Below are 56,504 nucleotides of genomic sequence, written 5' to 3'. Positions count from 1 at the left end.
GATGACCGCCGTCGTGACCGCCTCGTACGTGCGCCCGTCGCGCAGATGCCCGGCGCGCTCCAGGCTGATCGCCCCCTGGGCGGCCGCCCACAATGCATCGGCGATCTTGCGGGGCTGGGTCGGGATCAGGTGGCCGGCGGAGATGCAGTCGGCGATCACCCGGTCGAGGATGTTCAGCGCCGCCCTGGCGAGGGTCCTGGCGCGCTCGCTGGGCTCGAAACCGGGGATGGCCCGCTCGAACATCAGGCTGTAGTAGCCCGGCTCGGACAGGCACGCCTGCCGGTACGCGGGCCCCAGCGCGTGGAGGTGCTCCAGCGGGTTCCGGCGCTGCGGCACCGCCTCCAGGAAGCGGCGGAAGCGCTCGAACCCCTCCAGATAGAGCGCTTCCGCCAGGCCTTCCCTGTTGCCGAACATGGTGTAGATGACGGTCGTCGTGCAGCCCGCCTCGGCGGCGATCCTGCGCATGGTCAGGCTGTCCGGACCGTCCGTCTCGAGCAGGTTCACCGCCACGTCGAGGAGGCGGGAGCGGAGTTCGTCGTGGCTGGCGCGCTCACCCAGAAGGTAGGCGCCCTGCAGCCCCAGAGGCGCCGAGGTCATGAGACCTCCTTCGTGGCCAAGGAACTCTGCGTCCTTGTGACCTCACGCTGTTCGGTCACGGGGCCCACGCCTTTCTCAGATCGGGGGCCCGCCGCGCTGGAGACCCGCACCCGATGACTTAGCCATGGCGGAGATCCCTCAAACCACTCCGCATGGTAAACATCCCGAATTAGGTCTACTTCTGTTACATCATGGGTATACACCGGGGCTTGTACTTAACGGTGAGCGCTCGTGGGGCTCTTGTGCATGCTGGTGTGATTCCCCGATCGCACCCTTGGCATAACGTCAAGGTATGGACGTGCGTACCTTCTGGCTGGCCGGCCGCCCAGCGACCGGGGACACCGAGCTCACTGTGACCAACCCCCACGACGGCCGGGAGGTCGGCAGGCATTCCGTGCCCACCGACGCCCAGGTCGAGGAGGCCGTCGCGGCCGCCGACGAGGTGGCGCGGCAGGCCGCGGCGCTGCCCGTGCACGTGCGGGCCGAGGCCCTGGCCCACGTCTCGCGCCGCCTGGCGGAGCGGGCCGACGAGATCGCCCATCTCATCACGGCCGAGAACGGCAAGCCGATCTTGTGGGCCCGCGGTGAGACCAGCCGCGCCGTCGCCACGTTCCGCTTCGCCGCCGAGGAGGCCCGCCGCTGGTCGGGCGGGGTGCAGCGGCTCGACACCGAGCCGGCCGCGACCGGGCGCCTGGCGTACGTGTCGCGGGTGCCGTACGGTCCCGTGCTGGCGATCACCCCGTTCAACTTCCCGCTGAACCTGGTCGCCCACAAGGTGGCCCCGGCCATCGCCGTCGGCGCGCCGGTCGTCGTCAAGCCCGCCCCGGCCACGCCGCTGTCGGCGCTGCTGCTCGGCGAGATCCTGGCCGAGACCGACCTGCCCGCCGGCATGTTCTCCATCCTGCCGGTCGCGAACGAGCGCGCCTCCGCCCTGGTCCAGGACCCCCGCCTGCCGGTGGTCTCCTTCACGGGGTCGGCTCCCGTCGGCTATGCCATCGCCGACCAGGTGCCGCGCAAGCACGTGACCCTGGAACTGGGCGGCAACGCGGCCGCCGTCGTGCTGTCCGACGCCGACCTCGACTGGGCCGCCCAGCGCATCGCCCTCTACTCCAACTACCAGGCCGGCCAGAGCTGCATCGCCGTGCAACGGGTGATCGTCGAGCAGCCGGTCTACGACGCCTTCCTCGACCGCCTGCTCCCGGCCGTGTCCGGCCTCGTCACCGGCGACCCCGCCGACGAGAAGACCCAGGTGGGCCCGCTGGTCTCGGAGGCCGCGGCGGAGCGCGTCGAGCAGTGGATCCAGGAGGCCGTCGCCGCGGGGGCCCGCGTGCTGGCGGGCGGCACCCGGGAAGGCGCCACGATCGCCCCCACGGTTCTCACGGACGTGCCGCACGACGCCAAGGTAGCCAGCGAGGAGGTCTTCGGCCCCGTCATGATCCTCCAGCCGGCCGCCTCGGTCGACGAGGCGTACGCGATGGTCAACGACTCCAAGTACGGCCTCCAGGCCGGGGTGTTCACGCGTTCGCTGGACGCCGCCTTCCGGGCGAACCGGGAGCTGGAGGTGGGCGGCGTCATCATCGGCGACGTGCCGTCGTACCGGGCCGACCAGATGCCGTACGGCGGGGTGAAGGACTCCGGGATCGGCCGTGAGGGGCTGCACTCGGCGATGGAGGACCTCACGTACGAGAAAGTCATGGTGCTGACCGGGCTGACGCTCTGATCGCTCCAGATCGCTCTGCGCCGCCGGACGGGCGCGGCTCCGGCGGCGCATACGCGCATTGATGTAGTCGTCGATGCGCCCCAGGGCGGATGTCGTCCACGCCGTCCCACCGCATGATGCAGACGTGATGACGATTCCCGCGTGGGTGTGGGGGCAGTCGGTGATCTGGACGCTCGTCCACGTCTACGTGTGGGCGCGGCTCGTCCGGGGCACGACGTCGCGCGGCACGGCCGCGCGCCGCTGCGGAAATGTCGCGGCCATTGTGCTCGCGCCGCTCATCCCCGCCGCGCTGATCGGCGCGAGTGCCCTCGATCTCGCCGTTTCCCGCTGGATCGTCTGGCCGGGATACGTCTGGTACGCGTTGGAGCTCTATCTCGTCCTGCTGCTGCTCCTCGCTGAGCCGATCCGGCTGGCGGCACGGGTCGTCGCGGCGGCCGGAAGACGACGACGCCGGGCGAAGGCCTCGCGCGTGCCCGAACCCGCCCGCGCACCCTCCGGCGACGCCCCCGCACCCCGCGAGGAGGTCCCCGAGCCTCAGCGGGATGCCCCTACGCGGCGGGTGTTCCTCGCGCGTTCGATCGCGGTGTCGGCAGGCGCGGCCGCGACCGGCGTCGTCGGGTACGGCATGCTGACGGCGCTGGGTCCGCCTCGCCTGGACCACGTCACCGTGCGGTTGTCCCGGGGCGGCTCACGCGCCGCGGGCATGCGGATCGCGCTGGTCGGTGACATCCACCTGGGCCCGATGCTGGGCCGAGACCACACCCAGCGGATCGTGGACATGATCGACGGGGCCGGCGCGGACCTGGTGGCGATCGTCGGGGACCTCGTCGACGGCACCGTGGAAGACCTCGCCCACGCCGCCGCGCCACTGCGCGGCCTGCGCAGCCGGCACGGCACGTACTTCGTCACCGGCAACCACGAATATCTGTCCGGCGCGGCCGAGTGGGTCGGGGAACTGCGGGAGATGGGCATCCGGCCGCTGCAGAACGAGCGCGTGGAGCTGCCGGCCCTCGACCTCGCCGGGGTCAACGACGTGACGGGCGCGCAGCAGGGCGACGGCCCCGACTACGGCCGGGCGCTCGCCGGCCGCGACCCTGCCCGCCCGGTCGTCCTGCTGGCCCACCAGCCGGTGCAGGTGAACGAGGCGATGCGCCACGGCGTCGATCTCCAGCTCTCCGGGCACACCCACGGAGGCCAGACGTTCCCGCTGGGCCTGTTGACGTCGTGGGCACAACCTCTTCTCGCGGGCCACGGCCGGTTCGGCGGCACGCAACTCTACGTCACGAAGGGCGCCGGCTTCTGGGGTCCGCCGGTACGAGTGGGCGCACCACCGGACATCACGGTCATCGAGCTCGCCTCAACGCCGTGACAACGCGAACTGACCCACAGAGGGCGGGTCATGCGCGTTCAGCCGTGGTGAAGAGGGCCTTGGCGGCGTCGCCCAGGTAGGGGCCGTACATCGTGCGCGGGTCGTCGCTGTACTTGAAGCTGCTCAGCGACGTGATCGTGCCCTTGCCGGTGACGACGTCGAACGAGGTCATCCAGGGGCCGCCGCTCGACCCGGCCGTCATGTCGCAGCCGAGCCCCTGGTCGCGGGTCTGGCCGTACGGGTCGTCCTTCAGCCGACCCGCGCAGTAGACCAGGTGGCCGCCGTTGTACGGCGGGTCGGCGGGATAGCCGAAGCCGAACGCCTGGCCGCCGCGCGGCGCGTTGAAGGCGATCTCCTGCGCGCCGACCACGTCGGCCACGTGCCTCCCGCCCGACGTGGCCAGCGCCACCATCGCCACGTCGTGGTCGTCGTCGCCCTCACGCGACCACGGCTCGGCGACGAACATGCGGCGCGCCGCGTACCGGCCGTACGGCTGCTGGCCACGCGTGCCGTAGCCCGGCACGAACGTCCAGTTCGCGGCCCATTGGCCGGTGCCGTCCTTGACGCAGTGGCCCGCGGTGATCACGACGTCCCTGTTGGCGCTCCTGACCGTGCTCGCCGAGCAGACGAAGTCGGCGCCGCCCACCGTCATGAACACCCGCCCCGTGGTCCTGGCCACGGCGCCGCCGGCGTCCCAGCGCGAGCCGATCGTGGTGGCCTTCGGCCCGGCCGCCGCCTGGTGGCGCGGCATGGGCAGCTTGGAGGCGGCGACCTCTTGCGGCACGGGGAGCTCGCGGGGTCTGCGGAGGGCGTTCGAGGCGGCGAGCCGGGTCTTCGCCCTCGGCGCGGCCGCCTCGTCCGGCATGCCGCGCGTAGAGGGTGTGGCGGGGCGGCCGGTCAGGCCGCCGAGCAGGCCCTTGTCGCCCGTCACGAGGTCGAGCAGGCCGATCGGCAGGGCCCTGGCCATGCGCTCCGGCGTCCAGTAGTCGAGCACGCGCCGCTGCTCCGCGGAGGTGCGGGCGGCCACGTGCTCGACGATCCGGACGTGCTCGGCCGCGTGGACGGGCGTGGTGACGGGCCGGTCGGCCTGCCGCGGGCCGGGGGCAGCGCCGAGGAGGGCGGGCCCCAGGAGCCCCGCCAGGAGCGGGGCGGCCGCAAGCAGGGGGGTGCTCAGGGTCATGCCCCCCGAGTGTGCACTACCAGATGTGTCCTTGTGGCTACTTTCCGTAAATTCTCAGAGTGCGCCAGTGGTTTGGGCGGCTTGGTAGACGGCCTGGGCCTCGTTCCCGAAATAGGGCCCGAACATCCAGTTGGGGGCGAAGTTGTATTTGAAGCTGTTCACCGAATTGACCGTGCCGAGCCCGGTCGACTCGGAGAAATTCAGCATCCACGGACCGCCGCTGGAACCGCCAGTCATGTTACAGGTCAGGCCGAGGTCGTTCGACAGCAGATAGTCGTCGAAGGCGCGGCCGCTGCAGTAGACGAGCTTGGAGCCGTCGTACGGCGCCGCGGCCGGGTAGCCGAAGGCGTACATCTGCTGCCGTCTCCGCTGGTTGAAGGCCACGCCCTGGCCGCCCACGACGTCGACCAGCGTCGCCCCCTCCAGCGGCGCGACCACGGCGGCGGCGACATCGAAGTCGATGTCCTCACCGGCGTTCCACTGCTGGGTGGTCAGCAGCTTCGTGGCGGCCCAGGTGCCGAAGGGGCGGCTGCCCTTGTCGTAGCCCGGCACGAAGACCCAGTTCGTGTGGAAGGCGCCGTTCAGCTTGACGCAGTGGCCCGCGGTCATCACCACGCTCTTGTTCTCGCTGGTCACCGCCGATCCCGAGCACGACGCGTTGCGTCCCTGCGCGGTGGTGAAGAAGATCCGCCCGGTGGACTTCACGACCGCGCCGCCACCGGTCCACGGCTCACCCCCGCTCCTGGCGGCCTGCAAAACCTGGGCGGCGGCGCCGGACGCGCCGGTGGGCGCGGCCGACCAAGGCTTGCCCGCGGCGGGGTCGTCCGCGGCGGTCAGGTTCATGTCCTTCTTGGGTCCGGGGGCGTCCAGGGGCGCGGCCGCCTCCATCCTCCGCTCGGTCCAGTATCGGAGGACCTGCCGCTGCTCGGGGGCCGAATCCGCGGCCGCGTGCTGGGCGGGCTTGGGTCGCAGGTGGACCTCGCCCTGTGCCGCTGTCGCGGGGAGCAGGGCGGCGGCGCTCCCCGCGGCGAGGACGAGGGTGGAAAGCAGAGCGACTCTGCGGTGCATTACGTACCTCCCGAAACCGGACGTGGGGTTGGAAAGGTAGCCGCCGCAATATCGAGATTTCTCGGGATCTGCACACACCGATATATCAATATTCCGGCGTAAATCGACTCTCTTATCTCACGTCACATAAGTAAGCGAATTTCGGTACGTCCACCGCCGTGTGCTCACGCGCCCTCCGCAGCGGGGACAATGGACGCGTGCATGCTCAGAACCGCCGCTCCGTCGTCCTCCTCGGCTCCACAGGCTCCGTCGGCACCCAGGCCCTCGACGTCATCGCGGCCAACCAGGCCGGCTTCAAGGTCACGGCGCTGGCGGCCGGCGGCGGCAAGGTCGAGTTGCTGGCCAGGCAGGCGGCCGAGTTCGGCGTCGAGGCGGTGGCCGTGGCCGACGCGGCGGCCGTGCCCGCGCTGAAGGAGGCGCTGGCCGCGCACGGCGCCCGGCCCGCGGTGCTGGGCGGCCCCGAAGGGGTCGCGGAGGCGGCGGCGTGGCCGTGCGACACCGTGCTCAACGCCATCACCGGCGCGCTCGGGCTGACCTCCACGCTGGTCGCGCTCGAGGCGGGCCGCACACTCGCCCTGGCCAACAAGGAGTCCCTGATCATCGGCGGGCCGCTGGTGAAGCGGCTGGCCGCGCCCGGCCAGATCCTGCCGGTCGACTCCGAGCACTCGGCGCTGCAGCAGTGCCTGTGGGCCTCGGGGCCCGGCGCGTACGACCCCGAGAGCGTCAAGCAGCTCGTGGTCACCGCCAGCGGCGGCCCGTTCCGCGGCCTGAGGCGCGAGGAGATGGCCGAGGTCACCCCCGAGATGGCGCTGGCCCATCCCACGTGGTCGATGGGGCCCGTCATCACGATCAACTCCGCGACGCTGGTCAACAAGGGGCTGGAGGTCATCGAGGCGCATCTGCTGTTCGACCTGGACTTCGACCGGATCGAAGTGGTGGTGCACCCGCAGTCGATCATCCACTCCATGGTCGAATACGTGGACGGCTCGACCATCGCCCAGGCCAGCCCGCCCGACATGCGCCTGCCGATCGCGCTCGCCCTCGGCCACCCGCACCGCGTGCCCGGCGCGTCCCAGCCCATCGACTGGACCAAGGCGCACACGTGGACGTTCGAGCCGCTGGACGACGTGGCGTTCCCGTCGGTCGCACTGGCCAGGCACGTCGGCACCGAGGGCGGCACCGCGCCCGCCGTCTACAACGCGGCCAACGAGGCATGTGTCGAGGCGTTCGCCAGTGGGAACCTCCCGTTCCTGGGGATCGTCGACACCGTCGCCAAGGTCGTCGAGGAACACCGCGTCACCCCCGCCGGCTCGGTCGAAGAGGTGCTGGCGGCAGACGCCTGGGCGCGTGCCCGTGCGGCCGAACTCACAGCCGGGCAGTCCCGCTAGCTACATAAACTTGAACCGTCGTCACAGTAAGGGTGGAAATGTCTTCCGTAGCTCTCGGCATCCCGACGGTACGCCCCAAGCCGCTCGCCGAACGCCGCCGCTCCCGCCAGATCATGGTCGGCAACGTGCCCGTGGGCGGCGACGCGCCCGTCTCGGTGCAGTCGATGACGACCACGGTGACCGCCGACGTCAACTCCACGCTGCAGCAGATCGCCGAGCTGACGGCGTCCGGTTGCCAGATCGTACGGGTGGCCGTCCCGTCGCAGGACGACGCCGACGCGCTGCCCATCATTGCCAAGAAGTCGCAGATCCCGGTCATCGCGGACATTCACTTCCAGCCGAAGTACGTGTTCGCGGCCATCGAGGCGGGGTGCGCGGCCGTCCGGGTCAACCCCGGAAACATCAAGAAATTCGACGACAAGGTGGGCGAGATCGCCCGCGCCGCCGCCGACCACGGCGTCCCGATCCGGATCGGCGTCAACGCCGGCTCGCTCGACCCCCGCCTGCTCCAGAAGTACGGCAAGGCCACGCCCGAGGCGCTGGTCGAGTCCGCGCTGTGGGAGTGCTCGCTGTTCGAGGAGCACGGCTTCCGCGACATCAAGATCTCGGTCAAGCACAACGACCCGGTCGTCATGATCAACGCCTACCGCCTGCTGGCCGCCAAGTGCGACTACCCGCTGCACCTGGGCGTGACCGAGGCGGGGCCGGCCTTCCAGGGCACGATCAAGTCGGCCGTGGCCTTCGGCGCCCTGCTGGCCGAGGGCATCGGCGACACGATCCGCGTCTCGCTGTCGGCTCCTCCGGTCGAGGAGGTCAAGGTCGGCACCCAGATCCTGGAGTCGCTCGGCCTGCGCGAGCGCGGCCTGGAGATCGTCTCCTGCCCGTCCTGCGGCCGCGCCCAGGTGGACGTCTACACGCTCGCCGACCAGGTCCAGGCCGGGCTGGAGGGCTTGAAGGTCCCGCTGCGGGTGGCCGTCATGGGCTGCGTGGTCAACGGCCCCGGTGAGGCCCGCGAGGCCGACCTCGGGGTGGCCTCCGGCAATGGCAAGGGCCAGATCTTCGTCAAGGGCGAGGTCATCAAGACCGTGCCCGAGTCGCAGATCGTCGAGACCCTGATCGAGGAGGCTCTCCGGCTGGCCGAGGAGATGGGCGTCGAGGTCGACCTCGACGAGGACGACGCCTCCGGCCCCGTCGTGACAGTCGGCTGACCTGCTTTGAGCAGGACCACCCCGGGGAGTACCACGGCTTCCCGTTCTGGGTGTACGACGTTCCCAAGGGGATCCTGCTCGCCGAGATGGCGGAGGTCGTGAAGGCCGCGGATCCCCAGACCCGATCGGCCTGGCTGTCCTCCTTGCTGGACGACCTGTGCCTCCACGCGGCGATCAGCGACTTCCACATGCCGGTCGACGAGTGGGCCGGCGGGCACGAAGAGGAGTTCGTGTGCTTGGTCCGGGCGGCGTGTGAACGCCTCAGGAGACGCGGCCGCCTCACGGCGGATGAGGCCGCGGCGTGGACGGTGCTGGACGACCTCCGGGTGATCTGGCGCGGTGACCCCGTGCTGGAGGTCGGGCCGGTCGTCTCCTTCGGCGAGGCGCTCGTCGACATCATCCGCGCGTCCATCCACCGGCGCCGCTCGGCTGCTGGTGGTACTTCGGCATGTACGGAGACGGCGGCCCGACGTCGACCATCGCCATGCGGGAGCCCTGGCCGTCTCGAGCCCGCGCTCGTCTTCGGCTACGTGCTGCCACGTACCGATTACAGAATGGCAAGCATTTCTCCATACCGTACGTCACGACCCGATCACTCACGGGAGCATCACTAGGTCCATGACAGGAAGGGGGCCGAGTGAAGCGGGTAGTGGGGGTTGTCGCCGGCTTGGCGGTGCTCGTCGCAGGGGTCGCGGGCGCGGACGCGGCGGCCGTGGCGAGCGGGGCGCCGTCCGCGACGGCGAGGCAGGCGACCGGGCCGGTGGTCTGGGGGACCTGTCCCACGGTGGCGGGCAAGCCCGTGAACGCGAATCTCGAGTGCGCCACCGTACGCGTGCCGCTCGACTACCGCGAGCCGTGGGGCCAGTCGATCAAGGTGGCGATCAACCGGATCAAGGCCAAGGTGCCGCGTGACGCCGGCCACCTCGGCACGCTGCTGATCAACCCGGGCGGTCCTGGGGCGTCGGGGCGCAACCTGACCGAGTACGTGGCCGCGATCCTGCCCGCCAAGCTGAGCGAGCGCTACGACATCGTGGGGTTCGACCCGCGCGGCGTCGGCGCCAGCGAGCCGGCGCTGCACTGCGTGGACCCGGAGGTCTACTTCAGGCCCCCGCGGCCGGACGCGGTGCCGCGGACGCCGGAGGAGGAGCGGGTGCTGCTGGGCCGGGCCGCCGCGTACGCCAGTGGCTGCGGCAACTTCTGGGCCTGGCTGCTGCCGCACCTCAGCACGGAGAACTCCGCCAGGGACATGGACACGATCCGCGCGGCCCTCGGCGAGGAGAAGATCAGCTACCTGGGCTTCTCCTACGGCACCTACCTGGGCGCCGTCTACGCCACGCTCTTCCCGCACCGGATCAAGCGGATGATCATGGACAGCGTGGTGGACCCGACCCGCGTCTGGTACCGGGCCAACCTGGCCCAGGACACCGCCTTCGAGCGCCGCCACCGGCAGTTCCTCGCCTGGACGGCCCGGCACCACGCCACGTACAAGCTGGGCGCCACGGTCAAGCAGACGTCGTTCGCGTACTACGCGATGCGCGAGCGGCTGCGCAGCCGCCCGGCGGGCGGCATCGTGGGGCCGAGCGAGCTCGACGACGGCTTCACCATCGCCGGTTACAGCAACCGGGTCTGGCCCGAGTTCGCCCAGGCGTGGTCGTCGTACGTCCGCAACGGCGACGTGTCAGGACTGCTCGCCCTCTACACCAAGCACGGCAAGAACGACGCCGCCGACGAGAACAGTTACGCCGTCTACCTCAGCGTCCAGTGTCGCGACGCGCCCTGGCCGCGCCAGTGGGACAAATGGCGGGCCGACATGACCACGATGCACCGCCTGGCGCCGTTCCTGACCTGGCCGAACGCCTGGTACAACGCCCCCTGTGCCTTCTGGCCGGTCCCGGGCGGGAAGCCGGTCGACGTGCAGGCGTCGCCGCAGCTGCCGCCGATCCTCATCGTCCAGTCCCGGGGTGACGCCGCGACGCCGTACGAGGGGGCGCTGCGGATGCGCACGCTCTTCCCCAACACCCGCATGGTGCTCGACAAGGGCGGCAACCACGGCATTTCGCTGTCGGGGAACCGGTGCGTGGACCGGCATGTGGCGGCGTACCTGCGGGACGGGTCCTTGCCGCCGCGCGACGTGGCCTGCGATCCGCTGCCGGCGCCGCGTCCGGCCGAGCGCATGGCGGCGGAGCCGCCGCAGCGGCCGCACGACCTCCTGGCGATCCTCGGGGGGCTCCTCGGAGCACGATGACGTCAAGAAAGGGTTACCGTGGGCATCGCCGGATGAGCCAATCGGTAACCCTTCGCGTAGTCTGACCATGTGATGCTGCGTACATCGGCGTCGCGCGTGCTCGACGACAGCGACCGGGACGAGGTTCTCGCCCTGCTGGACACCGATCCGGTCGCCAACGTCTTCGTCTCCTCCAGGGTGCGGGCCGTCGGACTCAATCCGGCGCGACTCGGCGGGCAGATGTGGGGATTCGGGCCGCGCGGTGGCCTTGTGTCACTCTGTTACGCCGGGGCCAACATGGTGCCGGTCAGCGCGGGGCCCGAGGCGGTTCACGCGTTCGCCGACCGTGCCCGCAAGCAGGGGCGGCGCTGCTCGTCCATCGTGGGCCCCGTCGACGCGGTCTCCCTGCTGTGGGAGCGGCTCGAGCCCTACTGGGGCCGGGCCCGCGCGATTCGCTGGGCGCAGCCCGTCATGGCCACCTCGCGCCAGCCTCCGGTGCCCGCCGATCCCCGCGTGCGCCGGGTGCGGCCCGAGGAGTTCGACATCCTGCTGCCGGCGTGCGTGGCCATGTTCACCGAGGAAGTCGGCGTCTCGCCCAACCTCGGCGACGGCGGCGCTCTCTACCGCACCAGGGTCGCCGAGCTGATCAGGATCGGCCGCTCCTACGCGCGCATCGAAGACGGCCGGGTCGTGTTCAAGGCGGAGGTCGGAGCGGTCACGCCGCAGGCCTGCCAGATCCAGGGCGTCTGGGTCGACCCTGAGCTGCGCGGCCGGGGTCACGCGGTGGCCGGCATGGCGGCCGTCGTGGAGGCCGCGATGGAGTGCTTCGCCCCCGTGGTGACGCTGTACGTCAACGACTACAACCGCTCCGCGCGAGCCGTCTACAAGAAGGTCGGCTTCGTGGAGGTCGATACGTTCATGTCCGTGCTGTTCTGAGAGCTGTCCCTTAAGCCGGGGCAGTCCGGGTTGCGGCTGCGTCTGTCCGGCGTGGTTCCCCGGGTACGGGGCCCGCCGCCGGTGACGGTCCACTCCGGTCCAGACCTCGACACGGCGGAGAGCCCGGAAGGGCAGAGGAGATCATAAGGCGATAGCCTCGTGTCGTGCTGGACAGGATCGCAGCCACCCGCTACGTGACCCCGCTGCGGGAGGGCGGCTCTCTGCCCGGCGTCGTCGAGGCCGACGACCTGGGCACCTACGTGGTGAAGTTCCGTGAGGCGGGCCAGGGCCGCCGCGTGCTGGTCGCCGAGATCATCGCCGGCGAGCTGGGCCGCAGGCTGGGGCTCAGGACGCCCGAGCTCAAGCTCATCGACCTCGACCCGCAGCTCGGCATCCGGGAGCCCGACGAGGAGGTGCAGGACCTTCTCAAGGCCAGCACCGGGCTCAACCTGGCGGTCGACTTCCTGCCGGGCGCGCTGGGGTTCGAGCCGCTGGCGTGGGTGGCGGACCCGGTGTTCGCGGCCAGGGTGGTGTGGTTCGACGGGTTGATCCACAACATCGACCGGAGCTGGCGCAACCCCAACCTGCTGGTCTGGCACCGCGACACCTGGCTGATCGACCACGGCGCGTCGCTGTGGTTCCACCACAACTGGCCCACGGCCGATCCGCAGCGGCCGTTCGACGCGGGTGACCACGTCCTGGCCCCGTACGCCGGTGACGTGGCGGCCGCGGGCGCCGACCTGGCGGGGAAGATCACCAGGGAGTTGCTGGAGACCGTGACGGCGCTGGTGCCCGACGAGTGGCTGGACGGCGAGCCGGGGTTCGGGGCGGCGCAGGACGTGCGGGAGGCGTACGTCGATCATCTGCTGCGGCGGGCGCACGGGCCGCGCGAGTGGCTGGTGCGCGGGGAGCAGCGGGCCCAGCGGCCCGGGCCCGGGTCGGTCGGCGAGTTCTGGCGGGGAGGCGGCCGGTGACCAGGGACGTTTACGAGTACGCGGTCATCCGCGTGATCCCCAAGGTGGAGCGGGGCGAGCAGATCAACGCGGGCGTGCTGCTCTACTGCCAGCCGCGCGACTATCTGTGCGCGCGGGTCGAGCTCGACCCCGCCCGGCTGCGGGCGCTGGACCCGGCGGCGGACGTGGACGCGGTGCGGCGGGCGCTCAGCGCGTACGAGCTGGCCTGCGGTGACGAGCCCGGGCCGCTGGGGGCGGAGTCGCTCGGCGGCAGGTTCCGCTGGCTGACGGCGCCGCGCAGCACGATCGTGCAGGCCGGCCCCGTGCACGCGGGCCTCACGGCGGACCCGGACACGGAGCTGGCCAGGCTGTTCGACAAGCTCGTCCGGATCTAGGCGAACGCCTCCGCGTTGGCCTCCGCCCACTGCTCGAACGTGCGCGGCGGGCGCCCGGTGACCTGTTCGACGGTGGGCAGCACGGCCGATTCGTCCAGCTCGCCGCGGCCGAAGAAGCCGATGAACGCCTCCGCGTACGCCTCGGGCATCTGCTCCAGCATCCGCGCCCTGGCCTCCTCGTCGGTGAACCCCTCGAACCGCAGCTCCCTGCCGAGCACCGCGCCGAGGATCCGCACGCGGTCCGCCGGCCGCAGCGCCTCGGGGCCCGTCAGCCGGTAGACCTGCCCGTCGTGCTCCTTCCCGGTGAACGACGCGGCGGCGACGCCGGCGATGTCGAGCGGATCGACGGTCGCGACGGCCACGTCAGGAAAGGAATCCCGCACGACATTTCCGAATTTCACCTGGTCCGCCCAGCGGAGCGTGTTCGACATGAACGTACGCGGCCGCAGGATCGTCCACGGCACCCCCGACTCCCGTACCAGCGCCTCGGACTCGACGTGGTACTTCGAGATCGGATTGCTGACGTCGGCCGCCTCCGCGGCGCTGGCCGACAGCAGCACCACGTGCTCCACCCCGGCCCGCGCGATCGCGGCCAGCGTCTCGGCCATCCGGTCGTACCCGCTCAGCAGGAACACCCCGCGCACGCCGTCCAGTGCGCCCGCCACGGAATCGGGATCGTTGAGATCGCCGAAGGCGAGCTCTGCGGGCAGATCGACGTCGCGCCGCACCAGCGCGCGGACGTCCGCCCCCTCCTCGGCCAGTGTGCGCACCAGCGCTCCGCCCGCGTTCCCCGTGGCGCCCGTAACAAGGATCATGCCGTGATGCTAGACGAAGTGCCACTGAAAGAGATCTCCCGCAAGGCGGTACGGGTGGAAGGGTTCGGCCCCCGCACGTGTGCCGTCGGCGGAGGGCATCAGCCGACCGGATCCAGGCCGGCACCCTTCGGCGCGGCGAACGGCCGCTCCCGGGACGCCTCGACCGCGGCGAAGGCGTAGCCGAGCATGCGGCGCTCGTAGGTCGCCTTGGCCTCGGTCAGGGGTTCGCCCTTCGCCACCGCCTCCGCCAGCAGCTCGCTCAGGACCTGCGCGTCGCGGAGCCCGAGGTTCGCGCCTTCGCCGCGCCCGGGGCTCATGCTGTGCACCGCGTCTCCGACCAGCGTGACGGCGGGCTCGTCCCACGGCCCGACGCGGCGCGCGGAATGGATCTGCAGCAGGAACGTCGCCTCGGGATCCGCCTCCCGCACGATGCGCTGGACGCCCTCGTGCCAGCCCCGCACGGTGTCCACGGCGAGCCTGTGCAGCTCGGCGGCGGGCACGCCGTCGGGCCGGGGGCCGGGCATGCTCATCGTCCAAGAGAAATATCCGGGAATGTCGGTGAGCCGGGTGCCGGGAGCCAGACGCGCCACGGCCTCGGTCACAGGCGTGTACGGCCGGCAGGTGGCGATGCCGACGGCGGTGCCGTCGGGGGCGGTGATCCGGTTGAACGTGTCCACGAGCTCCGGCGGGGTGGCGGCGAGCAGCTCGGGCGCGATCCACGTCCTGCCGTACACCACCGAATGCAGCCGGTCCACCTCGGCGTCGGGCAGGAGCTGCGCCCGCACCCGCGAGCCCACGCCCTCCGCCCCCACGAGCAGGTCTCCGTCGGCGCTGTGACCGCCGGCGAAGTGCGCGCGGACGCGGTCGCCGAGCGGCTCGTACCGCTCGTAGTCCATGCCGAAGCGCACCGAGAGCCCGGACATGAGGATCTCCCGGAGCGTGAGCCGGTTGAGGCCGAGCCCGTCCGCACCGGGCCGGATCGCCGGGAGATCCTTGGCGAAGGCGGGCCGCAGGTCGGGCGCCATGAAGATCATGCGGGTGGCCGGGCGGATGGAGGTGGCCACGGCCAGGTCGAACAGGTCGTCCGGCAGACAGGCCCGCAGAGCCTCCACGCCGGTGCCCTTGAGGCTGATGCGGTAACCCTGGGGCCGGTGACCCGCTGAAGGGTCGCGTTCGAACAACGTGACGGCGAGGCCCGCCTTGTGCAGGCCCTGGGCAAGGCACAATCCAGCGATTCCGCCTCCCACGATCAAGATGTGCGTGTCGGTCATGATTTCCACGGTAGCTGTCACGACAGTTAATGTCGAGGCAGATATTCTTGCGGGATGGACGACAACCGTGTGCCGAAGTCGACGTTCGAGCTGGTCCTGGGAGGCGGGTCGCTGCTCGTGCAGGTCGGCAGGGAGCTCAACACCGAGACCGAGCGCCGGCTCGCGCCCCTCGGCCTCACGGTGCAGCAGGCGGCCCTGCTGCTGCACGCGGCGCGCGGCGACGTCACGCCGAGCCTGCTGAAGAGCCGGCTGGGCACGGACACGGCCGGGATGACCCGGCTGCTGGACCGTCTGGAGGCCAAGGGGCTGTTGCGGCGGGCCCGGCACCCGGAGGACCGGCGCTCGATCGTCATCGAGCTGACCGACGAGGGGCGAGCGCTGGTGCCGGGCCTTCCGCCGATCTTCGGAAAGATCAGCCACCAGGTCTTCGCCGGCTTCTCGCCGCAGGAGATCGCGCAGGTCACGGACATGCTGCGACGCATCCTGCGGAATCTCGCCGACGAGCCGGACGCCTAGCGGATGGCGTCGGCCCGGATGGCGGCGAGCATCATCCGGCGGATGAGGCCGCTGCCCGGGCGGATGACGGCCCAGTAGCACAGGAAGGCCCGGCGCGCGTCGGGGCTGGTGGCCTTGACGCGGGTCTCGGTCACGAGGCGCACGCGGCCCTCGCCCGCCTCCTCCAGCAGGAAGGTGAACGTCCCTTTCGCGTAGCCCGGGCGGTCGAAGGCGTCGAAGTCGGCCGCGCCGGCGATCTGGGGGGACTCGGAGCGGCCCAGGCGCCACCACTGGCCGATCATGCCGACCACCACCTCCCGCCCGGGCTCTTCGGCGAGCGGTGTGAAACGGGGCAGATCGCGCTGCGGGCGGGCGCCGGACAGCCGGGAGGCCAGCTCGCGGATGGCGAAGAGCGGTTTGGCGAGGCGGATGTCCGACGGTCGCATGCGCGTGACGGCGTCCCAGACACGCTCGCGGGAGGCGTTGATCACGATGGAGTGGCGCTCGGAGGCGTCGGGGCGGGGGATGAGCCGATCGGTGAGTGCTGGCACGGGCCACCTCTTCCATACGGTTGCGTATGGTCTGACTATACGGTGCCGTATGGCAGGCTTGGCGGATGGGTCGGTTGAACGCGGACGACTGGGCGCGGGCCGCGCTGGCGGCACTGGCGGAGGGCGGGCTCGCGGCCGTCGCCGTGGAGCCTGTGGCAGTGCGGCTGGGCGTGTCGAAGGGCAGCTTCTACTGGCATTTCCCCAACCGGCAGGCGCTGGTGGAGGCGGCGCTGAAGCGGTGGGAGGAGGAGACCGAGCAGATCATCGCCGGCCTCGACAAGGTGGCGGACCCGGTGGCGCGCATGCGGGCGCTCCTTGAGCTGGCCTTCGGGGACGGGCGTGACGCGGCCGTGTCCTTCCGGCTGATCAGCGCGGTTGACGACCCGGCCGTGGGCCCGATGGTGAGCGCGGTGGCGCGGCGGGTGAGCGAGCGGCGGCTGGCGTACATGCAGGCCGTCCTCGAGCAGGCCGGCCGGCCGCCGGAGGAGGCGCGCCGGCGGGTGCTGGCCGCGTACGGCGGCTACCTGGGGCTCGCGGCGCTGGCCCGCGTCGGGGTGGCTCCGGAGCCGCCGCACGACCTGATCGACACGGCCATGAGCGAGCTGGGCCTGACCGAGTGAGGGACCTGGCCTGGAGAGGTGGCCCGGCCGGCGCGGTTGCCTGGGGACTGACCGGCCGGGCCATGGGGTCTGACCCGGCCGCGGGGGGACGGCCGGGTCAGAGCTTGGCGATGACCTCCTCGGCGAAGCGCTCCATGGTGGCGATCTTGAGCTCCAGAGTGCCCTCGCCGTACCTGGCCTTCTCCTCGGGAGTGGCCAGCCACCACGGGGCGGCCAGCGTGCCGGTCACGCCCTTGGCGGCGAAGCGGCGGTACGTGGCGGCGTCCGGCAGCACGGCCAGCGGCGCGATGATGTCGAACTCCCTGCCGTCCGACTCCCGCCGCAGCGTGTCCAGCACGGGGTCGAGCTGCTCCTCGGTGTAGATGCGGTTGCCGATCCACCCGTCGCCCAGCCGGACGGCCCGGCGGAGTGCGGCCTCGCTGTCGCCGCCCACGTACACCGGGATCCTCTGGGCGGGCGTCGGCGAGATCGACAGAGGCGGGAGGCCGTCCAGCGAGACCGTCTCGCCCGCCCACAGCGAGCGCAGCACCGGCAGCATGGCGTCCAGCCGCCGCCCCCGCGTGTGGAAGTCCTGTCCCGTGGCGACGAACTCCTCCTTGCACCACCCCACGCCCACTCCGAACGTCACCCGGTCCCGCGACAGCACCGCCGCCGTGGACACCTGCTTGGCCACGGTGAACAGGTCGCGAGCCGGCGCGATGTAGACGTTGGGGGAGAACCGCAGGGTGGTGGTGACCGCCGCCATCGCCCCGATCGTCACCCACACGTCGGGCCAGTGCGTCTTGGCGTCCCAGCGCGGCTTGCCCGATCGCGAGTACGGGTACGGCGTGGCGAAGTCGGCGTAGAACAGGTGGTCCGACAGCGTCAGGGTGTGGAACCCGCACCGCTCGGCCGCCCGCGCCAGCTCCACGAACTGATCGGCGTCGACGAACGAGGCCCCTAACCAGATCTTCATCGGAACTCCGGCGCGACCTTCGTCGCGAACAGCTCAAGGTTGCGCTTGACCGTGTCGAGCGGCAGCACGCCCTGCTGCCCCTGCATGTAGAGCCCGAACCACTCCAGGTCCGGCATCCGGTCGAGCATCCGCTGGATGCCGCGCTTGACGTCGTCGGGTGTGCCGAACAGCGCCATCTCCACGTCGTTCATGCGCTTGGCGTCGCCCTTCTCCGGCGAGATGGGCTTGTGCTTCTCGTCCTCCTTCTTCCGCAGCACCTCCAGATAGCCGAAGGGCCCGAAGAAGGCGGCGAAGTCCTTGGGGATGCTGCGGCCGAAGGTGTTGATCGCCTGCTCGGTCGTGTCCGCGATCCCGACGATCTTGAGGATGCCGGTGTGCTCGCCCAGCTTGTAGTGGCGGCCCTGCTTGGCCGACTCCTCCTGGTAGAGCTTGGCCTTGGCGGCGTGGTCGTCGGGGTTGGGGGTGAACATCCACGGCAGGATGTCCTCCTGCGCGGCCCTGATGACCGACCGGTCGGAGATCGTGAACGGCTGCCACAGCTCGGGGTGGGGGTTCTGGTACGGCCGCGGGCAGACCGACACGGCCACCACCTTGCCCTCGTCGTCCAGCTCGTCGGGGGCGCCGAAGGTCCGCGTCCACTCCTGGGCGGGCCAGCCCTCGATCCCGTCGTACGGATAGGGCACCTGGTAGTCCAGGACGTCGGACTTGTAGCGCAGCGTCTCCTGCGTCCACGCCATCTTCATGATCTTCAGCACCTCGCCGAAGACGTCGAAGTTGCGCGTGTCGGAGGCCGAGCCGTCGGAGCGGGCGGCGGCCGCGTGCCAGCGCTGGCCGAGGACGTTCATCCAGCGGTTCTGGTAACCCCGGGCCACGCCCAGCCGCAGCCGGCCCTTGCTGAACTGGTCGAGCAGCGCCACGTCCTCGGCCGCCCTGATCGGGTCCCAGGCGGGCAGCACCAGCCCGAGCGGCGCGAGCAGGATCCGCTCGGTACGCGCGGCGAGGTCGGTGAGGAACATCAGCGGATTGACCGAGAACTCCATGCCCTCGGAATGGAAGTGGTGCTCGGTCATCATCAGCGCGTCGAACCCGAGCTGGTCGGCGTGGACGGCGATCTCCCGAACCTCGTGCAGCAGCTTCTGGTACGACTCCGTGTCCCGCCCGATGGGACGCTTGGCCTTGGCGTTCTCCTCGGCCGCGTATCCAGAGCCTGGAATCTGCGGATTCAGGAAGATAGAAAACTTCACCGGGGACCTCTTTCCGCGGACGTTCCTACGCAAGGTACTCTGGAAATCTTAGCCGAGCAATCGCTTGGTTAACTATGAGGAGGGCGCATGAGGCTGGGCGTCACGATGTTCGCCACGGACCTGGCCATGCCGATCGCCGAGCTGGCCCGGGCGGCGGAGGAGCGCGGCTTCGACTCCCTCTACGTGCCGGAGCACACCCACATCCCGGTCTCGCGCCGCACCCCTCCCGCCGCCGGCCAGGACGAACTGCCCGAGGAGTACAAACGCACCCTCGACCCGCTCGTCGCCCTCTCCTTCGCCGCCGCCGCGACCCGGCGGCTACGCGTCGGCACCGGCATCCTGCTCGCCGCCCAGCGCGACCCCATCGTCACCGCCAAGGCCATCGCCACGCTAGACCACCTGTCGGGCGGGCGCGTCGTGGTCGGCGTCGGCTTCGGCTGGAACGTCGAGGAGATCGAGAACCACGGCGTCCCGTACGGCCGCCGCCGCGAGATCGCCCGGCGCAACGTCCTGGCCATGCAGGCGCTGTGGCGCGACGAGGTGGCCTCGTTCGACGGCTTCGAGCCGTCCTGGTGCTGGCCCAAGCCGGTCAGCGGGCCTCCTGTGTACGTGGGCGGCGCCGCGGGGCCGAAGCTCTTCGCCCACGTCGCCGAGTACGCCGAGGGCTGGATCCCGATCGGCGGCTCCGGCATCAAGGCGGCGCTGCCGGCGTTGCGCGAGGCGTGCGAGAAGGCGGGGCGGCCGATGGCTCGCGTGATCCCGTTCGGCAGCAGGCCGACGAGGGAGAAGCTCGACTACTTCGCCGAGCTCGGCATCGAGGAGGCGGTGGCCACGCTTCCCAGCGCCCCGGCGGACACGGTGCTGCCGATCCTCGATGATTATGCGCGCCTGATCCGATGAGAAACCTGCGAGACGGACTGCCGCTACGGTCTTGACCGTGCCTCGCAGGAGGGCGGTAGTCCGTTTAGCAGGTTTCTTATCGACACGTCAGCCATAATGCCGGGATATGTCCGAGCTACGTGTCGATGACCCACGCCAGTTGGGCTCGTACCGGTTGACGCGCAGGCTCGGCCAGGGCGGCCAGGGCGTCGTCTACCTCGGCCACTCGCCGCAGGGGGCGCAGGTCGCGATCAAGCTGCTGCACGCCAGCCTGTCCGGCGATCCCGCCGTGCGGCGCCGGTTCCTCGGGGAGGTCGAGGCGGTACGCCGGGTGGCGGCGTTCTGCACGGCCCAGCTGCTCGACGCCGATCTCGAGGGCGACCGGCCCTATCTGGTGAGCGAGTACGTCGAAGGGCCCTCGCTCCGCGAGCATGTGATCGCCCAAGGGCCGCGCCGGGGCGGCTCGCTCGACCGCCTGGCCATCGGCACCGCCACCGCGCTCGGCGCCATCCACCGCGCCGGGGTCGTGCACCGGGACTTCAAGCCGGGGAACGTCCTGCTCGGGCTCGACGGGCCACGCGTGATCGACTTCGGGGTGTCCCGGCTGGTGACCACCGCCGTCACGGTCACCACCAACCAGATCCCCATCGGGACGCCGGCGTACCTGCCGCCCGAGCGCATCAAGGGCGAGCCCGCCGGGCCGGCCGCCGATCTGTGGGCGTGGGGGCTGACCGTCGCGTACACCGCGACCGGGCGGCACGCGTACACGGCGGACACCTATCAGGAGGTCCTGGCAAGGATCCTGTACGCCAAGCCGGACCTGGGGCCGCTGAGCGGGCGGCTGCGGGAGATCGTGGAGGCGTGCCTGGCTCCCGAGCCGGGGGATCGGCCGGACGCCGAGGAGGTGCTGCGGTGGCTGCTGGGGCAGGACGCGGCAGCCGGCGACGACGTCCTGTCGTCCGGCGCGATGGCCGCCCTCGGACCCTCCGGGGCCGCGTCGTCCGACCTGCCCACCGACCCCGACCCGACCACGAGCTTTCGCGCCGTCGTCCGCCCCGCCGACGACACCTCCCCCAGCAACTCCTCCCGGGCGGAACCTCCCAGGCGCCGGCCGCGGGCCTGGCAGCTCGCCGTGGCGGCGATCGGGGTGGCCATGGGGGCGACCGGGTTCGTGTTCTGGCTGCAGGGCGCCCAGGCGCCCGGACTGGAGGGGACGTGGACGGGATCGGCCGAGCACTTCACCGCCCAGCGGGTCTTCCCCGTCGAGCTGCGCCTCGGCTCCGAGGGCGGGGCCATGCGATGGGGCGCGGACCTGCACTGCTCCGGGCGGCTGGGGCGGACGGGGAGCGGGATGGTGTTCGCGCTCGATCAGGTCAAGGGCGAGGAGTGCTATCCGGGGACGGTGCGGATGTTCCCGACGCCGTACGCCGACCAAATGGCCATCAAGGTGACACGCGAAGGTAAGGAAGAGGTGACGTATTCGGGCACGGTAACCCGCACTTCTTGACCTGCAGTGTCACGGTCCGGCAGCGATTGCCCTGCGCACCGTTGACTGTTGGCGACGCGTTGCTTTCAGTAGAAAGCACGAACGGGTGGCGGCGAGGGGAGGCGCCCGTTGCCAACGGCACAGCCGCTCAGAACGGGGGACCCGCAGCGACTCGGAGAATACGAGCTTTCCGGGCGCCTGGGTGAGGGCGGTCAAGGCGCGGTGTTCCTCGGGTCTCGGAGCGGGGAGACGTACGCGGTCAAGCTGCTGCATGGGCCGGTGGGGGACGAGCGGGCGGCGTTCTTACGCGAGGTCGAGCTGGCCAAGCACGTGGCGAGGTTCTGCACGGCCCAGGTGATCGACGCCGGGTTCGACGAGGGCCGGCCGTACATCGTGAGCGAGTACGTCGACGGGCCGTCCCTGCAGCGGGAGGTCGCGCTCACCGGGCCGCGGCGCGGCGGGGCCCTGGAGCGGCTGGCGGTCAGCACCGCGACCGCGATCACGGCGATCCACCGCGCCGGCATCGTCCACAGGGACTTCAAACCCCAGAACGTGCTGCTCGGGTCGGACGGGCCGCGCGTGATCGACTTCGGCCTGGCCAGGGCGCTGGACGCGGCGGCCACGATGAGCGGCAGGGGCGTGGGGACGCCCGCGTACATGGCGCCCGAGCAGATCACGGCGTCGGCCGTCACCGGGAAGGCGGACGTGTTCTCATGGGGCGCGACGATGTGTTTCGCGGCCAACGCGACGGCGCCGTTCGGGCAGGACTCGGTGGCGCCGGTGCTGCATCGCATCCTCACCGCGCCCCCGGAGCTGGGGCGGCTGGAAGGACGGCTGCGGACGCTGGTCGAGGCCTGCCTGGACAAGGACGCGCGGAACCGGCCGACCAGCCGGGAGTTGCTGTTCGAGCTGCTGGGGGAGTCCACCGACGAACTGCCGTCCGAGGTCCTCAGCACGCCCCCGCCGCACATCCTGCGCGTCACCCCGGCCCTGATCCCCGAGCCCCGCCCGCCCGACGACCGCCCGAGCACGTCCTCGCCGCAGGACCTGCCCGACGCCGGCGCTCCCATGGCGCTGCCCGAGGCCACGGGCACGCCCGGCGGCTACGTCATGCCCGGCTCGGCGAGCGACGCCGAGGCACCCGGCACGCGGGATCACCACCAGGCGGCGGCCCATACGTCCGGACCGGGCGGTGGCAATGGCCGCGCCTCCGGAGCGGGGGGTGGCAATGGCCGCGCCTCCGGACCGAGCGGTGGGAATGGCCACGGGCCTGTTTCCGGGCGGATCGGCGCCGCGCCCGGTTCGGGCGGGTCAGGGCCTGTCGCGCCGGAGGAGGAGTTCGGGCGGCGCGGCAACGGCTGGCCCCGGGCCGCCGTCGCGGTCTGCGCGGCCCTGCTGGTGACCGCCGTCGTGCTGATCACTGTGATCGTGCCCACGCTGAACAAGGAGGGCCAGGCGTCGCAGGCCGCCGTGCCGCTCCCGCCCGCGAAGTCGGAGCCCACGGCCTCCAAGCCCTACACCTCGAAGCCGTCCCCCACCGCTACCAAGCCCAAGGAAAAGCAGGAAGCATTCAAACCACCCGTCGACCCGCCGGTGACGCAGCCGGTGACGGTCTCGATCCCGGCGCTGGCCGGAATGGACCGCGCCAAGGCGGTCAAGGCCATCAAGCGGGCGGGGCTGCTGCCCGGGCCCGTCACCGAGGTCGACTCGCCGCAGAAGATGGGGCAGGTGCTGAGCAGTCAGCCCGCCTCCGGCGCGGTCGTGGCCAAGGGGAGCACGGTCTCGTTGCAGGTGTCGGCCGGGCTGGCCGTGCCGCCCGTCACCGGACTCCAGCGCAGCGCCGCCGAGGCCGCCCTGACGCGGGCCGGTCTCGCCGTCGGCGCCGTCACCCGTACCTGCACGGACCAGCCGAACGGGCGGGTGCTCGCCTCCCAGCCCCAGGCCGGCAAGCGGGTGGCGGGCGGGACGCCGGTGGCGCTCACGGTGGCGCGCAAGGGCGCCGAGGTGCCGTCCGTCGTGGGGCAGTCCATGGAGGACGGGCGTGGTGCGCTGGTGGCGGCCGGCTTCACGGTACGGCCCCGCGGGCAGGTCGTGGAGGACGAGTCCCGGGTGGGCACGATCCTCAGCCAGAGCGTCCAGGCGGGCACGTGCGCGCAGCCTGGCGCCGTGGTGACGATCGTCTTCGGCCTGGAGGGCCAGTCGGGCCCCGACCCCACCGAACCCTCGGACACCCCCACCGGCCCGATCTCCGGCGAGTAGCCGCCCACCCGCCCTCGGGGCCTACGTCGGCGGGTCGTATGTGTCCGCCGCCGCAGGGCTCCGCTCGCTGCGCCGGTTTGCCCGCCGTGCGCGTTGCGCCGGACTCCGCCGATCCGGCACCGGTGGGGCGGGGGATCTTGCGTGGTCGAGGCGCGCGGCCGGGGTACGGAGAGGCCCCTCAGGGGCGAGTGGCGGAGGAGGTTTCCCGGCTGCGGACGGGGTCAGGGTTGCGGCCGAGGGCGATGTGCCAGCGCCCTTCCTCCCGCTCGAGTTGGAGCGTCTCCTTGTAGCGGCCGCGGTTTCCGAAGCCCTCCAGTTCGGCTCTGGCGATTTTCGGGGTGATCTCGCTGCTGATGTCGAGAGACTCCAGCTTGATGTTCTGACCGCCGTGGACGGCCAGCCGCCGGCGGATCTCCGCCGACGCGTCGTTCTGCGGTGGGGCGAGGCGGGCGATGGCCGCGTAGTCGTTGCCGTTGAGCCCTCGGACATAAGCTTCCACGGCAGTCTTCACCTAGGGCGCGCCGGTCTCCGGCTCCGGCGCCCCGCAACCGGAAAGGACGAGGCATCCGGCGAGTAAGACGCCGGATGCCCATCGAGAACGTGACATGAGACGTCTCATGCCTGCGCAGTTTACGTCCGGTGCGCGTAGAAGATCGTGTCCGCGGTCTGCGAGGCCACAATGTGCTCAGCGGCCTGTCCGCCGTCTGTACATGCTCGACTAGGGTTACCGCTCTGCCAGTCGCCGACACGACGAGCCTGATCCTCCCAGTACCTGGATATCCGGAATCATCTCCCGGCATAGTGCCCATCATGTGCCATTCCACCGACAGCAGGCCGCCCGCACCGCCGATCCAGGGCGAGGTGGCCTCTCACGAGCCGATAGAGCTGACCGCCGCCGACGGCAATCGCTTCATGGCCTACCGGGCCGAGCCCGCTCACGAGCCGATAGAGCTGACCGCCGCCGACGGCAATCGCTTCATGGCCTACCGGGCCGAGCCCGCCGAGCCGAACGGCCGCAGCGTGGTGATCCTGCCGGACGTGCGCGGGTTGCATCCGTTCTACCGGGATCTGGCCGTGCGGTTCGCCGAGGCGGGGTTCCGTACGATCGCGATCGACTACTTCGGCCGCACCGCGGGCCTCGGCGACCGCGGCGAGGACTTCGACTACATGACCCACGTCAAGCAGCTGACCAGCGACCACGTCAGAGCCGACGCCAGGGCCGCCACCGAGGCGCTGGACGGCCCCGTCTTCACGGTGGGCTTCTGCATGGGCGGCGCCCACTCGTGGCGGCAGGCCGCCGAGGGCAACGGCCTGGCCGGCGGCATCGGCTTCTACGGCGCGCTCCGGGCCATCGACGAGCCCACGACCGGGCCCGGCGCGCCGCTCCTGCTGCTCAGGGCCGGGGCGGACACGGCCTCGACGCCTGAGGAGTTCGACGCGTACACGGCCGCGCTCGACCGGGTCGGCACCGTGCACGAGACCCACGTTTACGAGGGCGCGCCGCACTCGTTCTTCGACCGCTCGTACGCCGAGTGGGAGCAGGCCTGCCAGGACGCCTGGCAGCGCATCCTGTCCTTCACCGAGCGCCACGCTCAGCCCAAATAGGCGGCCCTGACGACCGGGTCCTCCCTGATCTCCGCCGGCGCGCCGGCGGCGATCACCCGGCCGAGGTCGAGCACAACGATGCGGTCGCAGGTGTCCATGACGAACCCCATGTCATGCTCGACCAGCAGCACGGTCGTCTCCAGCGCCCGCACGACCTCCCCCAGGCGGGCGGTCTGTCCGGCGTCCAGCCCGGAGGTGGGCTCGTCGAGCAGCAGCAGCTCGGGCCGGTCGGCGAGGGCCCTGGCCAGCTCGACGAGCCGGCGCTGACCGACGGGGAGCGCGGCCGCGTACGCGTCGCGCAGCCGGGTGAGCCCGCACAGCTCCAGCACCTCCGCCACGCGCTCGCGCCGCTTGCGCTCGCGCCGCCGCCGGCCGGGCCAGCCGACCAGGTCGGCGGCGAGCCCGCCACCGCCCCCGTGCCAGTCGAGTGCGGCCAGCACGTTGTCGGCCACGGTGAGCCGGCCGAAGACCTGGGTCCGCTGGAACGTGCGGCGCAGGCCGCCCCGGGCCCGCTTGACCGGCGACACCCCGGTCAGGTCCCGGCCCGCGACGCTGACCCGCCCCGCGCTCGGCCTGCGCAGCCCGGACACCACGTCGAACAACGTCGTCTTGCCCGCCCCGTTCGGCCCGATCACGCCGCAGACCTGGCCGGCGGCGACCTCGAAGGACACCTGGTCCAGCGCCCTGACTCCGCCGAACGCCACCGACACTCCCTCGACGGCCAGCATGTCACCTCACCCCCAGGTAGGCGGCGGTCAGCCGCTCGCTGTCCACCTCGGACCGCGGTCCCACCCAGGTCACGCGGCCGAGCCGCATGAACGCCACCCGGTCGGCGATCGCGAGCGCCTCCGTGGCCTTCTCCTCCACCAGCAGCAGCGCCACCCCGCGCTCGCGCAGCTCGGCGAACACCTCGAAGACCTGCCGCACCACCAGCGGCGCCAGCCCGAGCGACGGCTCGTCGGCGATCAGCACGCGGGGCGGCCGCACGAGCGCCGGGGCGAGGGTGAGCAGTTGCTGCTCGCCGCCGGACAGGGCGCCGGCGAGCACGCCGCGGCGTTCGGCCAGCTGCGGCAGCCGGTCGTAGACGGGAGCGGGGTCGGGCAGCCAGGTCCGCAGGTTCTCCTCCACGGTGAGGCCGGGGAACACGCCCCGCCCCTCGGGCGCGAGCAGGATCCCCGCACGGGCGCGCCGGTGAGCGGGCCAGGCGGTGATGTCCTCGCCGTCGAGCAGGATCCTGCCGCTGGTGATCGGCAGGTCACCGGCCGCCGCGGCGCAGGTGGTGGACTTGCCCGCGCCGTTCGCGCCGAGCAGCGCGACGACCTCGCCGGGGTTGACGGCCAGGTCGACGCCGCGGAGCACGGTGCAGTCCGCGTACCCGGCGACGACGCCCTCCATCCTGAACAACGCGCTCTCCTGGCGTACGGCGGCCTTGGGCGGTTCCGGCGGGACGGTCTTGCGCCGGTGGCGCAGCTCGGCCATCTGCGTGAGCACCCCGTCCGGGTGCTTGGCCAGGATCATGCCGCCGAGCCCGAACAGGATGGCCCCGACGTGCGCGGACACGTCCCAGGTCGACAGCAGCTCGGGCGTCACGACCGCGATGAGCCCGCCGAGCACCGCGCCGCCGATGCGGCGCACCCCCTGGAGCACCACGATGGCCAGCCACACGAACCCGGAGAACGCCGGCAGGTCCGTGGCGGTGATCGAGCCCTTCGCGATCGCGAAGAGCACCCCGCCGAGCCCGGCGACGGCAGACGCGAGCACGAACAGCGTGATCTTGGTACGGGGTGCGGACAGCCCCGACGTCGTGGCGGCCGCCGGCGCGGATCGCACGGCCAGGATCGCCCGCCCGGACGCGGACCGCTCCAGGTTCCGCACCAGCACCGCCACGACCCCGATGAGCACGAGCAGCACGACCACCAGCACACGCGCATCGGAGGTGTCGGCGAAGCCGAACCCGAGCGCGGGCAGCGGCCACCCGATGGTCCCGTTGCTGAACGCGTCCACCTGGAACAACACCTGGTCGGCCAGCAGCGCCATGGCCAGCGTGGCGAGCGTGAGCACCCGCCCGCCCAGCCGCAGCGCGGGCAGCGCCACCAGCATGCCCACGGCCGCCGCCGCCAGCACGCCCAGCAGGATCGCCGCGAAGAACGGCAGCCCGGACGAGAACGCCCACCCGCAGGTCAGCGCGGCCATCGCGGCGAAGGCCGCCTGCGCCAGGTTGACCATGCCGCCGATCCCGGTGACCACCACGAACGAGCAGAAGATCAGCGCCAGGACGAGCCCCTGCCCGGCGATGCCCACGTAGTACGCGGGCGCCGTGAACGTGAAGATCACCAGCGCCGCCAGCCCGGCGGCCCACGGCAGCCGGCGCCGCCACGGCGGAAGCCCGGCCAGGTGGTCGGGCGGGGGCGCGTCCTCGGCCGCGCTCCCGGCGACGCGCTCGCGCGAGCGGTTCAGCAGCACGAGGCCGGCGAACAGCAGGATCACCGGCACGGCGGTACGCAGCCCAGTGACCTCCTCAAGGAAGTCTGTGTAGCCGGCGACCAGGTTCTGGACCACGCCGAGCGCCAGGCCGGCGGCGAACGTCCACGGGATCGACCGCAGCCGCCCGAACACGGCGGCCGTGGCCGAGGCGAACAGCAGCACCGTGTACGCCGTCGCGTCCAGCCCCAGCACCGACACCGCCAGCACCCCGGCGAGCCCCGCCAGCCCCGAGCCGAGCATCCACGCCAGCGCCGAGGTGGCGTCCGCGTCGATGCCGCGCAGCGTGGCGAGGCGGCGCCGGTCCACCGAGGCCCGCATGCGCAGCCCGTACGGGGTGTGCCGCATGAACGCCCACAGCCCCGCCGCGGTCACCGCCGAGAAGGCGAACGTGATGAGCTGGTCGGTGTCCAGGTGCACGCCCAGTACGTCGAACGGCACGGCCGGGTGCGGCCCGACGCCGCGCGGCAGCGAGGTCGCGTCCGCGGGCGGCAACCCCGCCAGGTCCACGACCAGCAGTCCGAGCGCGGGCAGCGCGATCGTCAGCCCGATCGTGGCGACGATCTGCGCGGTCTCCCCGGCCTGGGCGAGCCCCCGGAACATGACCTTGTGCAGCACGTAGCCGAGCGCGGGCGCGAACAGCGCCACCGACACGAGCGCCGACAGCCACGCAGGCAGCCCGGCGGCCACGTTGAGCTCGTAGAACAGCAGGGCCGACAGGAACCCGAGCGCGCCGTGGGCGAAGTTGAACACCCCGGTCGCGGCATACGAGAGCGTCAGGCCCGATCCCATGATCGCGAAGATCGCCCCGGTGACCAGGCCGCTGAGGACGTAGCCAAGGATCATTTGAGCGGCACGTTGTCGAAGCACTTCATGCTCTTGGCCACCTGGAAGGCGCCGTTCTCCAGCTTGACCAGGGCACCGCAGCCGTTCGGCTCACTGTGGTCCTTGGGGTACTGGATCCTGCCGAAGCCGGCGTTCTCGTAGGTGTACGATCCGTTGCCCGTGGCCAGGAACTTCTCCCTGGTGAGGTCCTTTCCGGTCTTGTTCAGCATGTCGAGGAAGATGTCGGCGGCCCAGTAGCCGATCGCCAGGTGCTGGGTCGGCACCGTGCCGGGGGCGACCTTCTCGACGTCCTGCTTGAGCTGGGCGATCTCGGGGGCGGTCGACTCGAAGGGCTCGAACATCGGCGCGGCGATCACGCCCTCCAGGGCCTGCGCGCTGGCCGGGTCCTTGAGGATGACGGCGTCGTAGCTGGTGGCGTCCGTGAGCACGCCCTTGTAGCCGGCCCGCTTGAGCGCCGAGTAGAGGCCGACGTTGAACTTGGTGCCCGCGATCACCGACACCACGACGTCGGGCGGCCCGCCGTCGTCCGAGGTCATGATCTTGTTGACGTACGGGAGCCAGTCGGGGGGCGGGGCGGCGGCCGGGAGGCCGGAGTTCACGCCGGCGAGCTTGAAGCCGGCCGCGGTGAACGACTGGGAGATCGTGGTGCCGCCGTACTTGCTGCCGCTGGAGTCGCTGGTCTGCACGTACACGCTCTTGCCTTCGGCGCCGCCGAGCAGCTCGGCCATCTGGCGGCCCCACCACGTCTGCGACCCCGCGCCCGGCTTGGGCGCCAGGCAGCCGTTGTAGCCGAAGCCGGTCTTGGTGCCGCACCACTGCGGCCCCGTCGCCCAGCCGAACCACGGCACGCCCTGCTGCTCCAGGAAGGCCGCGCCGCCGAAGTTGGGCGCGTGCACCGGGACCAGGGCGAACACCTGGTCCTTCTGCACGAGCTTCTTGGCGGCCGCGTCGCCCTTGGCCGCGTCCTGGCCGTCGTCCTCGGCCCCGATGAACTCGATCTTGCGTCCGTGCACGCCGCCTTCGGCGTTGGCCCGCTCGAACCTGGCCTTGGCGCCGATCTCGGCGTCCTTGGTCGAGTACCCGCTGGCGCTGGTCTTGGTCAGCACGCCGCCGACCTTGATCGTCGTGCCGGTCACGCCTGGCACCGCCGCGCCTTCCTGCTGGGTCGCGGCCTTCTGCTGGGCCGCGCACCCGGTGACGAGCAGCGCCATCGTGAGCGCCGCCGCCGAACCCCGCCGTACGATCATGATTCCCTCGCGATTTGGCCTAGCGCTCGCTTGGTTTTGTGTCGAGCGTAAATTTGCCCGGAAGGGGTGTCAACGGGCTGCTGTGTTGAATGGTCGCGCTCACTTGGCCCTCGCCCGTCACGCAAGCTTCCGCTCTCGGGCCTAACCGTTCGCCGCTCCCGAGCAACCGCTTGCTCACAATTCGGCCACCGGGTTACCGTGTGGCGCATGCTGATGCGCGCGGCCGTGCTCACCGGGTTCAAAACTCCCATGGAGATCCGCGACGTGGAGATCGCCGATCCCTCTCCCGGCGAGGTCCGCGTGCAGATCAAGGCGTCGGGCGTGTGCGGCTCCGACCTCAAGGCCATCGACGGCAAGAGCCCCGTGGTCGGCAAGCTGCCGTTCATCCTCGGGCACGAGAGCGCGGGCGTCGTGGAGAGCGTCGGCGCGGGCGTCACCACCGTGAAGCCCGGCGACCACGTCATCATCTCCATGAGCGGCCCCTGCGGACGTTGCCGCGGCTGCGGCGCGGGCCGCTTCCACCTGTGCTCGGGCCCCGCCCGGCTGCCGACGATCATGGGCGGCTTTCCCCGGATCACCATGGACGGCCAGGAAACCCGCCGGTTCATCGGCATCGGCTCGTTCGCCGAGTACGCGGTCGTCTCCGAGACCATGTGTGTGAAGATCAACAAGAGTGTGCCCTTCGCCGCCGCGTGCCTGCTGGCCTGCGGCGTCGTCACCGGCGTCGGCGCCGTGCTCAACGTCGCCCAGGTCCCGCCCGGGGCCTCGGTCCTCGTCGTGGGCTGCGGCGGGGTGGGGCTCAACGTCATCCAGGGCACGGTGCTGGCGGGCGCGACCACGATCATCGCCGCGGACGTGGCCGAGCAGAAGCTCAAGCTGGCCGAACGCTTCGGCGCCACCCACACCCTCCTGGCCGGGGACCTGCCCCGGCAGGTGGCCGACCTGGCGCCGGGCGGCGTCGACTACGCCTTCGACGTGACGGGCGTGCCCGGCGTCCTGGCGCAGGCGTTCGCCGCGACCCAGCCGGGCGGCACCACGGTCATGGTCGGCAGCCCGCCGGCGGGCGACCCGGTGGAGGTGGACCCGGGCCTGCTGTTCGCCTCCCGCCGCCTCATGGGCACCCAGGGCGGCGACTCCGCGCCGCACCGCGACCTGCCCATGCTGGCCGCCCAGTACGCGCGGGGGCGCCTGGACCTCGACGGCCTGATCTCGGAACGCCTCCCGCTCGACCAGATCAACGAGGCCGTCGAGCACGTGCGCCAGGGCGCGGTCGCCCGCACGGTGATCACGTTCTAGCGAGGCTTAAGGGGCTATTCTGCCGACATGTCCTACCCCGAACCCCGATACTTTGAAGAGTCCGGCGCGGTCAGCAGCGTGCTGCGCCCGGCCGACGCCGAACCCGACCTCACGATGGGTGTCGGCGGCACACGCGTCCACTACCTCGGCACCGGCGGCTCCACGAACGGCGCGTTCGGCCTCTACCGCTGGGAGATGGGCCCGAAGCCGGGCGGCGCCGGTGCGCACTTCCACCGGACGATCACCGAGTCGTTCTACGTGCTGTCCGGCACCGTGCGCCTCTACACCGGGGAGAAGTGGGTGGACGGCCGCCCCGGCGACTTCCTCCACGTGCCGGAGGGCGGCATCCACGGCTTCCGCAACGAGTCCGGCGAACCCGCCTCGATGCTGATCCTCTTCACCCCCGGCGCACCCCGTGAGACCTATTTCGAGGAGCTCGCCGACATCGCCGCCACCGGCCGCCAGCTCACCCCCGAGGAGTGGACGGACCTGTACCTGCGCCACGACCAGTACATGGTGTGACCCGGCGCGGGCCGGCTAGACGCCGGCCTTGACGGGTTCGCGGTGACGCGGCGCCGGCTGGTCGTCGTCGTCCTCCTCGTGGCCCTCCACGGACAGGTTCGGCAGGATCCGGTCCAGCCAGCGCGGACACCACCAGTTCGCCCCCCGCAGCAGCACCATCGTGGCCGGCACCAGGAACCCGCGGATGATCGTGGCGTCCACCGCGATCGCCACCGCCAGCCCCACGCCGAACGTCTTGACCATCGCGTCCGGGTACGCGATGAACGCCACGAAGACGGCCACCATGATCAACGCGGCGGACGTGATGACCCGCCCGGTCGAGCCGAGCCCCTCCGCCACCGACCGGGCGTTGTCCCCGTGCCGGGCGTACGCCTGCCGCACCGCCGTCAGCAGGAACACCTCGTAGTCCATCGACAGCCCGAACAGCACCGCGAACAACATCAGCGGCACGTAGCTCTCGATCGGCACCGTGAAGAACAGCGTCTGCAGGAACGAGGAGTTCGCCGGCGGATCCATGCCCACCAGGCCGCTGCCCAGCCCGATCGAGAACACCAGCGCCAGGGCGCCGAACGCGGCGCCGAGCGAGACCAGGTTCATCACCGCGGCCTTGACCGCGACGACCGGCGCGCGGAAGGCGAGCAGCAGGAGCAGGGCGCTGAGCAGCACGACCACGGCGATGACGAGCGGGGTGCGCTCGGCCATGCGGTCCCCGGCGTCGGTCATCCCCGCGACCTTGCCGCCGACGTGCACGTCGACGCCGGGCAGCGAGATCGCTCTGATGTCCCTGACGACGCCGGCGGCCCGGCTGTCGCTGGGGGCGTACTCGGTGACGGTCTGCAACAGGACCGAGCGGCCGGAGGCGTTGACCTTGGGATCGGCCACGTGGGCGACGCCGTCGACGTCCTTCACCGCGTCGGCGAGCCGCTTCACGGCCGGGTCCCCGGCGCCCGCGGCCTTCGCGGACAGCTCGGCGACCACGATGAGCGGCCCGTTCGCGCCGGGGCCGAAGCCGGTGGCCATCAGCTCGTACGCGCGCCTCGAGTCGGAGCCCTGGGCGCCGTACCCCTCGTCGAGCGGGCCGATCTTCAGCGCGAGCGCGGGGGCGGCCAGCGCGCCCAGCACGACCACGCTGGCGATCAGCACGCGCCAGGGACGGCCCGCCACCCACGCCCCCAGCCCGGCCCAGCCGGCGCCGGAGGAGGCGGAGGTCCTGAAGATCTTGAGGGCGTTGACCCGGTGCCCGAGCAGTCCCAGCAGGGCCGGGACGAGTGTGATCGAGGTCAGCACGGCGGCGACGACGGAGATGCCGGTGACCCAGCCGAGCGTGGCCAGCAGGGGGAAGCCGGCCAGCATCAACGCGCTCAACGCGATGATCACCGTGCCGCCTGCGAAGACGACCGCGCCGCCCGAGCTCGCCACGGTGCGCCGTACGGACTCCACGACCGGCACGCCCTGGGCCAGCAGCCGGCGGTGGCGCGACAGCAGGAACAACGCGTAGTCGATGCCCACGCCGAGGCCGATCATCGTGGCCATGATCCCGGCCTGCTTCGGCATGTCCACGACCCACCCGAGCAGCCCGATCACGCCGAGCCCCGTCGCCACGCTGACCAGCGCCGCGAAGATCGGAATCATCGCGGCCACCAGCGTCCCGAACGCGAACACCAGCACCAGCAGCGCGCAGACCACGCCGATGATCTCACTGGGTCCGGTCTTGATCTCCTTGTCGGCGGGGGTGGAGCCGTCGGCCGGCACGACCTCCAGTCCGGCGGCCCGCGCCGGGTCCGCGGCCTTCGACAGGGCCTGGGTGGTCTCGGCGAGCTTGTCGGGGTCGTGGCCCTGCATGCGGATCGTGATGAGCCCGATCTGCAGGTTGGAGGCGAGGCCGCCCCTGCGGTAAGGCGTGTCCACCTGGACGACGTGCGGCATCGTACGGATGCGGTCGATCGAGTCCTCGACGGCCTGCTTGCGCTTCTCCTCGATGAGGGGCCCGTCGGCGGAGTAGAGCAGCAGCTGCACCGTGCCGCCCTGGCCGTAGCCCGGCCCGAAGCCCTCCTTCATGAGGTCGTGCGCGCGTTGCGCGTCGGTGCCGGGGATGCTCGCGTCGTTGCTGGTGGGGCTGCTGAACGCGAGGCTGGAGCCCATCGTCCCGGCGGCCACGATCGCCCATAACAGCAGTACGATCTTCCCGTGCCGCGCGCACCAGCCGCCCAGCCGTCCCAGCAACCGCGTCATCGCCCCGCCCCCACTCGACGACCGTCCTGTACGGTCGTACAGGACATACGGTAGGGCGGGTATGTTACGAAAAACCGCATCCGTCGGGAAAATGAGACGATGACCACAGCCGACGACACCCGCACCCGGATCCTGGCGGCGGCCAGGGAGCTGTTCGCCGAGCGCGGCTACGCGGCCACCTCCCTGGCCGACATCGCCGCCGCCGTCGGCCTGACCAAGACCGCCGTCGCCTACCACTTCCACCCGAAGGGCCGCCTGGCCTCGGAGCTGCTGTCCCCGGCGGCCGGCGAGATGCTCGGGCTGCTCGGCACCGACTACGCGAGCCGGCAGGAGTTCGTGGACGCGCTGGTCGAGTTCGCCGTGCGGTACCGCTCGGTGATCCGCTTGTTCATGGAGGACCTGGCAGGCGACGATTCCGTCTCGCCGGACTCCGAGCGCGCGACGATCAGGACGTTCCGGGACGAGATTTACGCCAAGCTGGTGGGCGACGATCCCGATCCCGCGATCAGGCTCAGGAGCTGGGCCCTGCTCGGAGCGTTGCAGTGGGGCGCGGTCAAGACGATGGACCTCCCGGAGGAGCAGGTCAGAGCCGTCCTCCTGGAGTCCTGCCGGGCCCTCTAGAAACCCTGGGACCTCCCTGCCGCCCAGAGCTCTCCCAACGCACGGGCCGGGCCGAAGAGGCGGCGGCGCAGAACGCGGCTGAAGGCCGAGGACCCCGCTCGAGTTACCACCTCCGCAGGCTTCGAGTCTCCTCAAGACGCCGTTTCCTCGCGTCCGGCGGTACCTGACGCCGTGACGCCATCAGATCTGCTCCGGCGCCGGGCGTGAACGCCGGATCCTTGGACGCCTTAACATCGGCCGACATACGTAAACCGATTACATAAGTGGAGGTATCATGATCACGCTCGCCGTCGTCGGCGCAGGCTCGCGGGGCACCACCTACGCCCGCCACGCCGTCGCGACCGGAACGGCACGCGTGATCGCGGTGGCCGACCCGCTGGACAGCCGCCGCACGCGATTCCCCGGAGCGCGGCACTACGCCGACTGGCGGGAGCTGGCCGCGCTGCCCCGGCAGGCCGACGCGGTCATCATCGCCACCCAGGACCGCGACCACGTCGAGCCCGCGGTGCGCTTCGCCGAGCTCGGCTACGACATCCTGCTGGAAAAGCCGATGGCGGTCTCGGAGGACGACTGCCGCTCGATCGTTGCGGCCGCCGAGCGGTCGCCGGACGCGATCTTCGCCGTCTGCCACGTGCTGCGCTACACGCCGTACACGCGGACGCTGAAGGCGCTGCTCGACGGCGGACGGATCGGCGAGATCGTCAGCATCCAGCACCTGGAGCCGGTCGGCTGGTGGCACCAGGCGCACTCGTACGTGCGGGGCAACTGGCGGCGTACGGACGAGTCGACGTTCATGCTGCTCGCCAAGTCCTGCCACGACCTCGACTGGCTGGCACACCTGACCGGCAGGCAGGTCACCCGCGTGTCGTCCTTCGGCGGCCTCCACCACTTCCGCCCCGAGAACCGGCCCTCCGGCGCCGCCGACCGCTGCCTGGACTGCACCGTGGAGCCGGGCTGCCCGTACTCGGCCAAGCGCATCTACCTGCCGCTGGCAGGGCGGGCGGAGTGGCCCTTGTCGGTGCTCACGGACGACGTCTCGGAGGAGGGCGTGCTGGCGGCGCTCAGGACCGGCCCCTACGGCAGGTGCGTGTACGCGTGCGACAACGACGTGGTGGACCACCAGGTGGTGAACATGGAGTTCGAAGGCGGCACGACCGCGTCGTTCACCATGACCGGCTTCACCCCGGCGCTGCACCGGCAGACCCGTGTCTTCGGCACCCACGGGTCCATCGACGGCGACGGCGACCGCCTGACCGTCCACGACTTCCTGACCGGCCGCTCCGAGACCCTCGAAACCCGCCCCACGGGCGACGCCACAGCCAGGGGCGGGCACGGGGGCGGTGACGAGGCGCTGGTCGAGGCGTTCCTGACCGCGGTCGCCACGCGAGACCGCACCCCGATCCTCTCCTCACCGTCCGAGAGCCTGCACAGCCACCTGCTCGCCTGGGCCGCTGAAGAATCCCGCCTCCACGGCAAGATCATCACCCTTGAACAACGGCTCCCCTGAACACCACACCCTCACCGCACCCCGCCCTCACCAGGCGGGGCGGAAGCTGGATCGGGTGATCGGGGCCTCCGTGCGTCCGGAGCACGGCCCGGCATCGCACCGGCAGACGCTGACGGCAACACAGAGTCGCGCGTCACCTGCCAGACCGCTTCTTTCGTCAAGCCGTGGCGTGAGCCAGCCGCAGGAGACACCGCTCGTATTCACCCGGGCGCTCGGGCCCTTGCGCGGAACGCGGACCTGCGGCGGGCCGGGGCCACGAACTGCTGATCGGATGTCGAGCCGTCGAGCTCTCTCGTTAGGGCGTGGCGTGCCCCTGCGTGGCTCACCTGGGCCGATGACGAACGAAAGAGGCGCTGGTGACGGTGACATGCGGAATCGACTGGAGCGAAAGGCATCACCCTGACGTCGCCCTGGTCGATGAAGGCGGCAAGCTGGTGGCCAAGCGGCGCATCAGCGACGATGCCCACGGCTGGCGGGTCCTGCCGGAGCCCACCAGGAACGGGTACGGGACGGTCGACGTCATGGCGGCGCCGATGGGGCGCCCTTGCCGGGGTGCAGGTCGGGCATGGTGGCGACGTGCATCATGCCGTCGAGGCGGCCACCTGACGGCACTGCGCGACGGCATCGGACTCGATCCAGCTCGTAGGGGAGGTGAACACGGTGACCGTGGCCGCAGCGGCCGGAGGCAGGAAGTGTTGCTGGGACGAAGACGCTCTCTTCGCTGAACAGGATGTGGGTATGCGGCATCACGGCGGCAAGTGAGCGCCGTGGCATCTCGAAATAGCGGTGCTGTCCGTCAGAGCCTCATGGACACCACATTCCCCGAGCCCACCACGCGAGGCAAACGATTTTCGGCCGGACCCTGATCGCAGAGCCGAACCCCGGCCGCGTGAATCGGCCGTCCCGTCACCGTTGTTCGTTCGCACGCCGTCGTGTCACAGGGGTTCGAGGCGGACCCTGTGACACGAGGCTGACATCCCATCAGGCGGCGTCGAGGGCTACGGTGATCTTGCGGGCCATCTCGGCCATGGTGGGGCTGGGCTCGCTCTTCCGTTCCACCCCGACAGCGCCGAGGCACGCAACCTCGAAGCGGCCGGATCGGGGCGGCGGCATCGCGCGTGGGAGTCACCGTCCGCACCCTCCACCATTGGGAGTTCTATCGAAGCAATTTAGGGCGCACAATCTGTGACGTTGTCCCGCAAACCCAGACGCCCCTCGTAGACGGCCACCTTGTGGGTGATCAGCTTGAGGCACTCGTTGAGTTCATGCATCTGGGCGAGCACCCGTTCCCGATGTTCGCGCAACACCTGCAGCCGTTCCACCTCGTTACCTTGGCCCGCCCTGACGAGCTCGGTGTAGCGCCGGATGTCGGTCAAGGGCATGCCGGAGGCCCGCAGCCGGATGCAAACGCCCAGCCAGTCGACATCACCCTCGCTGTAGACCCGGTGCCCTGCGGTTCCCCGCCGTACCGGCTTGGCCAGCAGCCCCTCCCGCTCGTAGAACCGGAGTGTGTGCACGCTGAGCCCGGTGCGCTCGGCGACCTGGCCGATGCTCAAACCCGACATGTGGCTCAGTTTGACCTAGAGTCGGCTCTAGATTCTACGGTTCCGAAGTATGAGATATCGCATCCTCGGCGGCACTGGTATCGAGGTCAGCACCTACTGCCTCGGCACCATGATGTTCGGCTCGGCCGGCAACCCCGACCACGATGACAGCATCCGCATCATCCACACCGCCCTCGACCACGGGATCAATTTCGTCGACACCGCTGACATGTACTCGGCGGGCGAATCCGAGGAGATCGTGGGCAAGGCGCTGCAGGGCCGGCGAGACGAGGTGGTGCTGGCGACGAAGGTGCACTTCCAGATGGGAGAGGGGCCCAACCGCAGCGGCAACTCGCGGCGTTGGATCATGCGCGAGGTCGAGGCGAGTCTCAAGCGGCTGCGCACTGACTGGATCGACCTCTACCAGATCCACCGCCCCGACCACCGGACCGACATCGAGGAGACCCTCTCCGCACTGACCGATCTGGTACGGCAGGGCAAGATCCGGGCCTTCGGCAGCTCGGCTTTCCCGGCGCACGAGACGGTCGAGGCCTACCACGTGGCCCGGCAGCGCGGTTTGTACCGGTTCCGCACCGAGCAGCCGCCGTACAACATCCTGGCCCGCGGCATCGAGGGCGATGTCCTTCCCACGGCGCAGCGGCTCGGCATGGGCGTGCTCACCTACAGCCCGCTGGGCTGGGGGTTCCTGACCGGCCGCTACCGCAAGGGGCAGCAGGTCGACATGTCGCGGGGCCGCGCCGCGCGCGCGCCAGAACGGTTCGACCCGTCTATCCCGGTCAACGCCGCCAAGCTGGAGATCGTTGAGGAACTGGTGAAACTGGCGGACGAGCTCGGCTGCACCCTGCCGGCGCTGGCCGTCGCCTTCGCCGCGTCACACCCGGCGGTCACCTCGGTCATCCTCGGCCCGCGCACGATGGAGCAGCTGGATGGCTTGCTGAAGGGCGCCTCGCTGGTGCTCGACGACACCGTGCTCGACCGGATCGACGAGCTCGTGCCGCCCGGCACCAACGTCTACCACCCTGTCGGCCTCTGGAGCCCCGTGCCCCTGACCGACCCCGCATTGCGCCGCCGCCCGCTCGGCGACCGCGCCGCGAGCTGATCCTGGCATAGTACGCGGCTCGCTCGGATCGGGAGGTGCGGCCATCCTGCTTCATGAAGTACGCAGAGTTCTCCTCCCGGCGCTGGGCACCCGGGTTCACGTCCCCGCGGATTCGCGGAGTGCGTGTCAGACGAAGCTGGTCGCGTCCAACCCGGCGCGGAGCGACTTGCACAGACGAACCGGAGGCGGAACCGTGTCCTGATGACGCCAGCTTCTCTGGCGGAACTACGGGCCGTCGTGCGCGGCGGCAGGCTTGGGATACGACGCAGGATCTGCGATGCCTGGGTCGCCGCCGCCCCCGGCCTCCGGTCGGGCGCTCAGCTCCGTGGCCACGGGGGAAGAACCTGCAGGTCATCGCCGTGGCCCGATAGACCAGCGGGTGGGGGGGTATGGGGCAAACGCATGGCCATGATCAAGCGCTGCACTGCCGCCCGACCCCGAGCTCAACCGGGCTGGTTCGTCTTCGATATCACCAAGCCGATGAGCGGCAACCGGGGATAGCTTGAGGGTGACGGGGGCTCACTCGGACCAAACGCACCCAATTGCACGATCAGTGGCCGGGTTTCGCGCGTCCCGAGAGGGTTACTTTTACGCCTCGTCGAGAGGTATCCGTGTCGTCATGAACAATAGCCTGACTGATGCGATCGGTCGGCTCAGTAGCGTGCAGGTACGCGGTCCTCCCGGTCGTGGAATGCTCAGCGGTGTGATCCCCCAGCCAAGAGGTTTCTCATGTTCCGCAGGATCGCGCAAGCCCTTGCCTCAACGACTCAGGACCAACGACAAGCAGCTGTAGATGACGCGTGCGCCTACGGCATCCAGCTCCTCGCGGAGACCCGCGACGAGCTCAACCGGGCCGATGCCAAGGCCCAGGTGCTGCTCGGCGTCGTCGGCATCGGGCTCGGCGCTGTTGCAGGGGGTCTGCTTGCCGGCAGTTGGTCGCCGTTCAGGCTGTCCAACGCCATCGAGTGGTTATGGTGGGCGGGGACAGCCGCTGCTGTGGCGTCGGTGGTTGTGCTCGCGCGCGCCGTCTATCCGAGATTCGATCGCAGGAAGCGGAGCGACGCCGTCATGTATTACGCGGATGTGCTGCGTTTCGAATCCGCGGCGGCCCTCTCCAGTGCCCTGATGAAATCATCCAGGCTGGATCTGGAGCGGGTCGCCGATCAGCTCCACAGGGTCAGCCGGATTGTCGGTCAGAAGTATCGCCTCATTCGTTGGGGATTCTGGCTACTTCTGGCGGGGATGGCCGCCGCGGTGAGTGCGGCCCTGATCGACATCCTGTTCACCGCGGCTCCTCCATGAGGGCGAACGGTGAGTCGGGGTCCGGTGGCGGGAGAGCTATGCCGAGCCGCTCGAACGCCGCCCGCAACGCGGTCTCGCTGGAGATGACCAGCTCGAAGGCGTTCGCGTGCCGCTGGGCGTCAACGATCTTGGCCAGCAGCTCGAAGAGCTTCTCGGCCTTCTCCTCACGCTCGCCGAGCATGCTGTCGGTGATGTCCGCCACGTTCTCGACCGCCTGCGTGAGCCGTACCGCGTGCCGCGCTGTCGAGGTGTCCATTGTTTCGGTCAGGAACTGTTCGCAAAGCTTGCGCGAGGCGCGGAGTTTCTCTACCCGCAGTTCGATCTCCTTCGCCTTCGCCGTGATCCTGTAGAGCTCGCTCTCGTGCGCGCAGCGTAACTTCCGGACCTCGTCGGGCACGTCGACTTCGATGGTCGCCCGCCAGGTGCCGGTCACGGAGTCGGACGGTCTTTCTTTGAGCCAGCGCTCCAGGGCGTCCTTCGCGGCCTGCTCCGCCGTTGCCGCGTCGAAGATGCTGTGCCGCCGGAGCGCATTGCGGACCTTCTCCCGTACGAAGTCCTTGATCGAATGCTCCTGATCCTCCTTCAGTTCCTTCCAGGGGCGGAAGATGAGGGAGCCTGTGGCCGAACGCCGCCAGAGCCATACGCGCACCACGAATTGGAAGCCGTCGCCGAGGGACGGCGCGGTGAAGACGTAGGAGGGATCCTCGGGGGTGACGGCTGCTTCCTCCGCGGACGTCGACGTCTCTGGCACGCTGGTCTCGGCGGGGAGTCTCGTCCAGCGCTGTACGAGCACGGGTCGCTTGATGAGCTTGGTGAGTGACATCGTCAACCTTCCTTGAGGAGCCGGATGTACCGGGCGAACTGGGCGGCGGTAATAGATCGCCGCTTGTGCCACAAGTGCAGGTGGAACGTCCAGGCCGGCCGGAGCCTCTTCGTGGTCCTGGCGAGCACCTCGCCGATGACGACGTCGACCGCGGGCTCGGAGGCCGCTCGCTCTGCCCATGTGGCCATGAGGATCCATGCGGACGGCGTGTAGGCGTGGAAGTGTGTGTCCCCGCGCGTTGTGGAGAGACCCCAGTCGAGGGCGTTGATCCAGAACTGCGCGAGATCGCGGACGCGGTCATGGCGCCACAGCGGTGGGTACGACTCCTCTTCCTGCTCGGCGGTGGCCAGGCGGACGAATGCCAGAGCAGCGGTCAGCCGCTCTCCGACGTGCTCCCCGATCGCCCAGCGGGCCACCTCCCGCAGCACTGTCGAGGCGGTGTCGGAGGTGTAGACCTCGGCCACGGAGTGAGCGACGCCATCACACGTCTCCAAGCGCACCGCGGCGGCCGCGACGGTATGCAGGGCGTCGAGCGCCTCGCCGATGTGCCGGATACCGACCGTCGACCCGTACGCCAGCGCTGCGGAAAGCCGCTGAAGGTACGTGCCGGTGGTCCAGCCCTTCAGCCGGTCGCGTACCAGCGCCGCCACGTCGGGATCGGCGAGTGCGGCGGATTCCAGAGCCCAGGCCAGCACTTTCGCTCGTCCCTTCTCCTTGCTCCAAGGTGTGAAGAACCGATCGTCGATGACCTGGAAATCGCAGGTCGCGAGCTTGCCTACGGCATGGGCGGCTTTGAGCCTGACCCGCCAGTCGTCGTCGCCGACCAGCTCGGCGAGCCAGTCGTAAAGTCCGGGCCGGATGACGGGTACTTGCTTCCACACTGTGGTCAGCAGGCGATCGGCCATACCCGGCCGCACCTCGATACGCTGGCCTTCCCCGCCCCGAGCGGCCTCCGCCGCGTCGAGCCCCGGATGGGCTATCCACTGGCTGAGCTGCTCCCATACCGGAAAGCCTCGATCCTCCTCCGCTGACTCTCGCTGCTCGTCCTGCCTGATCCGCTGGGCCAGGGATAGCGCGGCGTCGGACACGATGGCCTCGGGAAGCCCGTACAGCACTGCGCTGCTGATCAGGAAGTGCCTGCTGAGGGCGGAGTCGGTCTCCTTCAGGTAGTCCGACAGCTTGGCGAGTGCCGTGTAGGGCAGATCGGCGATCATGGAGGAGAGGGATCTTCCTCGCCGTAGGCCATCCGCGAGTTGCCTGGCGGTGTCGACGGCCTCCCATGGACGACAGCCCGCGACGTGCTCGTTGAGCGCGTCGCCCACCGCCTCGAGCTCCTCTTCGATGCCGGGAGCGAGGTGGACGAGCCATCGACGGATGACCTCCGCCGCCGTTGGCGGCTCATGCGTGACCACGGATTTCGTGACCGCGCAATCGTTCGGGACGATGGCGACGATCATCGCGCCGCTCTTGCGCGCTACGGCGGAGAGCTGGTCGAGCACCGCTCCGGGGCGGCGAAGCCAGGCCCCGTCGTCGACGCGGAGCACATAGCCGTTTCCCTCGCGAAGATCGTCCGGCCGCACCTTCTTCGGGTCCTTGACGACGAGGTGGTTGCAGTTCAGGCCCTGCTGCACCAACGCGTGCAGCGCCGCCGTCCACCGTCCGGTATGCGGGTCGCCTCTGAGCAAGACCACCGGCACATTCGCCAGTCGGGCCAGTAGCTCCCGCTGCGAGGGGGTCTCGATCAGGCGTGTCCGGATTTCATCGAATTCTTGAGTGAGAATGGGATATATCTGTACGGGCAATTCTTCGCTGCCGAAGTACTGGACGATGTCCCGGCCGGCTCCGTACAGAGTGCCGCCCCTGTCGAGCCGGTAGCTCGAACCGCCGTACCAGTTCCGTCCCACCTCTATGATCTCGGAACGTAACCGGCGTTCCTTCCGCTCCTGCTCGATGCGCTCGGTCAGGGGTGGTGCGGGTCGAGTGCCGTCCTCTTCCGAGGCCGGGGCGTCGTCGGTGCCGGTATCCGGGGGTTCCTGAGCGGGTGTCTCTTCGGTCATGGCCGAGGTTCCCGTCCAGGATCGTTGATGGTCACGTCGCGGCCTGCGATGGTGTGTACCGTGCCGCCGGAGATGTGGAAGTCGTTGCCGCCGTACCAGTCGCGGCCGACGCTCACCTGGCGGCCTTCGGGCGGCTGCCCGCCTCCTGCCTTGTTCGGGGTGTCCTCGGCGTCGAACTCCCGGAGCTCCGGTACGGCATGCACGTTGTGCTCGGGCAGATGGACGTATGCGATGTATTCCTGCTGCTTGACCTTGGCCTTGACCCGCCGGAAGTGGTCGGCGGGTGGCCCGCCGTAGCCCTGGCCGACGTAGTCGGCGTAGAACGTGTCGGAGACGATCACGCCCAGGTTTGCGGCTTTGACGGCACGCAGGGCGGTCCGCAGGGCATCGGCATTCACCAGTCTTCCGCTTTCCACGGCGTTCTTACCCGGTGATCCGGCGGGTCCGTCCACGTGGATCGGGCCCGCGTGGACGGCCAAGCGCAGGCGCAGGCGCGGCTGCGATGAGGCGTTGTGGGCGTCGATGGCCTGGCGTAGCGCGTCTGTGAACGGGCCGAGGAGCCGCCCGGGATGGACGTCCGGAGGAAGGACGACGAACTCGCCGTCGCCTTGTGGCTGCCGTTTCCAGTCGAGCAGGCCCAGGCCGGCCGCTCCCGCCGCGAGGTCCAGCAGCCGGATCATGGCCGACTGCAGCGCGTACTGGTCTGTGTTGTTGCACTCGCTGTAGTTCTCGATGTCGTAGGTCAGCATCGCTCGGTACTGCGGGGTGTCGTTCATCTCACTCCTGTCGTCGGCCGTACGAGAACGGTTGCGGCTGTGGACAGAAAACGACCGGGATTTTTACGGGTTTCGCGGGTTGTAGTCGGCGAACCTCGTCAGCCCGTCCATGTCCTGAATGACGACCCGCCGGTGGCCACGCAAGATCAATCCCCGTGCCGACAGCGCGCGCAGAGCCTTCTGAACCGTGGGTTCCTTGGCACCAATGAGACTGCCGAGCTCGCCCTGCGTCAGCGGAAGACCGATGTCCACCCCCTCCCGCACGGCGCGCCCATGCCTCACGGCAAGCGCGAGAATGATCCTGGCGAGGCAAACGTCCGCGGCATATCCCGCGAATTCCAGACGTCGCTGATTGGCCCACCGCAGACGGTCACTGAGGAGACCGGAAAGCGCGAACGCGACGCTCGGGTGCCGCTGCATATAACCGACGAAGGCGTCTCCCCTGATCTCGCACAACGAGGCCCGACCACAGGTCGTGACATCGGCGCTGCGCCTGCCCGACCCCAGGACCGCCATTTCACCGATGACGTCACCGCTGACCCGAACCGCGAGCAGCGCTCGCTCGCCGTTCTCCGCCCATATGGTGATCTTGGCCAGGCCATGGAGGATCAGATAGACCAGCGTGCCGGGCTCGCCCTGACGGATGAGCCGCGTACCGTCCAGTGTCGTGAGCGTGGTGCCGAGCTCAATGAGCTCGGCAGACATCGCCTCAGGTAACCGGGCGAGGAACGTTCCCATCGGCCACTTTGCCGCCACCGGAAGCCTCCAGTGACCAGTTCGGCTATTTACCTGGCAATATGACATTGATCGCACTGTCGGCCAACAGTACGGCTGCCGAAAACCTTGCGAGAGCGGCGCTGCGGTCGCTCGCCTGGGTATGATCAGCAGTTCTGCAGGCACGACGGCGAACAGCCAACGACCGACGCTTCCGCTCGGCATCCCGGGTTCTTACCTTCTCCTTCGGGAGACGCACTCGACCAGCCTGCTCAGCCGGGTCTTGATGAGCCGATCGCCCCAGCCGTAGACGGCGCGCGGACGGTAGGCCTAGCCCTACCACCAAAGGTGGGGAAGTACGTCCTGCGTGGTGAGTGCACCACCATCGAGATCGGCCGGCCGGACGACGAGGCTGACAACCGTGATCGAAGTGCAAGAGTTGACCATGAGATACGGCGGCAAGGTCGCCGTCGACGACCTGACGTTCACCGTGAAACCGGGGCTGGTGACCGGTTTCCTCGGTCCGAACGGTGCGGGCAAGTCCACCACCATGCGCGCCGTTCTCGGCCTGGAGGTGCCCAGCGCGGGCAAGGCGCTGGTGAACGGCCGCCCGTACGCGTCGCTTCCCCGTCCGATGCGGTCGATGGGGGCGCTGCTCGACGCCGGGGCGGTGCACGGGGGCCGCAGCGCGTACGCGCACCTGGCCTGCCTGGCCCGCAGCAACGGCATCGGCCGCGCCCGCGTGGCCGCCGTCCTCGACCAGGTCGGCCTGGCCGACGTCGCCGGCAAGAGAATCAGCGGCTTCTCGCTCGGCATGCGGCAGCGCCTGGGGATCGGCACGGCGCTGCTCGGGGACCCAGGGGTGCTGATGCTCGACGAGCCGCTGAACGGGCTGGACCCGGAGGGCATCCGCTGGCTCCGTGACCTGCTGCGTTCGCTGGCGGCCGAGGGCCGCACGGTGTTGCTGTCCAGCCACCTGATGAACGAGATGGCACTCAGCGCCGACCACGTCATCGTCATCGGACAGGGCCGGCTGATCGCCGACACCGCCATGACCGACCTGGCCGGGCACTTCCAGGGCGACGTACTGGTCCGCACGCCCCACCCGGAGCAGCTCACCGCCGTCATGCGCGCGCACGGGGCGACGGTGGTCACCGAAGAAGACGGCGCCTTGTCGGTGCGGAACCTGGACGCGGCCGAGATCGGGGTGCTGGCGCTGTCCGCGCGGATCGCAATGGCGGAGCTGGCTCCGCGTGGCGCGTCCCTGGAGGAGGCGTTCATGCGGCTCACCGAGGACAGCACCGAGTACAGGACCGGGAACCGGGCCACTTCGAAGGAGACGGTCCGATGATCGACGTGATCGCTTCCGAGTGGATGAAGCTCCGCTCGCTCCGCTCGAACCTCTACCTGCTGGCCTGCTCGGTGGCGGCCGTCCTGGCCTGCGCCGGGATCGCGTTCATGATCGGCCGCGGGTTCGACAACCAGACGATGGACGAGAGGATGGCCTTCCCCAGTAACGGGGACGGCATCGGCAACGGCATCGCGGTCGCCTACTTCGTGTTCGCCCTGCTGGGCGCCCTGACGATCACCTCCGAGTACGGCACCAAGATGATCCAGACGAGCCTGGTCGCCGTGCCGCGCCGGCAGGTGCTCCTGCTGGCCAAGGTGCCGGGCCTGGCCGCGATCACGCTGGTGACCGGTCAGGTTCTGGCGTTCGTCATGCACGCGGCCTCCATGGCGGTGCTCGGCGACCGGGCCGAGCAGTTGCTCCGCGACGGGGTGACGCTGGGCACGTCGCTGTCGGAGCCGGGCGTGCTCGCCTCCGTGGTCGCCGCCGGGGTGTCGATGGCCGCGGTCGCGCTGATCGGACTCGGCGTCGGGGCCGCCGTCCGCTCCACTCCCGGCGCGCTGGTCGTGCTGACCGTGATCATCGTGGTGCTGCCGGTGGTGGCCAAGACGCTGCCCATGCCGCTGCGTGCGCAGGCCGGCTCCTTCATGATCGAGAATCTACCGCTCCAGATCGCGGGGGTCGGCGGCGGGATGCTGCCACCTGCTGCGGCGGCGGGGCTGCTGGTCGCGTACGTGGTCGCCGCGTTGACGGCGGGCGCCACGGTGATCGCGTTGACCGGGCGCCGGATCAAGGTGCTGGCGATCGGCGCGGCCGCGGCCGTCCTGGTCTCGGCGGTGCCCGCCGTCGCGGCCGGTTCGCCGGGCTCCGGCCCGTCCACGCTGGCCTGGGCGGACTGCGCGGACAAGAAGCTGGTCAAGGAGATGCGCTGCGCCCCGATCAAGGTGCCCCTGGACTGGGCCAAGCCGTCCGGGCGGAAGATCGACCTGACCGTCGGCCTGCTGCCGGCCACCGGTGCCCAACGCCGGATGGGCACGGTGTTCGCGATCCCCGGCGGGCCGGGCGGCTCGGGCGTGGCGGATCTGAGCAAGAACGCGGGCAGCTTCGCCGAGCTGCGCGCACGGTTCGACGTGGTCAGCGTCGAGCCCCGCAACACCATCGACAAGGGCGTGCTGCCGTACGACTGCCTCGTCTCCGGCCCGTGGATCACCTGGCCCGACACCCGCACCGAATGGGCCGAGCTGGGCAGACGCAACCGGGCGGCGGCGCAGCGATGCCGCGCCGCCGATCCCGAGTTCTTCGACCACATGGATTCGGCCTCCGTGGCGCGGGACATGGAGGCGATCCGTGTCGCGCTGGGGGAGGAGCAGTTGAGCTTCATCGCCAACTCCTACGGCGGCGTACCCGGGATCGACTACTCCCGGCTCTTCCCCAGCCGGGTACGCGCGATGGTGTTCGACGGCTCGCTCAGCCCGTGGATGGACCGCGCGCAGGGCAGGCTTCCCCATGAGGAGTCTTTCACCCGCTTCGCCGCCTGGTGCGCGGCGACCGCCACCTGCGCGCTGCACGGCCAGGACGTCGGCAAGGTCTGGCGGGCGCTGGTGGCCCGGGCCGACCGCGTCCCGATACCGGTCCAGGGCGAATCGCCGCAGGCCGCCTACAGCGGGTTCGACATCAAGGAGGCCGCCGCCCCCAGCATCATCTCCCCGGGCCCGGAGCCCGACTTCCCCCGATGGACGGAACTCGCCGAGGCGATCAAGCGGGCCGCCGGCGGTGACGCCTCAGGGTTCGCCGACTACGTCCGGCAGAGCACGAAAAGCCCGAAGGTCCCCGCGTTCATCGGGATGAACATGACCCACTGCCTCGACGGCCTGGGATTCCGCGACTACGAGGAGTACCGCACGAAGCGCCGCGAGGGTGAGCGCCTGCTGCCGAACATCGCCGGGATAGAGCTCTGGCACCCGCTCGCTTGCGTCGGCTGGCCGGCCCCCGTCACCAACCCGCCCGCGCCACTGCCCGCCAAGGACCTGCCGCCCTACCTGGGCGTCGGCTCCTGGACGGACTTCAACAGCTCCGCGGACATCGTACGGCGGGTACCCGGCTCGGCCGCGATCCAGTACCAGGGGCACGGCCACGGCCTCTACAACGCCGGCAACTCCTGCATCATCGCCCACGTCAACCGCTACCTGATCAGCCTGCGCCTCCCCACACCCGGCACCGTGTGCCGCAAGGCGGTCACCTGACGGTCAGCCGGTCCCGACGCTGGAGCAACCGCGTGAGCGTGGTAGGCGGAGCCGCGACTGCTCAGAGTCGGGGCCGTGCCCTGCGTCCATGCGATCCCGTGTGCAGCACGAACAAGATGCCCCGCAACGCCAGCCGGTCATCCAACCGCTTACGGCCCGGATGCGGAACCGCCGCTTCCTCTCGGCAGCAACGGCTTGATCACTGCTGACTTACGAGCACGGCGGCGCGGAGCTGCAGGACGCCGTGGCCGAGAAGGTCATGCAGGGGCACTTCATCCGGGCACTGGACATCAGCCGTCCCGCGACGCTGGCGCGCCTCGCTGCGGAGGCCGGGTTCGACCAGGGCGTCGCCCTGCTGTCCGGCGGCGGGGGTGACGCGGAGGTCAAGGGCGCGCTGCTGATCGGCAAGGCTCGCGGCATCACCACGTCGCCGACGCTGGTGGTCAACGGCCAGGCCCTCGCCGGGGCCCAGCCCGCGGAGACGATCGCCGCGTTCCTGCGCGCCGCCGCCGCCCAGCTGGGCAGGGCCCGCGCCGCGCTGGAGGATCTGGTGGCCGCCGACCCCGGCGACTCCTACGCACGGCTGCTGCTGGGCCGGACCCTGCACCGCCAGGGCCTCGCCGAGCAGGCCGCCGTCCACCTGCGGTTGGCCGGGGCCATGACGCCGGAATACGCCTGAGCACGGCAGCCGTCGCCTCGCCCGGCAGGACCCTGCCCGCCATCACCGATGGCGCTCGGATCGCCGCACTGCGGGGTCTTCCTGCTCGCACTGGCACTGCCGGCGCGCACGGTGTTGGGGTTGGGCAGGGGTGCCGAGGAAGGCGTCGGCCGCGCTGCGGACCGTCAGGTGCCGGGCGGTCGGCAGCGGTGTCACGGCGGGCACGGTGTCCTCCTTGCCACAGATAACAGGGCCGCCTCACGCAGCGGCCCGCATCCGTCGCCGCAGCGGGCGAGGGTGAGCAGTCCGCCCTGCGTGACAGGATCAATCCATGGACGAGAAGACCGAAGGGCAACTGCGTGTCATCCGCAAGGTCATCGCGGTCATGCAGGCAGTCGATATCTCAGCGTGGCTGTTCGGGGGCTGGGGACTCGATGCGAGGATCGGCCGGATCACGCGCGAGCACGGCGACGTGGAGTTCTGGGTTGAGCGTATTCACGCGGAGCGGTCGAAGGCAGTGCTCGTAGAAGCCGGCGCCACGGCTCTGACGACTCAGCCGCCAGAGGAGGCCTGCGAGTTCACGCTGGACGATGTGCCGTTCAGCACCGCTTACTTTGACCGGTGGCCAGACGGATCGTTCAGTCAGCCCCTGGGGCGATGGGCCGACTGGCTGTTCCCGCCAGGATCCTTCGGCGACGAGCCCGTGACACTCGACGGCACGCCGGTGCTGGCCATGAGCGTCTCCGGCATGCTCGCCATGAAGGAGCAGTTCCCGCACCTGCGTAACGGCCGGCCATGGCGGCAGAAGGACATCGCCGATATCGAGATACTCCGGGGGCTGGCCTGCGGGGAGAGGACCGACGGTCACATCGGCTGACTATCTCGATGAGCGCCTTCGTCAGCAGCCGTTCCAACGTGGTCATGATCGCCTGTTGGACTTGTGGGCGAGAGATCTTCTGGCCCGCGTTGATCTGCTGGTAGGTGGTGCCGCCGATGCTGACTCCAGCCTTCCTCCAGGCGTATTCGGTCAGGCCGCTGCAGTCGAACCCCTTGATGCCGGCACCGTGGCCGATGCCGTAGCTGGGGCCTTCCGGACCGCCTCCACCCCATGAGTAGGGGATCCCGCGTTGGGCCAATCCGACGCTTGCGGCTATGGCGCCTTGACTGGAACCGGCGACGGTGAGCTCGGCGCAGAGTCGCTGGGCGGTGGTGTTGACGATGTTCTCGGCAGGCTGGGATCGCCTAACGCGACCGGCGGTCATCGTCGGCTTCCTGACGCGCGTAGGCGCCGGCCTCTGGTCGAGTTCATGGGGGACCGCCGGCTCCTCAACGCGAACGACGGTCGCCTGGATGCCGACGCCTCGCCCGATGATCTCCGCATGATCGCCAGAAACCGGCACGTGACCAACGGAAACGCGCTCAAGATCATCCCGCTTGTATCCCGTGATCAAGGTCCTGCGGCTGCATACGGGTGCGCTCGGCGACCTATCAACGGCCTGGGAAGCAGAGACCTGCGGCAGCAAAACCGCAGGTCAGAGGCTAAAACGCCTGGTAGAGAAGAGTGCCCCCGGCAGGATTCGAACCTAATGACTGCAGCACCCCTTTAGTACAACGGATCTGCGCGGAAGGCTTCGAGCAGATGAGCCCGGACCCTGGCCACGGCGGGCCTGGCCTGGGCTCCCGAGCGGACGGCCAGGTAGCCGGTGTTGATCGGCGGCTCCTCCGGGTCGGCCAGCGTGACCAGCGCACCCGCGGCCAGGTCGCGCCGGCACAGGTACGCGGGCAGGACGGAGACGCCCATGCCTGCTTTCACGGCGCTGAGCACGCCCCGCAGATCCGGGATGACCACCTGGGCGGCCATCGCCGGACGCCTCCCGAAGACGGTCCGCCAGTAGCGCCGCACGATGGGCAGGTCCTCCGCGTACGCCACCAGCGGCACACCGGCCAACGCCTTCGGCCCGACCCCGCCCACCAGCGCCCCGCCCCCGCCCCCGCCCGGAGGCGTTCCGGGCCCGTCCGCTTCCCGCGCCCTGCTCCCGCTCGGAGGCGTTCCGGGCTCGTCCGCTCCTTCCGCCAGGTCTCCGGCCGTCGTAGGCGGGGCGCCCTCCGCCCCGTCGGCCGCCGATACCGCCGCAGTGGTCGTCCGCCGGTCGGTGCCCGTCGTCAGCGGTGCGCCGGCCGCGGCCCCGGCGCGCGTCGCTTGCGGCGGTTTCCGACCGGCAGACCAGCGGGGCGGGGTGGCGCCGGGATTGCGGGCCGCGGCCGCGCCGGTCACAGGCCAGGGTTCAAGCTCGGGGCCGGGCTCAGGCCGGGGGCCGGGTTCAGGCCCGGGCTTGGGCTCGGGAAGTGGGGATGCGGGCACAACGCCCAGGGCCGCGGCGACGGACGGGGCCGCGACCAGGAGAAACTCCTCGTCGTACAACGGGTCCGCCTGCACGCCGCGCACCCGGGGCCGGATCGTGGACAGCACCAGGTCCAGACGGCCCCCGGCCAGGTCGGCCAGCAGGTCGTCGGCCAGGCCGAGGGTCGTGCGCAGCCGGAGCCCCTCCCGTACGAGCGGCGCCAGCATCGGCATCACCACCTCGCACAGGAACTCGGCCGGCCCGCCCAGTTGCACGGCCGCGTCCGTGGGCAGCTCGGACTCCACCACCTCGTCGAGCGCGTCGAGCGAGACCGCCACCCGGCGGGCCAGCTCGTCGGCGGCCGGCGTGGGCGCGACGCCGCGCGCCAGCCGGTCGAACAGCGGCCGGTCCAGCGCCGACTCCAGCGCCTTGACCTGGGCTGTCACCGCCGGCTGTGACAGGCCGAGCGTCTGCGCGGCGGCAGTGATGGAGCCGGTCCTGTGCACCGCGAGGAAGGTGCGGAGCAGGTCGAGCGATAGAGGCGACATATCACTATTCTGATGGCTCGGCGCATGCTTGGTTATTTGTGGCTGATGGCGGACGCGAGCGATGCTGTCAGACATGAGCAAGCGCATCCTGATCGTGTTGACCAGCCACGACGACCTCGGCGGCGTGGAGAAGACCGGATACTACGTGCCCGAGGCGGCCCACCCCTGGGGGATCTTCCGCAAGGCCGGACACGAGGTGGACGTCGCCAGCGTGCGCGGCGGCGAGCCGCCCCAGGACGGCTTCGACCCCGAGGACCCCGCCCAGGTGGCCTTCCTCGCCGCGCCGGAGGCCCGCGACACCGCCCGCCTGGCCGACGTGGACTCCTCCCGCTACGACGCCGTCCTGTACGCCGGCGGCCACGGCACCATGTGGGACTTCCCCGACGACCCGGACGTCATCCGCGTCGGCCGGGAGGTCTACGAGCGGGGCGGCGTGGTCGCGGCCGTCTGCCACGGCCCCTCCGCGCTGGTGAACCTCACGTTGTCCGACGGGTCGCACCTGGTGGCGGGCAAGCGGGTGGCGGCGTTCACCAACGCGGAGGAGGAGCTGCGCGGCGTGGCGCACGTGGTTCCGTTCCTCCTGGCGGACAAGCTGGTGGAGCGGGGTGCCCGGCACGAGCCGGGCGCGAACTGGCAGGCCCAGGTCGTCGTGGACGGCCGCCTGGCCACCGGCCAGAATCCCGCGAGCGCCGCCCCGCTCGCCGAGCGCGTCGTCGAGCTCCTCGCCGAACGGCGGGTGTGAGGAGTGTAAACACCGCCGGATGGCGGTTGTGAACCATGGGCGCGGGCTCCGACCATCAAGGAGTAACCCCGCCGCGACCTGTGGAAAGGTGAAGCGCATGGCATACCACCCCAACCTCGACCCGGAGCTCCGCGCCGGTATCGAGCAGGCGCCGCTCCCACCGTCCGACCTGTCGAACCTGCCGCCCGAGGAGCTCGACGGGTTCCGGGCGCAGATCAACGCCTTCCTCGCCGCCGCGCCGCCCACCGAGACCGACGTGGTGATCGAGGACCGGCAGGTGCCGGGCCCGGACGGCGCGCCCGACGTCCGGGTACGGACCTACCGCCCGGCGCACGAGGCCGGGAACCGGCCGGGGCTCTACTGGATCCACGGCGGCGGGATGATCCTCGGCACCCCCGAGATCGACGAGGCGCTGATGATCAGCTACGTCGAGGAGCTCGGCGTCGTGGTGGTCTCCGTCGACTACCGGCTGGCGCCGGAGAACCCGCACCCCGCGCCGGTCGAGGACTGCTACGCGGGGCTGGTGTGGACCGCCAAGGCGGCGGGCGAGCTCGGCATCGACCCGGCCAGGCTGGCCGTCGGCGGCGCCAGTGCGGGTGGCGGGCTGGCCGCCGCGACAGTGCTCCTGGCCCGCGACCGCGGCGGCCCCGACGTGGCCTTCCAGCTGCTGGTCTGCCCGATGCTGGACGACCGCAACATCACCCCGTCCAGCCACGAGTTCACCGACGCGATCGTCTGGCCCAGGTCCGCGAACCTGTACGGCTGGGGCGCGCTCCTCGGCGACCGCATGGGCACCGACGACGTGCCCCCGTACGCGGCTCCGGCGAGGGCCACCGACCTGTCCGGGCTGCCTCCGGCGTTCATCGACGTCGGCGAGCTGGAGGTGTTCAGGGACGAGGACATGGACTACGCGCTGCGGCTGTCGCAGGCCGGCGTGTCCACCGAGTTCCACCTCTACCCCGGCGCCTTCCACGGATTCGACGGCATGGTGCCGGACGCCGAGCTCAGCAAGCGGGCCAGGGCGGCGCGCGTGGCGGCGCTCAAGCGGGCGTACGGCCTCTAGCCTCCAAAGAAGACCCTAGGCCTCCAAGAAGACCTCTAGGCCTCCAAGACGAGCCGACGGCGCTGGTGGCGAGGTGCGGGACACAGGCTCGGCGCGGCTAGCCGTTCGCGCGCAGGCGCACCAGGGCGAGAGCCAGGTGGGCGCGCAGGCGGCCGGGCGGGTCGGCGAGCGAGAAGCCCAGCATGGACTCGGCGCGGGTGATGCGGGCGGCCATCGAGCTGTGGTGCAGATGCATGGCGGTGGCCGCGCCCCGTACGGAGCCGGCCAGGCACAGCGCACGCACCGCGGCCAGGGCCTCCTCGCCCAGCCGCTCCATGGCGCGGACGTCGGGCAGGCACGCGACCGACGCCTCCGGCAACTCGGCGAACAGGGCCAGCGCGCCCAGGTCCGACCAGCGCATCACGAGGTCGTGCGGGCCGGTGAAGCGTAGCGCCGTGCGCGCGCCGGCCCACGACTCGGCGACCCGCGCGCCCGGCAGCTCGGGCCCGATGCCCACCCGCGCCCCTTCGGGCAGCGTGGAGCCGGGGAGATCGGTCGCCACCAGGACGGCCTCGGTGTCGCCGATCGTGGCCGCCCGCACCCGGTGGCCCATCGTGCGCAGGCCGGCCGCGAGCCCCCGGTCGGGCAGCGCGATCGCCAGGGCCTGGAGCGGGGTGGCGGGGTCGAAGCCGAGCAGGCGCAGCGCCCGGGCCCGCTCCGCCTCGCCGGTCTCGGCCGACAGCACCAGCTCGACCAGCGCCGGATCCTGGCCCTCGCGTGCCAGGGCTGCGGCACGCTCCAGCGTGACCTCGGCCGCGGCGGCGTACCGTTCAAGCACGATCTCGTCGAGCCCGTGCGCGGGCCCGTCGCGTTCCATCCAGACTGCCCCGAGGCCTGAGCTCAGCTCTCTGACCTGGGCGGGGGTGGTCGCGGGCGTGTCGACGGAGCCGTCCGGCGCGGTGCGGGTGCGCCGGCCGGTGGCGGCGTCGAACAGCCCGACCGGGCACTGCGTCAGCCGGGCCGTGGCGGACAGCAGCACGGGCACGCTCACGTGGTCGCGCAGCAGTGAGTCGAAGTAGGCGATGACCCGCACCGCGCTCTCCGCGTCGGCGTCCAGCGTGGACAGCCGCAGCAGCAGTCCCTGCACAGCTACCAGACTAAATGCGTGAGCGGTGAGCTGGCGACTCTACCAAGCGTGCGCTAGGTTGGTAGGCGTGGATCTCGACTTCTCCCCGGCCGAGCGGGACTTCCGCGCCGAGGTTCGCGACTGGCTCAGCACCAACGCGCCCGGGCCGCTCCCGTCGATGGACACCACCGAGGGGTTCGAGGCGCACCGCGCGTGGGAGGCGCGCCTGGCGGACGCCCGGCTGTCCGTCGTCTCCTGGCCCGAGGAGTACGGGGGCCGCGGCGCCTCCCTGATCGAATGGCTGATCTTCGAGGAGGAGTACTGGGCCGCCGGAGCCCCCGCCCGCGTCACCCAGAACGGCATCTTCCTGCTGGCCCCGTCGCTGATGAGGTTCGGCACGCCGGAGCAGCGCCGGCGTTGGCTGCCCCGGATGGCCAGGGGCGACGACGTGTGGGCGCAGGCCTGGTCGGAGCCGGAGGCGGGCAGCGACCTGGCCGCGCTCACGTCCCGCGCCGAGCCCGCGCCCGGCGGGTGGCGGCTGTACGGGCACAAGACGTGGAGCTCGCGGGCCGCGTACGCCACCCACGGGTTCGGCCTCTTCCGCACCTCGGGGACCCGGCACAAGGGTCTGACCTACTTCCTGTTCCCGCTCGACGAGGTCGCCGTCCGGCCGATCGCGCAGCTCGACGGGCTGCCCGGGTTCGCCGAGCTGCACTTCGACGGTGTGTACGTCGACGAATCGATGGTGCTCGGCGAGGCCGGGGAGGGCTGGCGGATCGCGATGGCCACCACCTCCTCCGAACGCGGCCTCACCCTCCGCAGCCCTGGCCGCTTCCTGGCCACCGCCGACAGGCTCGTGGCGCTGGCCCGCTCCGCCGGCGACCCGGCGCTCGCCGACCGGGCCGCCCGGTGCTGGGTGGAGGCGGAGGCGTACCGGCTGCACACGTTCCAGACCGCGCGCAGGATCATGGCGGGGGAGGAGATCGGGGCGGCGGCCAGCATGGGCAAGGTGTTCTGGTCTGAGCTCGACCTGCGCATGCACGCACTCGCCATGGAGCTGCTGGGGGAGCGGGCCGGGGAGACGCCGTGGCTGGACGGCTTCCTGTTCTCGCTGGCCGGGCCCATTTACGCGGGCACGAACGAGATCCAGCGCAACATCATCGCCGAGCGGGTCCTGGGGTTGCCGCGATGACCACCGGCCGAATGCGGGGGGTGTGATGGACTTCGGCTTCACCGACGAGCAGCTCGCCCTGGGCGCGACCGTGCGTGACGTGCTGAGGGCGCACTGCCCGCCGGCCGCGCTGCGCACCGAGCGGCGGCCGGGCTGGGATCAGCTGGCCGCGCTGGGGTTCTTCGGACTGCTCCTGCCGCCGGAGAGCGACGGGCTCGGGCTGAGGCTGGTCGACGTCCTGCCGGCGCTGGAGGAGACGGGGCGCGCGTGCCTTCCCGGGCCGGTCGTGGAGACCGCCGTCGCGGCGCCGTACCTGGTGGCCGGGGCCCCGAAGCTGGCCTCGGGCGCGGTGTGCGTCAGCGTGCTGCCCCCCGGGCAGGCGTACGCGCCGGACGCCGACCTCGCCGACCTGATCGTCGTGGCCGGCGCCGACGGTCTGCGGCTGGTCGCCAAGGAGGCGGTACGGCTGACGCCCAGGCCCGGCGTCGACCCGTGCCGGCCGCTGTTCGAGGTGGCCTTCGACGAGTCCGAGCGCCTGAGCGGGCCGGCCGGTCCCGCGCTGCGGCGGGCCACGGTCGCGACCGCCGCGCAGCTCATCGGGGTCGCCAGGGAGCTGCTCGCCGTGTCGGTCGCCTACGCCGGGGTCCGGACGCAGTTCGGCGCCCCCATCGGGTCCTTCCAGGCGGTCAAGCACCAGCTCGCCGACGTGGCCGTGGCCGCGGACTTCGCGGCGCCACTGGTGTGGCGCGCCGCGCTGGCGGTGGAGGGCTCCGCCGCCACCGCGGACCGCGACGTGAGCGCCGCCAAGGCCGCCGCCGGGGAGGCCGCCACGCTCGCCGCCCGGGTGGCGCTGCAGGTCCACGGGGCCATCGGGTACACCGAGGAACTCGATCTGCGGTTCTGGCTCGCCCGGGCCTGGTCGCTGTCGGCCGCGTACGGCACCACGGCCGTCCACCGCGAACGCGTGCGGGCCTCGCT

49 protein-coding genes and 1 pseudogene (2 of these 50 running past the window's edge) are annotated in these 56,504 nt (G+C 70.8%); 29 read left to right on the top strand and 21 right to left on the bottom strand.

Going from position 1 to position 56,504, the window contains the following annotated elements; translation table 11 throughout:
- Window positions 1-597: the 5' portion of a TetR/AcrR family transcriptional regulator gene (locus tag ID574_RS41995; protein WP_188194589.1), read on the bottom strand. The gene continues 30 nt to the left of window position 1, outside the view; the window shows 597 of its 627 coding nt (coding positions 1-597); its start codon is at window positions 595-597; its stop codon lies beyond the left edge, outside the window.
- 292 nt (window positions 598-889) lie between these two features.
- On the opposite strand from ID574_RS41995, the gene ID574_RS41990 reads away from it, so the two are divergent.
- Both ID574_RS41990 and ID574_RS41985 read left to right on the top strand, forming a co-directional pair.
- Complete coding sequence (locus tag ID574_RS41990; protein ID WP_188194588.1) at window positions 890-2,317, top strand: aldehyde dehydrogenase family protein; 1,428 nt, start codon at window positions 890-892, stop codon at window positions 2,315-2,317.
- A 127-nt stretch (window positions 2,318-2,444) separates the two neighbouring features.
- Window positions 2,445-3,686 (top strand): metallophosphoesterase, encoded by a 1,242-nt coding sequence (locus ID574_RS41985; RefSeq protein WP_188194640.1) that lies wholly within the window; start codon window positions 2,445-2,447, stop codon window positions 3,684-3,686.
- Window positions 3,687-3,714: 28 nt separating this feature from the next.
- Here ID574_RS41985 and ID574_RS41980 read toward each other — a convergent pair whose 3' ends face one another.
- Both ID574_RS41980 and ID574_RS41975 read right to left on the bottom strand, forming a co-directional pair.
- Window positions 3,715-4,866 carry a trypsin-like serine peptidase gene (locus tag ID574_RS41980; RefSeq protein WP_223167627.1) on the bottom strand — a complete coding sequence of 384 codons (1,152 nt, stop codon included), beginning with the start codon at window positions 4,864-4,866 and terminating at the stop codon, window positions 3,715-3,717.
- Window positions 4,867-4,920: 54 nt separating this feature from the next.
- Entirely contained in the window at window positions 4,921-5,934 is a 1,014-nt protein-coding gene (locus ID574_RS41975) for a trypsin-like serine peptidase (RefSeq protein ID WP_188194587.1), read from the bottom strand.
- A 197-nt stretch (window positions 5,935-6,131) separates the two neighbouring features.
- On the opposite strand from ID574_RS41975, the gene dxr reads away from it, so the two are divergent.
- The 7 genes from dxr to ID574_RS41940 all read left to right on the top strand — a co-directional run bounded on the left by dxr (window position 6,132) and on the right by ID574_RS41940 (window position 13,038).
- Window positions 6,132-7,322 (top strand): 1-deoxy-D-xylulose-5-phosphate reductoisomerase, encoded by a 1,191-nt coding sequence (gene dxr, locus ID574_RS41970; protein ID WP_188194586.1) that lies wholly within the window; start codon window positions 6,132-6,134, stop codon window positions 7,320-7,322.
- Between the two features lie 38 nt (window positions 7,323-7,360).
- Entirely contained in the window at window positions 7,361-8,530 is a 1,170-nt protein-coding gene (gene ispG / locus ID574_RS41965; RefSeq protein WP_188194585.1) for a flavodoxin-dependent (E)-4-hydroxy-3-methylbut-2-enyl-diphosphate synthase, read from the top strand.
- A 50-nt stretch (window positions 8,531-8,580) separates the two neighbouring features.
- Window positions 8,581-9,144: a hypothetical protein gene (locus ID574_RS41960; RefSeq protein ID WP_188194584.1), complete on the top strand. Its 564-nt coding sequence runs from the start codon at window positions 8,581-8,583 to the stop codon at window positions 9,142-9,144.
- A 23-nt stretch (window positions 9,145-9,167) separates the two neighbouring features.
- Entirely contained in the window at window positions 9,168-10,775 is a 1,608-nt protein-coding gene (locus ID574_RS41955; protein WP_223167626.1) for an alpha/beta hydrolase, read from the top strand.
- Between the two features lie 72 nt (window positions 10,776-10,847).
- Window positions 10,848-11,690, top strand: a complete 843-nt coding sequence (locus tag ID574_RS41950) for a GNAT family N-acetyltransferase (protein WP_188194637.1) — start codon at window positions 10,848-10,850, stop codon at window positions 11,688-11,690.
- Window positions 11,691-11,854: 164 nt separating this feature from the next.
- Window positions 11,855-12,664: a HipA family kinase gene (locus tag ID574_RS41945; protein ID WP_188194583.1), complete on the top strand. Its 810-nt coding sequence runs from the start codon at window positions 11,855-11,857 to the stop codon at window positions 12,662-12,664.
- Window positions 12,661-13,038 (top strand): DUF3037 domain-containing protein, encoded by a 378-nt coding sequence (locus ID574_RS41940; protein WP_188194582.1) that lies wholly within the window; start codon window positions 12,661-12,663, stop codon window positions 13,036-13,038. Before ID574_RS41945 ends, ID574_RS41940 begins: the two co-directional genes overlap by 4 nt.
- Here ID574_RS41940 and ID574_RS41935 read toward each other — a convergent pair.
- The gene (locus ID574_RS41935) at window positions 13,035-13,853 is read right to left on the bottom strand and encodes an NmrA family NAD(P)-binding protein (protein WP_188194581.1); all 819 of its coding nucleotides are present in this window, start codon (window positions 13,851-13,853) and stop codon (window positions 13,035-13,037) included. The genes ID574_RS41940 and ID574_RS41935 overlap by 4 nt on opposite strands.
- 98 nt (window positions 13,854-13,951) lie before the next feature.
- Window positions 13,952-15,124 carry an FAD-dependent oxidoreductase gene (locus ID574_RS41930; protein ID WP_188194580.1) on the bottom strand — a complete coding sequence of 391 codons (1,173 nt, stop codon included), beginning with the start codon at window positions 15,122-15,124 and terminating at the stop codon, window positions 13,952-13,954.
- A 54-nt stretch (window positions 15,125-15,178) separates the two neighbouring features.
- Here ID574_RS41930 and ID574_RS41925 point away from each other — a divergent pair, with 54 nt between their 5' ends.
- Window positions 15,179-15,640 carry a MarR family winged helix-turn-helix transcriptional regulator gene (locus ID574_RS41925; protein WP_188194579.1) on the top strand — a complete coding sequence of 154 codons (462 nt, stop codon included), beginning with the start codon at window positions 15,179-15,181 and terminating at the stop codon, window positions 15,638-15,640.
- Here the strand turns inward: ID574_RS41925 and ID574_RS41920 are convergent.
- On the bottom strand, window positions 15,637-16,170 hold the full coding sequence (locus ID574_RS41920; protein WP_188194578.1) for an SRPBCC family protein: 534 nt from the start codon (window positions 16,168-16,170) through the stop codon (window positions 15,637-15,639). The genes ID574_RS41925 and ID574_RS41920 overlap by 4 nt on opposite strands.
- A 65-nt stretch (window positions 16,171-16,235) precedes the next feature.
- Between ID574_RS41920 and ID574_RS41915 the strand changes: the two genes are divergently transcribed.
- Window positions 16,236-16,790 carry a TetR/AcrR family transcriptional regulator gene (locus ID574_RS41915; protein ID WP_188194577.1) on the top strand — a complete coding sequence of 185 codons (555 nt, stop codon included), beginning with the start codon at window positions 16,236-16,238 and terminating at the stop codon, window positions 16,788-16,790.
- Between the two features lie 97 nt (window positions 16,791-16,887).
- Here ID574_RS41915 and ID574_RS41910 read toward each other — a convergent pair whose 3' ends face one another.
- Both ID574_RS41910 and ID574_RS41905 read right to left on the bottom strand, forming a co-directional pair.
- Window positions 16,888-17,745, bottom strand: a complete 858-nt coding sequence (locus tag ID574_RS41910; RefSeq protein ID WP_188194576.1) for a TIGR03619 family F420-dependent LLM class oxidoreductase — start codon at window positions 17,743-17,745, stop codon at window positions 16,888-16,890.
- Complete coding sequence (locus tag ID574_RS41905) at window positions 17,742-18,989, bottom strand: LLM class flavin-dependent oxidoreductase (RefSeq protein WP_188194575.1); 1,248 nt, start codon at window positions 18,987-18,989, stop codon at window positions 17,742-17,744. The genes ID574_RS41910 and ID574_RS41905 overlap by 4 nt, the downstream gene beginning before the upstream one ends.
- A gap of 87 nt (window positions 18,990-19,076) precedes the next feature.
- Between ID574_RS41905 and ID574_RS41900 the strand changes: the two genes are divergently transcribed.
- The 3 genes from ID574_RS41900 (at window position 19,077) to ID574_RS41890 (ending at window position 23,613) form a co-directional block, all read left to right on the top strand.
- Window positions 19,077-19,889, top strand: a complete 813-nt coding sequence (locus ID574_RS41900) for a TIGR03619 family F420-dependent LLM class oxidoreductase (RefSeq protein WP_188194574.1) — start codon at window positions 19,077-19,079, stop codon at window positions 19,887-19,889.
- 106 nt (window positions 19,890-19,995) lie between these two features.
- Entirely contained in the window at window positions 19,996-21,375 is a 1,380-nt protein-coding gene (locus ID574_RS41895; protein WP_188194573.1) for a serine/threonine-protein kinase, read from the top strand.
- A 108-nt stretch (window positions 21,376-21,483) separates the two neighbouring features.
- Complete coding sequence (locus ID574_RS41890; protein WP_188194572.1) at window positions 21,484-23,613, top strand: serine/threonine-protein kinase; 2,130 nt, start codon at window positions 21,484-21,486, stop codon at window positions 23,611-23,613.
- A 178-nt stretch (window positions 23,614-23,791) separates the two neighbouring features.
- Here the strand turns inward: ID574_RS41890 and ID574_RS41885 are convergent, their stop codons facing one another.
- Window positions 23,792-24,112 carry a hypothetical protein gene (locus tag ID574_RS41885; RefSeq protein WP_188194571.1) on the bottom strand — a complete coding sequence of 107 codons (321 nt, stop codon included), beginning with the start codon at window positions 24,110-24,112 and terminating at the stop codon, window positions 23,792-23,794.
- Window positions 24,113-24,423: 311 nt separating this feature from the next.
- Between ID574_RS41885 and ID574_RS41880 the strand changes: the two genes are divergently transcribed.
- Window positions 24,424-25,218, top strand: coding sequence for a dienelactone hydrolase family protein (locus tag ID574_RS41880; RefSeq protein ID WP_188194570.1), 795 nt, complete (start codon window positions 24,424-24,426; stop codon window positions 25,216-25,218).
- Here ID574_RS41880 and ID574_RS41875 read toward each other — a convergent pair.
- The 3 genes from ID574_RS41875 to ID574_RS41865 are packed head-to-tail and all read right to left on the bottom strand — an operon-like array spanning window position 25,206 to window position 29,792.
- Complete coding sequence (locus ID574_RS41875; protein WP_188194569.1) at window positions 25,206-25,946, bottom strand: ABC transporter ATP-binding protein; 741 nt, start codon at window positions 25,944-25,946, stop codon at window positions 25,206-25,208. The two genes, ID574_RS41880 and ID574_RS41875, sit on opposite strands and share 13 nt — an antisense overlap.
- A gap of 1 nt (window position 25,947) precedes the next feature.
- The gene (locus tag ID574_RS41870) at window positions 25,948-28,545 is read right to left on the bottom strand and encodes an ABC transporter permease subunit (protein ID WP_188194568.1); all 2,598 of its coding nucleotides are present in this window, start codon (window positions 28,543-28,545) and stop codon (window positions 25,948-25,950) included.
- A complete protein-coding gene (locus ID574_RS41865; RefSeq protein ID WP_188194567.1) occupies window positions 28,542-29,792 on the bottom strand; it encodes an ABC transporter substrate-binding protein in 1,251 nt (416 codons plus the stop codon). Before ID574_RS41865 ends, ID574_RS41870 begins: the two co-directional genes overlap by 4 nt.
- Window positions 29,793-29,999: 207 nt before the next feature.
- Between ID574_RS41865 and ID574_RS41860 the strand changes: the two genes are divergently transcribed.
- Both ID574_RS41860 and ID574_RS41855 read left to right on the top strand, forming a co-directional pair.
- Window positions 30,000-31,088, top strand: coding sequence for an alcohol dehydrogenase catalytic domain-containing protein (locus ID574_RS41860; protein ID WP_188194566.1), 1,089 nt, complete (start codon window positions 30,000-30,002; stop codon window positions 31,086-31,088).
- A 27-nt stretch (window positions 31,089-31,115) separates the two neighbouring features.
- Window positions 31,116-31,610: a cupin domain-containing protein gene (locus ID574_RS41855; RefSeq protein ID WP_188194565.1), complete on the top strand. Its 495-nt coding sequence runs from the start codon at window positions 31,116-31,118 to the stop codon at window positions 31,608-31,610.
- Window positions 31,611-31,625: 15 nt separating this feature from the next.
- On the opposite strand, the gene ID574_RS41850 is transcribed toward ID574_RS41855, so the two are convergent.
- On the bottom strand, window positions 31,626-33,842 hold the full coding sequence (locus ID574_RS41850; protein WP_188194564.1) for an MMPL family transporter: 2,217 nt from the start codon (window positions 33,840-33,842) through the stop codon (window positions 31,626-31,628).
- Window positions 33,843-33,941: 99 nt separating this feature from the next.
- Between ID574_RS41850 and ID574_RS41845 the strand changes: the two genes are divergently transcribed.
- Complete coding sequence (locus tag ID574_RS41845) at window positions 33,942-34,463, top strand: TetR/AcrR family transcriptional regulator (protein ID WP_188194563.1); 522 nt, start codon at window positions 33,942-33,944, stop codon at window positions 34,461-34,463.
- Between the two features lie 274 nt (window positions 34,464-34,737).
- Window positions 34,738-35,970: a Gfo/Idh/MocA family protein gene (locus ID574_RS41840; RefSeq protein WP_188194562.1), complete on the top strand. Its 1,233-nt coding sequence runs from the start codon at window positions 34,738-34,740 to the stop codon at window positions 35,968-35,970.
- A 1,169-nt stretch (window positions 35,971-37,139) separates the two neighbouring features.
- Here the strand turns inward: ID574_RS41840 and ID574_RS41830 are convergent.
- Window positions 37,140-37,535, bottom strand: a complete 396-nt coding sequence (locus tag ID574_RS41830) for a MerR family transcriptional regulator (protein WP_188194561.1) — start codon at window positions 37,533-37,535, stop codon at window positions 37,140-37,142.
- A 49-nt stretch (window positions 37,536-37,584) separates the two neighbouring features.
- On the opposite strand from ID574_RS41830, the gene ID574_RS41825 reads away from it, so the two are divergent.
- Both ID574_RS41825 and ID574_RS41820 read left to right on the top strand, forming a co-directional pair.
- On the top strand, window positions 37,585-38,634 hold the full coding sequence (locus ID574_RS41825; RefSeq protein ID WP_188194560.1) for an aldo/keto reductase: 1,050 nt from the start codon (window positions 37,585-37,587) through the stop codon (window positions 38,632-38,634).
- Between the two features lie 729 nt (window positions 38,635-39,363).
- Window positions 39,364-39,936, top strand: a complete 573-nt coding sequence (locus ID574_RS41820; RefSeq protein ID WP_188194559.1) for a Pycsar system effector family protein — start codon at window positions 39,364-39,366, stop codon at window positions 39,934-39,936.
- On the opposite strand, the gene ID574_RS41815 is transcribed toward ID574_RS41820, so the two are convergent.
- The 4 genes from ID574_RS41815 to ID574_RS41800 all read right to left on the bottom strand — a co-directional run bounded on the left by ID574_RS41815 (window position 39,917) and on the right by ID574_RS41800 (window position 44,297).
- The gene (locus ID574_RS41815; protein ID WP_188194558.1) at window positions 39,917-40,759 is read right to left on the bottom strand and encodes a hypothetical protein; all 843 of its coding nucleotides are present in this window, start codon (window positions 40,757-40,759) and stop codon (window positions 39,917-39,919) included. The genes ID574_RS41820 and ID574_RS41815 overlap by 20 nt on opposite strands.
- Before the next feature lie 2 nt (window positions 40,760-40,761).
- Entirely contained in the window at window positions 40,762-42,816 is a 2,055-nt protein-coding gene (locus ID574_RS41810; protein ID WP_188194557.1) for a hypothetical protein, read from the bottom strand.
- Entirely contained in the window at window positions 42,813-43,592 is a 780-nt protein-coding gene (locus ID574_RS41805; RefSeq protein WP_188194556.1) for a nucleotidyl cyclase domain-containing protein, read from the bottom strand. The genes ID574_RS41810 and ID574_RS41805 overlap by 4 nt, the downstream gene beginning before the upstream one ends.
- Window positions 43,593-43,655: 63 nt before the next feature.
- Window positions 43,656-44,297: a Crp/Fnr family transcriptional regulator gene (locus tag ID574_RS41800; RefSeq protein WP_223167625.1), complete on the bottom strand. Its 642-nt coding sequence runs from the start codon at window positions 44,295-44,297 to the stop codon at window positions 43,656-43,658.
- A 430-nt stretch (window positions 44,298-44,727) separates the two neighbouring features.
- On the opposite strand from ID574_RS41800, the gene ID574_RS41795 reads away from it, so the two are divergent.
- The 4 genes from ID574_RS41795 (at window position 44,728) to ID574_RS60665 (ending at window position 49,432) form a co-directional block, all read left to right on the top strand.
- Window positions 44,728-45,657: an ABC transporter ATP-binding protein gene (locus ID574_RS41795; RefSeq protein WP_188194554.1), complete on the top strand. Its 930-nt coding sequence runs from the start codon at window positions 44,728-44,730 to the stop codon at window positions 45,655-45,657.
- Complete coding sequence (locus ID574_RS41790; RefSeq protein ID WP_188194553.1) at window positions 45,654-47,897, top strand: alpha/beta fold hydrolase; 2,244 nt, start codon at window positions 45,654-45,656, stop codon at window positions 47,895-47,897. The genes ID574_RS41795 and ID574_RS41790 overlap by 4 nt, the downstream gene beginning before the upstream one ends.
- A 202-nt stretch (window positions 47,898-48,099) precedes the next feature.
- Complete coding sequence (locus ID574_RS41780) at window positions 48,100-48,576, top strand: DsbA family oxidoreductase (protein ID WP_336245607.1); 477 nt, start codon at window positions 48,100-48,102, stop codon at window positions 48,574-48,576.
- 310 nt (window positions 48,577-48,886) lie between these two features.
- Window positions 48,887-49,432 carry a nucleotidyltransferase domain-containing protein gene (locus tag ID574_RS60665; RefSeq protein ID WP_223167624.1) on the top strand — a complete coding sequence of 182 codons (546 nt, stop codon included), beginning with the start codon at window positions 48,887-48,889 and terminating at the stop codon, window positions 49,430-49,432.
- Window positions 49,433-49,499: 67 nt separating this feature from the next.
- Here ID574_RS60665 and ID574_RS60660 read toward each other — a convergent pair.
- Window positions 49,500-49,817, bottom strand: a pseudogene (locus tag ID574_RS60660) (NlpC/P60 family protein); the annotation flags it as partial.
- 341 nt (window positions 49,818-50,158) lie between these two features.
- The gene (locus tag ID574_RS62505; protein ID WP_336245606.1) at window positions 50,159-51,445 is read right to left on the bottom strand and encodes a LysR family transcriptional regulator; all 1,287 of its coding nucleotides are present in this window, start codon (window positions 51,443-51,445) and stop codon (window positions 50,159-50,161) included.
- Window positions 51,446-51,518: 73 nt separating this feature from the next.
- Between ID574_RS62505 and ID574_RS41760 the strand changes: the two genes are divergently transcribed.
- On the top strand, window positions 51,519-52,187 hold the full coding sequence (locus ID574_RS41760; protein ID WP_223167623.1) for a type 1 glutamine amidotransferase domain-containing protein: 669 nt from the start codon (window positions 51,519-51,521) through the stop codon (window positions 52,185-52,187).
- A gap of 97 nt (window positions 52,188-52,284) precedes the next feature.
- A complete protein-coding gene (locus tag ID574_RS41755) occupies window positions 52,285-53,250 on the top strand; it encodes an alpha/beta hydrolase (protein WP_188194551.1) in 966 nt (321 codons plus the stop codon).
- 97 nt (window positions 53,251-53,347) lie between these two features.
- Here ID574_RS41755 and ID574_RS41750 read toward each other — a convergent pair whose 3' ends face one another.
- Window positions 53,348-54,376 (bottom strand): helix-turn-helix domain-containing protein, encoded by a 1,029-nt coding sequence (locus ID574_RS41750; RefSeq protein ID WP_188194550.1) that lies wholly within the window; start codon window positions 54,374-54,376, stop codon window positions 53,348-53,350.
- A 67-nt stretch (window positions 54,377-54,443) separates the two neighbouring features.
- Here ID574_RS41750 and ID574_RS41745 point away from each other — a divergent pair, with 67 nt between their 5' ends.
- Together ID574_RS41745 and ID574_RS41740 are read left to right on the top strand one after the other, a co-directional pair.
- Window positions 54,444-55,547: an acyl-CoA dehydrogenase family protein gene (locus ID574_RS41745; RefSeq protein WP_188194549.1), complete on the top strand. Its 1,104-nt coding sequence runs from the start codon at window positions 54,444-54,446 to the stop codon at window positions 55,545-55,547.
- A 25-nt stretch (window positions 55,548-55,572) separates the two neighbouring features.
- Window positions 55,573-56,504, top strand: partial view of an acyl-CoA dehydrogenase family protein gene (locus ID574_RS41740; protein ID WP_188194633.1) — the 5' portion only. Its footprint extends 31 nt past the window's final position; only the first 932 of its 963 coding nucleotides appear in the window; it begins with the start codon at window positions 55,573-55,575; its stop codon lies off the right edge, out of view.

It is taken from the genome of Nonomuraea sp. SYSU D8015, from assembly GCF_008065375.1.
Classification (GTDB): Bacteria; Actinomycetota; Actinomycetes; order Streptosporangiales; family Streptosporangiaceae; genus Nonomuraea.
The sequence above is the reverse complement of the archived record's forward strand: the minus strand, read 5'-3'. Positions and strand labels throughout refer to the sequence as shown.

What these genes read in the sequence shown, in the direction of transcription:
- ID574_RS41990 (WP_188194588.1), top strand. Translation starts at nt 890, where the DNA reads ATGGACGTGCGTACCTTCTGGCTGGCCGGCCGCCCAGCGACCGGGGAC.
- ID574_RS41985 (WP_188194640.1), top strand. Translation starts at nt 2,445, where the DNA reads ATGACGATTCCCGCGTGGGTGTGGGGGCAGTCGGTGATCTGGACGCTC.
- ID574_RS41980 (WP_223167627.1), bottom strand. Translation starts at nt 4,866, where the DNA reads ATGACCCTGAGCACCCCCCTGCTTGCGGCCGCCCCGCTCCTGGCGGGG.
- ID574_RS41975 (WP_188194587.1), bottom strand. Translation starts at nt 5,934, where the DNA reads ATGCACCGCAGAGTCGCTCTGCTTTCCACCCTCGTCCTCGCCGCGGGG.
- ispG (WP_188194585.1), top strand. Translation starts at nt 7,361, where the DNA reads ATGTCTTCCGTAGCTCTCGGCATCCCGACGGTACGCCCCAAGCCGCTC.
- ID574_RS41950 (WP_188194637.1), top strand. Translation starts at nt 10,848, where the DNA reads ATGCTGCGTACATCGGCGTCGCGCGTGCTCGACGACAGCGACCGGGAC.
- ID574_RS41935 (WP_188194581.1), bottom strand. Translation starts at nt 13,853, where the DNA reads ATGATCCTTGTTACGGGCGCCACGGGGAACGCGGGCGGAGCGCTGGTG.
- ID574_RS41930 (WP_188194580.1), bottom strand. Translation starts at nt 15,124, where the DNA reads ATGACCGACACGCACATCTTGATCGTGGGAGGCGGAATCGCTGGATTG.
- ID574_RS41925 (WP_188194579.1), top strand. Translation starts at nt 15,179, where the DNA reads ATGGACGACAACCGTGTGCCGAAGTCGACGTTCGAGCTGGTCCTGGGA.
- ID574_RS41915 (WP_188194577.1), top strand. Translation starts at nt 16,236, where the DNA reads ATGGGTCGGTTGAACGCGGACGACTGGGCGCGGGCCGCGCTGGCGGCA.
- ID574_RS41910 (WP_188194576.1), bottom strand. Translation starts at nt 17,745, where the DNA reads ATGAAGATCTGGTTAGGGGCCTCGTTCGTCGACGCCGATCAGTTCGTG.
- ID574_RS41900 (WP_188194574.1), top strand. Translation starts at nt 19,077, where the DNA reads ATGAGGCTGGGCGTCACGATGTTCGCCACGGACCTGGCCATGCCGATC.
- ID574_RS41895 (WP_188194573.1), top strand. Translation starts at nt 19,996, where the DNA reads ATGTCCGAGCTACGTGTCGATGACCCACGCCAGTTGGGCTCGTACCGG.
- ID574_RS41880 (WP_188194570.1), top strand. Translation starts at nt 24,424, where the DNA reads ATGTGCCATTCCACCGACAGCAGGCCGCCCGCACCGCCGATCCAGGGC.
- ID574_RS41875 (WP_188194569.1), bottom strand. Translation starts at nt 25,946, where the DNA reads ATGCTGGCCGTCGAGGGAGTGTCGGTGGCGTTCGGCGGAGTCAGGGCG.
- ID574_RS41870 (WP_188194568.1), bottom strand. Translation starts at nt 28,545, where the DNA reads ATGATCCTTGGCTACGTCCTCAGCGGCCTGGTCACCGGGGCGATCTTC.
- ID574_RS41865 (WP_188194567.1), bottom strand. Translation starts at nt 29,792, where the DNA reads ATGATCGTACGGCGGGGTTCGGCGGCGGCGCTCACGATGGCGCTGCTC.
- ID574_RS41860 (WP_188194566.1), top strand. Translation starts at nt 30,000, where the DNA reads ATGCTGATGCGCGCGGCCGTGCTCACCGGGTTCAAAACTCCCATGGAG.
- ID574_RS41855 (WP_188194565.1), top strand. Translation starts at nt 31,116, where the DNA reads ATGTCCTACCCCGAACCCCGATACTTTGAAGAGTCCGGCGCGGTCAGC.
- ID574_RS41850 (WP_188194564.1), bottom strand. Translation starts at nt 33,842, where the DNA reads ATGACGCGGTTGCTGGGACGGCTGGGCGGCTGGTGCGCGCGGCACGGG.
- ID574_RS41845 (WP_188194563.1), top strand. Translation starts at nt 33,942, where the DNA reads ATGACCACAGCCGACGACACCCGCACCCGGATCCTGGCGGCGGCCAGG.
- ID574_RS41840 (WP_188194562.1), top strand. Translation starts at nt 34,738, where the DNA reads ATGATCACGCTCGCCGTCGTCGGCGCAGGCTCGCGGGGCACCACCTAC.
- ID574_RS41830 (WP_188194561.1), bottom strand. Translation starts at nt 37,535, where the DNA reads ATGTCGGGTTTGAGCATCGGCCAGGTCGCCGAGCGCACCGGGCTCAGC.
- ID574_RS41825 (WP_188194560.1), top strand. Translation starts at nt 37,585, where the DNA reads ATGAGATATCGCATCCTCGGCGGCACTGGTATCGAGGTCAGCACCTAC.
- ID574_RS41820 (WP_188194559.1), top strand. Translation starts at nt 39,364, where the DNA reads ATGTTCCGCAGGATCGCGCAAGCCCTTGCCTCAACGACTCAGGACCAA.
- ID574_RS41815 (WP_188194558.1), bottom strand. Translation starts at nt 40,759, where the DNA reads ATGTCACTCACCAAGCTCATCAAGCGACCCGTGCTCGTACAGCGCTGG.
- ID574_RS41810 (WP_188194557.1), bottom strand. Translation starts at nt 42,816, where the DNA reads ATGACCGAAGAGACACCCGCTCAGGAACCCCCGGATACCGGCACCGAC.
- ID574_RS41805 (WP_188194556.1), bottom strand. Translation starts at nt 43,592, where the DNA reads ATGAACGACACCCCGCAGTACCGAGCGATGCTGACCTACGACATCGAG.
- ID574_RS41800 (WP_223167625.1), bottom strand. Translation starts at nt 44,297, where the DNA reads ATGTCTGCCGAGCTCATTGAGCTCGGCACCACGCTCACGACACTGGAC.
- ID574_RS41790 (WP_188194553.1), top strand. Translation starts at nt 45,654, where the DNA reads ATGATCGACGTGATCGCTTCCGAGTGGATGAAGCTCCGCTCGCTCCGC.
- ID574_RS60665 (WP_223167624.1), top strand. Translation starts at nt 48,887, where the DNA reads ATGGACGAGAAGACCGAAGGGCAACTGCGTGTCATCCGCAAGGTCATC.
- ID574_RS62505 (WP_336245606.1), bottom strand. Translation starts at nt 51,445, where the DNA reads ATGTCGCCTCTATCGCTCGACCTGCTCCGCACCTTCCTCGCGGTGCAC.
- ID574_RS41760 (WP_223167623.1), top strand. Translation starts at nt 51,519, where the DNA reads ATGAGCAAGCGCATCCTGATCGTGTTGACCAGCCACGACGACCTCGGC.
- ID574_RS41755 (WP_188194551.1), top strand. Translation starts at nt 52,285, where the DNA reads ATGGCATACCACCCCAACCTCGACCCGGAGCTCCGCGCCGGTATCGAG.